At 70.7% G+C, this 54,428-nt stretch carries 56 protein-coding genes and 1 other annotated feature (2 of these 57 running past the window's edge); of the genes, 34 read left to right on the forward strand and 22 right to left on the reverse strand.

Translation table 11 applies throughout. The features are described from left to right. Window positions 1–433, forward strand: partial view of an SDR family oxidoreductase gene (locus MKK52_RS24730; protein WP_243958988.1) — the 3' portion only. It extends 428 nt beyond the left edge of the window; the window shows 433 of its 861 coding nt (coding positions 429–861); its start codon lies beyond the left edge, outside the window; it ends in the stop codon at window positions 431–433. 7 nt (window positions 434–440) lie between these two features. On the opposite strand, the gene MKK52_RS24735 is transcribed toward MKK52_RS24730, so the two are convergent. The 3 genes from MKK52_RS24735 to MKK52_RS24745 are packed head-to-tail and all read right to left on the reverse strand — an operon-like array spanning window position 441 to window position 2,280. After that, window positions 441–1,265 (reverse strand): metal ABC transporter permease, encoded by an 825-nt coding sequence (locus MKK52_RS24735; RefSeq protein ID WP_279598048.1) that lies wholly within the window; start codon window positions 1,263–1,265, stop codon window positions 441–443. 35 nt (window positions 1,266–1,300) lie between these two features. Beyond that, window positions 1,301–2,116 (reverse strand): metal ABC transporter ATP-binding protein, encoded by an 816-nt coding sequence (locus tag MKK52_RS24740; RefSeq protein WP_243958992.1) that lies wholly within the window; start codon window positions 2,114–2,116, stop codon window positions 1,301–1,303. Next, the gene (locus MKK52_RS24745; protein WP_243958994.1) at window positions 2,113–2,280 is read right to left on the reverse strand and encodes a hypothetical protein; all 168 of its coding nucleotides are present in this window, start codon (window positions 2,278–2,280) and stop codon (window positions 2,113–2,115) included. Before MKK52_RS24745 ends, MKK52_RS24740 begins: the two co-directional genes overlap by 4 nt. A 116-nt stretch (window positions 2,281–2,396) precedes the next feature. Here MKK52_RS24745 and MKK52_RS24750 point away from each other — a divergent pair, with 116 nt between their 5' ends. Together MKK52_RS24750 and MKK52_RS24755 are read left to right on the forward strand one after the other, a co-directional pair. Beyond that, a complete protein-coding gene (locus tag MKK52_RS24750; protein WP_409564736.1) occupies window positions 2,397–2,912 on the forward strand; it encodes a Fur family transcriptional regulator in 516 nt (171 codons plus the stop codon). Between the two features lie 52 nt (window positions 2,913–2,964). Beyond that, entirely contained in the window at window positions 2,965–3,282 is a 318-nt protein-coding gene (locus MKK52_RS24755; protein ID WP_409564737.1) for a hypothetical protein, read from the forward strand. Here the strand turns inward: MKK52_RS24755 and selB are convergent. After that, window positions 3,240–5,192 (reverse strand): selenocysteine-specific translation elongation factor, encoded by a 1,953-nt coding sequence (gene selB, locus MKK52_RS24760; protein ID WP_243958998.1) that lies wholly within the window; start codon window positions 5,190–5,192, stop codon window positions 3,240–3,242. The genes MKK52_RS24755 and selB overlap by 43 nt on opposite strands. A 314-nt stretch (window positions 5,193–5,506) precedes the next feature. On the opposite strand from selB, the gene MKK52_RS24765 reads away from it, so the two are divergent. The 12 genes from MKK52_RS24765 to hslU all read left to right on the forward strand — a co-directional run bounded on the left by MKK52_RS24765 (window position 5,507) and on the right by hslU (window position 17,680). Beyond that, entirely contained in the window at window positions 5,507–7,030 is a 1,524-nt protein-coding gene (locus MKK52_RS24765) for a CHAD domain-containing protein (protein ID WP_243959000.1), read from the forward strand. 325 nt (window positions 7,031–7,355) lie between these two features. Further along, window positions 7,356–8,639 carry a Zn-dependent hydrolase gene (locus MKK52_RS24770; protein WP_243959003.1) on the forward strand — a complete coding sequence of 428 codons (1,284 nt, stop codon included), beginning with the start codon at window positions 7,356–7,358 and terminating at the stop codon, window positions 8,637–8,639. A 19-nt stretch (window positions 8,640–8,658) separates the two neighbouring features. Continuing rightward, complete coding sequence (locus tag MKK52_RS24775) at window positions 8,659–8,952, forward strand: BrnT family toxin (protein WP_243959005.1); 294 nt, start codon at window positions 8,659–8,661, stop codon at window positions 8,950–8,952. Then, window positions 8,930–9,235, forward strand: coding sequence for a BrnA antitoxin family protein (locus tag MKK52_RS24780; protein ID WP_243959007.1), 306 nt, complete (start codon window positions 8,930–8,932; stop codon window positions 9,233–9,235). The genes MKK52_RS24775 and MKK52_RS24780 overlap by 23 nt, the downstream gene beginning before the upstream one ends. A gap of 58 nt (window positions 9,236–9,293) precedes the next feature. Further along, a complete protein-coding gene (locus MKK52_RS24785; protein WP_243959009.1) occupies window positions 9,294–10,577 on the forward strand; it encodes a beta-ketoacyl-ACP synthase in 1,284 nt (427 codons plus the stop codon). Then, on the forward strand, window positions 10,574–11,338 hold the full coding sequence (locus MKK52_RS24790; protein WP_243959011.1) for an SDR family NAD(P)-dependent oxidoreductase: 765 nt from the start codon (window positions 10,574–10,576) through the stop codon (window positions 11,336–11,338). The genes MKK52_RS24785 and MKK52_RS24790 overlap by 4 nt, the downstream gene beginning before the upstream one ends. A 19-nt stretch (window positions 11,339–11,357) precedes the next feature. Next, window positions 11,358–11,636, forward strand: coding sequence for an SH3 domain-containing protein (locus MKK52_RS24795; RefSeq protein ID WP_243959013.1), 279 nt, complete (start codon window positions 11,358–11,360; stop codon window positions 11,634–11,636). Window positions 11,637–11,731: 95 nt separating this feature from the next. Then, window positions 11,732–12,754 carry a zinc-binding dehydrogenase gene (locus MKK52_RS24800; RefSeq protein WP_243959015.1) on the forward strand — a complete coding sequence of 341 codons (1,023 nt, stop codon included), beginning with the start codon at window positions 11,732–11,734 and terminating at the stop codon, window positions 12,752–12,754. Window positions 12,755–12,831: 77 nt separating this feature from the next. Then, the gene (locus tag MKK52_RS24805; protein WP_243959017.1) at window positions 12,832–13,827 is read left to right on the forward strand and encodes a lipid A biosynthesis lauroyl acyltransferase; all 996 of its coding nucleotides are present in this window, start codon (window positions 12,832–12,834) and stop codon (window positions 13,825–13,827) included. A gap of 9 nt (window positions 13,828–13,836) precedes the next feature. Beyond that, window positions 13,837–14,607 carry a DUF1223 domain-containing protein gene (locus MKK52_RS24810; protein ID WP_243959019.1) on the forward strand — a complete coding sequence of 257 codons (771 nt, stop codon included), beginning with the start codon at window positions 13,837–13,839 and terminating at the stop codon, window positions 14,605–14,607. Between the two features lie 58 nt (window positions 14,608–14,665). Further along, window positions 14,666–14,721, forward strand: a sequence feature (sul1 is cis-regulatory element that is thought to sense ions involved in sulfur or methionine metabolism; They are found in Alphaproteobacteria). A gap of 50 nt (window positions 14,722–14,771) precedes the next feature. Then, entirely contained in the window at window positions 14,772–16,268 is a 1,497-nt protein-coding gene (locus tag MKK52_RS24815) for a SulP family inorganic anion transporter (RefSeq protein WP_243959021.1), read from the forward strand. A 98-nt stretch (window positions 16,269–16,366) separates the two neighbouring features. Then, on the forward strand, window positions 16,367–17,680 hold the full coding sequence (gene hslU, locus MKK52_RS24820) for an ATP-dependent protease ATPase subunit HslU (protein WP_243959022.1): 1,314 nt from the start codon (window positions 16,367–16,369) through the stop codon (window positions 17,678–17,680). On the opposite strand, the gene MKK52_RS24825 is transcribed toward hslU, so the two are convergent. Continuing rightward, on the reverse strand, window positions 17,670–18,719 hold the full coding sequence (locus tag MKK52_RS24825; protein ID WP_243959024.1) for an SDR family oxidoreductase: 1,050 nt from the start codon (window positions 18,717–18,719) through the stop codon (window positions 17,670–17,672). The genes hslU and MKK52_RS24825 overlap by 11 nt on opposite strands. 181 nt (window positions 18,720–18,900) lie before the next feature. Here MKK52_RS24825 and MKK52_RS24830 point away from each other — a divergent pair, with 181 nt between their 5' ends. Both MKK52_RS24830 and ada read left to right on the forward strand, forming a co-directional pair. Beyond that, the gene (locus MKK52_RS24830) at window positions 18,901–19,647 is read left to right on the forward strand and encodes a YebC/PmpR family DNA-binding transcriptional regulator (RefSeq protein WP_243959026.1); all 747 of its coding nucleotides are present in this window, start codon (window positions 18,901–18,903) and stop codon (window positions 19,645–19,647) included. A gap of 89 nt (window positions 19,648–19,736) precedes the next feature. Continuing rightward, window positions 19,737–20,798: a bifunctional DNA-binding transcriptional regulator/O6-methylguanine-DNA methyltransferase Ada gene (gene ada / locus MKK52_RS24835; protein WP_243959028.1), complete on the forward strand. Its 1,062-nt coding sequence runs from the start codon at window positions 19,737–19,739 to the stop codon at window positions 20,796–20,798. A 3-nt stretch (window positions 20,799–20,801) separates the two neighbouring features. On the opposite strand, the gene MKK52_RS24840 is transcribed toward ada, so the two are convergent. Next, on the reverse strand, window positions 20,802–22,085 hold the full coding sequence (locus MKK52_RS24840) for a DUF5666 domain-containing protein (RefSeq protein WP_243959030.1): 1,284 nt from the start codon (window positions 22,083–22,085) through the stop codon (window positions 20,802–20,804). Window positions 22,086–22,096: 11 nt separating this feature from the next. Then, window positions 22,097–22,957, reverse strand: coding sequence for a DUF6502 family protein (locus tag MKK52_RS24845; RefSeq protein WP_243959032.1), 861 nt, complete (start codon window positions 22,955–22,957; stop codon window positions 22,097–22,099). A 158-nt stretch (window positions 22,958–23,115) separates the two neighbouring features. Here MKK52_RS24845 and MKK52_RS24850 point away from each other — a divergent pair, with 158 nt between their 5' ends. From MKK52_RS24850 to MKK52_RS24860, 4 genes are all read left to right on the forward strand, one after another. Continuing rightward, window positions 23,116–23,433 (forward strand): hypothetical protein, encoded by a 318-nt coding sequence (locus MKK52_RS24850; RefSeq protein ID WP_243959034.1) that lies wholly within the window; start codon window positions 23,116–23,118, stop codon window positions 23,431–23,433. Then, a complete protein-coding gene (locus MKK52_RS27030; protein WP_279598020.1) occupies window positions 23,430–23,555 on the forward strand; it encodes a hypothetical protein in 126 nt (41 codons plus the stop codon). Before MKK52_RS24850 ends, MKK52_RS27030 begins: the two co-directional genes overlap by 4 nt. Window positions 23,556–23,599: 44 nt before the next feature. Beyond that, window positions 23,600–24,337, forward strand: a complete 738-nt coding sequence (locus MKK52_RS24855; protein WP_243959036.1) for an outer membrane protein — start codon at window positions 23,600–23,602, stop codon at window positions 24,335–24,337. A 166-nt stretch (window positions 24,338–24,503) separates the two neighbouring features. Next, window positions 24,504–24,875 carry a hypothetical protein gene (locus tag MKK52_RS24860; RefSeq protein ID WP_243959038.1) on the forward strand — a complete coding sequence of 124 codons (372 nt, stop codon included), beginning with the start codon at window positions 24,504–24,506 and terminating at the stop codon, window positions 24,873–24,875. Between the two features lie 43 nt (window positions 24,876–24,918). Here the strand turns inward: MKK52_RS24860 and grpE are convergent, their stop codons facing one another. Then, on the reverse strand, window positions 24,919–25,515 hold the full coding sequence (grpE, locus tag MKK52_RS24865) for a nucleotide exchange factor GrpE (RefSeq protein ID WP_243959040.1): 597 nt from the start codon (window positions 25,513–25,515) through the stop codon (window positions 24,919–24,921). A 115-nt stretch (window positions 25,516–25,630) separates the two neighbouring features. Continuing rightward, window positions 25,631–28,423 carry a [protein-PII] uridylyltransferase gene (locus tag MKK52_RS24870; RefSeq protein ID WP_243959042.1) on the reverse strand — a complete coding sequence of 931 codons (2,793 nt, stop codon included), beginning with the start codon at window positions 28,421–28,423 and terminating at the stop codon, window positions 25,631–25,633. A 154-nt stretch (window positions 28,424–28,577) separates the two neighbouring features. Here MKK52_RS24870 and MKK52_RS24875 point away from each other — a divergent pair, with 154 nt between their 5' ends. Further along, window positions 28,578–29,549 carry an aliphatic sulfonate ABC transporter substrate-binding protein gene (locus tag MKK52_RS24875; protein WP_243959044.1) on the forward strand — a complete coding sequence of 324 codons (972 nt, stop codon included), beginning with the start codon at window positions 28,578–28,580 and terminating at the stop codon, window positions 29,547–29,549. Here MKK52_RS24875 and MKK52_RS24880 read toward each other — a convergent pair. Further along, entirely contained in the window at window positions 29,527–30,921 is a 1,395-nt protein-coding gene (locus MKK52_RS24880) for a TAXI family TRAP transporter solute-binding subunit (RefSeq protein WP_243959046.1), read from the reverse strand. The two genes, MKK52_RS24875 and MKK52_RS24880, sit on opposite strands and share 23 nt — an antisense overlap. A gap of 60 nt (window positions 30,922–30,981) precedes the next feature. Next, the gene (locus MKK52_RS24885) at window positions 30,982–32,382 is read right to left on the reverse strand and encodes a TAXI family TRAP transporter solute-binding subunit (protein ID WP_243959743.1); all 1,401 of its coding nucleotides are present in this window, start codon (window positions 32,380–32,382) and stop codon (window positions 30,982–30,984) included. 143 nt (window positions 32,383–32,525) lie between these two features. On the opposite strand from MKK52_RS24885, the gene MKK52_RS24890 reads away from it, so the two are divergent. From MKK52_RS24890 to polA, 7 genes are all read left to right on the forward strand, one after another. Then, window positions 32,526–33,101, forward strand: a complete 576-nt coding sequence (locus MKK52_RS24890) for a regulatory protein RecX (protein WP_243959048.1) — start codon at window positions 32,526–32,528, stop codon at window positions 33,099–33,101. A gap of 77 nt (window positions 33,102–33,178) precedes the next feature. Then, window positions 33,179–34,390, forward strand: a complete 1,212-nt coding sequence (locus tag MKK52_RS24895; RefSeq protein ID WP_243959050.1) for a putative DNA modification/repair radical SAM protein — start codon at window positions 33,179–33,181, stop codon at window positions 34,388–34,390. Then, window positions 34,390–35,841 carry a UdgX family uracil-DNA binding protein gene (locus tag MKK52_RS24900; RefSeq protein ID WP_243959052.1) on the forward strand — a complete coding sequence of 484 codons (1,452 nt, stop codon included), beginning with the start codon at window positions 34,390–34,392 and terminating at the stop codon, window positions 35,839–35,841. The genes MKK52_RS24895 and MKK52_RS24900 overlap by 1 nt, the downstream gene beginning before the upstream one ends. Before the next feature lie 135 nt (window positions 35,842–35,976). Continuing rightward, window positions 35,977–36,231, forward strand: a complete 255-nt coding sequence (locus tag MKK52_RS24905) for a hypothetical protein (RefSeq protein ID WP_243959054.1) — start codon at window positions 35,977–35,979, stop codon at window positions 36,229–36,231. Between the two features lie 102 nt (window positions 36,232–36,333). Then, the gene (locus MKK52_RS24910) at window positions 36,334–36,630 is read left to right on the forward strand and encodes a nucleotidyltransferase family protein (RefSeq protein WP_243959057.1); all 297 of its coding nucleotides are present in this window, start codon (window positions 36,334–36,336) and stop codon (window positions 36,628–36,630) included. Then, window positions 36,611–36,970 carry a DUF86 domain-containing protein gene (locus MKK52_RS24915; protein ID WP_243959059.1) on the forward strand — a complete coding sequence of 120 codons (360 nt, stop codon included), beginning with the start codon at window positions 36,611–36,613 and terminating at the stop codon, window positions 36,968–36,970. Before MKK52_RS24910 ends, MKK52_RS24915 begins: the two co-directional genes overlap by 20 nt. 25 nt (window positions 36,971–36,995) lie before the next feature. Next, a complete protein-coding gene (gene polA, locus MKK52_RS24920; protein WP_243959061.1) occupies window positions 36,996–40,121 on the forward strand; it encodes a DNA polymerase I in 3,126 nt (1,041 codons plus the stop codon). A gap of 164 nt (window positions 40,122–40,285) precedes the next feature. On the opposite strand, the gene MKK52_RS24925 is transcribed toward polA, so the two are convergent. Continuing rightward, window positions 40,286–40,573: a GIY-YIG nuclease family protein gene (locus tag MKK52_RS24925; RefSeq protein WP_243959063.1), complete on the reverse strand. Its 288-nt coding sequence runs from the start codon at window positions 40,571–40,573 to the stop codon at window positions 40,286–40,288. 302 nt (window positions 40,574–40,875) lie between these two features. Between MKK52_RS24925 and MKK52_RS24930 the strand changes: the two genes are divergently transcribed. Beyond that, window positions 40,876–41,850, forward strand: a complete 975-nt coding sequence (locus MKK52_RS24930) for an NADPH:quinone oxidoreductase family protein (protein WP_243959065.1) — start codon at window positions 40,876–40,878, stop codon at window positions 41,848–41,850. A 7-nt stretch (window positions 41,851–41,857) separates the two neighbouring features. Here the strand turns inward: MKK52_RS24930 and MKK52_RS24935 are convergent, their stop codons facing one another. The 3 genes from MKK52_RS24935 to MKK52_RS24945 all read right to left on the reverse strand — a co-directional run bounded on the left by MKK52_RS24935 (window position 41,858) and on the right by MKK52_RS24945 (window position 44,935). Continuing rightward, the gene (locus MKK52_RS24935; RefSeq protein ID WP_243959067.1) at window positions 41,858–42,871 is read right to left on the reverse strand and encodes an adenosine kinase; all 1,014 of its coding nucleotides are present in this window, start codon (window positions 42,869–42,871) and stop codon (window positions 41,858–41,860) included. 71 nt (window positions 42,872–42,942) lie between these two features. Then, a complete protein-coding gene (locus tag MKK52_RS24940; RefSeq protein ID WP_243959068.1) occupies window positions 42,943–43,473 on the reverse strand; it encodes a Uma2 family endonuclease in 531 nt (176 codons plus the stop codon). A gap of 70 nt (window positions 43,474–43,543) precedes the next feature. Further along, window positions 43,544–44,935, reverse strand: a complete 1,392-nt coding sequence (locus tag MKK52_RS24945) for an MFS transporter (protein ID WP_243959070.1) — start codon at window positions 44,933–44,935, stop codon at window positions 43,544–43,546. Window positions 44,936–45,061: 126 nt separating this feature from the next. Here MKK52_RS24945 and MKK52_RS24950 point away from each other — a divergent pair, with 126 nt between their 5' ends. Together MKK52_RS24950 and MKK52_RS24955 are read left to right on the forward strand one after the other, a co-directional pair. Further along, entirely contained in the window at window positions 45,062–45,385 is a 324-nt protein-coding gene (locus tag MKK52_RS24950) for a type II toxin-antitoxin system RelE/ParE family toxin (RefSeq protein ID WP_243959072.1), read from the forward strand. Beyond that, window positions 45,385–45,702 (forward strand): DNA-binding protein, encoded by a 318-nt coding sequence (locus MKK52_RS24955; RefSeq protein ID WP_243959074.1) that lies wholly within the window; start codon window positions 45,385–45,387, stop codon window positions 45,700–45,702. Before MKK52_RS24950 ends, MKK52_RS24955 begins: the two co-directional genes overlap by 1 nt. A 6-nt stretch (window positions 45,703–45,708) precedes the next feature. Here MKK52_RS24955 and MKK52_RS24960 read toward each other — a convergent pair whose 3' ends face one another. The 4 genes from MKK52_RS24960 to MKK52_RS24975 all read right to left on the reverse strand — a co-directional run bounded on the left by MKK52_RS24960 (window position 45,709) and on the right by MKK52_RS24975 (window position 50,814). Continuing rightward, window positions 45,709–46,638 (reverse strand): glutaminase, encoded by a 930-nt coding sequence (locus tag MKK52_RS24960; protein ID WP_243959077.1) that lies wholly within the window; start codon window positions 46,636–46,638, stop codon window positions 45,709–45,711. Between the two features lie 95 nt (window positions 46,639–46,733). Continuing rightward, window positions 46,734–48,503, reverse strand: a complete 1,770-nt coding sequence (locus MKK52_RS24965; protein WP_243959079.1) for an ABC transporter ATP-binding protein — start codon at window positions 48,501–48,503, stop codon at window positions 46,734–46,736. Window positions 48,504–48,703: 200 nt separating this feature from the next. Next, window positions 48,704–50,101, reverse strand: coding sequence for an MFS transporter (locus MKK52_RS24970; RefSeq protein ID WP_243959081.1), 1,398 nt, complete (start codon window positions 50,099–50,101; stop codon window positions 48,704–48,706). Further along, window positions 50,098–50,814 carry a PRC-barrel domain-containing protein gene (locus MKK52_RS24975; RefSeq protein ID WP_409564738.1) on the reverse strand — a complete coding sequence of 239 codons (717 nt, stop codon included), beginning with the start codon at window positions 50,812–50,814 and terminating at the stop codon, window positions 50,098–50,100. Before MKK52_RS24975 ends, MKK52_RS24970 begins: the two co-directional genes overlap by 4 nt. 281 nt (window positions 50,815–51,095) lie before the next feature. On the opposite strand from MKK52_RS24975, the gene MKK52_RS24980 reads away from it, so the two are divergent. Further along, on the forward strand, window positions 51,096–51,494 hold the full coding sequence (locus MKK52_RS24980) for a hypothetical protein (RefSeq protein ID WP_243959083.1): 399 nt from the start codon (window positions 51,096–51,098) through the stop codon (window positions 51,492–51,494). On the opposite strand, the gene MKK52_RS24985 is transcribed toward MKK52_RS24980, so the two are convergent. Continuing rightward, window positions 51,491–51,925 (reverse strand): PRC-barrel domain-containing protein, encoded by a 435-nt coding sequence (locus MKK52_RS24985; RefSeq protein WP_243959085.1) that lies wholly within the window; start codon window positions 51,923–51,925, stop codon window positions 51,491–51,493. The genes MKK52_RS24980 and MKK52_RS24985 overlap by 4 nt on opposite strands. Window positions 51,926–52,402: 477 nt before the next feature. On the opposite strand from MKK52_RS24985, the gene MKK52_RS24990 reads away from it, so the two are divergent. Further along, the gene (locus MKK52_RS24990; protein WP_243959087.1) at window positions 52,403–52,759 is read left to right on the forward strand and encodes an SWIB/MDM2 domain-containing protein; all 357 of its coding nucleotides are present in this window, start codon (window positions 52,403–52,405) and stop codon (window positions 52,757–52,759) included. Between the two features lie 51 nt (window positions 52,760–52,810). Here MKK52_RS24990 and MKK52_RS24995 read toward each other — a convergent pair whose 3' ends face one another. After that, a complete protein-coding gene (locus MKK52_RS24995; RefSeq protein ID WP_243959089.1) occupies window positions 52,811–53,605 on the reverse strand; it encodes an SDR family NAD(P)-dependent oxidoreductase in 795 nt (264 codons plus the stop codon). Between the two features lie 66 nt (window positions 53,606–53,671). Continuing rightward, window positions 53,672–54,428, reverse strand: the 3' portion of a protein-coding gene (locus tag MKK52_RS25000) for an MFS transporter (protein ID WP_243959091.1). Its footprint extends 626 nt past the window's final position; only the last 757 of its 1,383 coding nucleotides appear in the window; the start codon falls outside the window, past its right edge; the stop codon is at window positions 53,672–53,674.

The raw sequence follows: 54,428 nt of genomic DNA on the forward strand, positions 1-54,428 counted from the left end.
GCGCACGGGCCAGGCGGTGCAGGTGTTCCGGCTGTCGGGGATCTACGGGCCCGGCCGCAACCCCATCGTGAAGGTGCGCGAGGGGCGCTCCCAGCGGATCGTGAAGAAGGGTCAGGTCTTCAACCGCATCCACGTGGACGACATCGCCACGACGCTGCTCGCCTCCCTCGACCGGCCGCGCAACGGGGCAATCTACAACGTCACCGACGACGAGCCGACGCCGCCGCAGGTGGTGATCGAGCACGCCGCCGCCCTCGCCGGTCTGCCGCCGCCCCCGGAGGTCGATTTCGAGACCGCCGACCTCTCGCCGATGGCGCGCAGCTTCTACGGCGAGAACAAGCGGGTGCGGAACCGGCTGATCCGCGAGGAGCTCGGGGTCCACCTCGCCTACCCGACCTACCGCGAAGGGCTCGCCGCCCTGGCGGACGAGTAGAGCCGCCTCAGGCTTCGAGGTGCCGGGGCCGCACGAGGCGGCGCAGCAGCCCGCCCTGCGGCCCAGCCAGCATAGAGACGAGGTAGAGCGTCCCGGCCGACAGCACGATGGCCGGGCCGGTCGGCAGGTCGAACCGGTAGGATAGGCTGAGACCCGCGAAGCTCGCCAGGACGGCGAGGACCACGGAGGCCGCCATGGTGGCCCCGAGCTCCCGCGCCCAGAACCGCGCGGCGACGGCCGGCAGCAGCATCAGCCCCACGGCGAGCAGGGTGCCCAGCGCCTGGAAGCCGCCGACGAGGTTCACCACCACGAGGCCGAGGAAGGCGAAATGCACCGGCCCGCCGGCCCGGCTGACGCTGCGCAGGTAGAGCGGGTCCACGCATTCCATCACCAGCGGCCGGTAGATCAGCGCGAGGGTGACGAGCGTCAGGGTGCAGATGCCCCCGAGGAGCAGGAGCGCCGGATCGTCCAGGGCGAGGACCGAGCCGAACAGGAAATGCATCAGATCCACCTGCGAGCCGCGCAGGGACACGAGCAGCACCCCGCCCGCCAGGGAGATCAGGTAGAACGCGGCGAGGCTGGCATCCTCGCGCAGGACCGTCGTACGGGTGACGGCGCCCGCCAGCAGGGCCACCGCGAGACCCGCCACGAGGCCGCCGATCGTCATCGCCGGCAGGGACAGGCCCGCCACGACGAACCCCGCCGCCGCGCCGGGCAGGATCGCGTGGGCCATGGCGTCGCTCATCAGGCTCATGCGCCGGAGCATGAGGAACACGCCGACCGGCGGCGCCGAGACCGACAGGGCGAGGCAGCCCGCGAGCGCCCGGCGCATGAAGCCGAACTCGATGAACGGCGCGAAGGGGTCGATCACGCGGCATCCTCATGGCCGTGGCTGTGGCCGTGCTCATGCGCATGGGAATGCCCATGCGCGTGCGCCTCGCGCGGTGCGGCGTGGCGCGTGCCGTCGCAGATGGCCGCGTCCTCGTCCCAGGCTTCCGAGAGCGACCGGGCGCGGGCGAGGTTGTCCGCCGTCATCACCCGCGCGGTCGGCCCCCAGGCCACCGGCTCGCGGGCGAGCAGCAGCGTCGTGGGGAAATGGGTGCGGATCTGCGCGAAGTCGTGCAGGGCCGCCACCACGGTGCGGCCCTCGCCGTGCCAGCGGCGCACGAGGGCGAGGAGGTCGTCGGTGGTCCGCGCGTCGATGCCGGTGAAGGGCTCGTCGAGGAGGATCGTCCGGCAATCCTGCAGGATCAAGCGGGCGAACAGCGCCCGGCGGAACTGGCCGCCCGAGAGGGTGCCGATGGGCCGCGCCTCGAAGCCGGAGAGGCCCACCACCGCCAGCGCGTCGCGCAGGGCGGGGGCCGCGCGGCGCAGGGAGCGCCACGGACCCAGGCGGCGCCACAGGCCCATGGCGGCGAGGTCCATGACGCTCACGGGGAAGCTGCGGTCGATGGCGTCGGCCTGCGGCAGGTAGGCGATGTCGTCCGGCCGCTCGATCCGGCCGTCGAGGACCGGGATCTCGCCGGTCAGGCCCTTCAGGAGGGTCGACTTGCCGGCCCCGTTCGGCCCGGCCAGCGCCAGGAGGTCGCCGGCGCGGATCGTCCCGTCGAGATGGTGGACGGCCGGGTGCCTGTCGTAGCCGAGCGTCAGCCCGTGCAGCCGGATCGGCGCGGGCGCGCTCACGCGGCGAGCGCCCAGGCGATGGCCACCCAGACCAGGCCGGCGAGCCCCGCCGCGAGGCCGAGGCGCGGGGCGAGCCCGCTGCGGTACAGCGTCGGGCGAAGGGGGGCGGACGGGCGGCGCGGCACGATAGCTGGCTTCTTGAAGGACGGAGCGGGACGGGGCATGCGGTGCGGCGGCCCCTGGTACGGTCCCGGCCGGAAGTGATACACTGTAACAAAGCCGCCGCACAACCGGCGCCGCCCGGCCGCCGACGCCGGTCGCCCTTTCGGGAGCCGCCATCGTGTCAGCCGCCGGACATTCCCACGATCACGCCCACGATCACGCCCACGGCCATTCCTGCAAGGCCGAGCCGGCGGCGATCCTCGCCCGGGCGGAGGAGCTGTGCCGGGAGCGCGCGGTGCAGTTCACCGCCCTGCGGCGGGAGGTGCTGGACGCGGTGGTGGCGAGCGAGAAGCCGCCGGGCGCCTACGACATCGCCGAGCGGCTGAGCCGGCCGGGGCGGCGGGTGGCGCCGGTCTCGGTTTACCGCGCCCTCGATTTCCTGATGGAACTCGGCCTCGTCCACCGCATCGCCAGCCGCAACGCCTTCGTGCCGTGCGCCCATGCCCACGGCGCGAGCGAGAACGTGGTGTTCCTGATCTGCCGGACCTGCGGCGGCATCGACGAGACCACCTCGCCGGAGGTGGAGAGCGGCCTCGGCAAGACCCTCAAGCGCGCGGGCTTCACCCCCGCCCACAGCATCCTCGAAGTCGAGGGTGATTGCGGCGCCTGCCGCGACAAGGCGCGCCGGGCCTGAGCCCTCCGCGACAGGAACCGCGCGCCTCCGCGTTCCGGCTTGAACCGCCATCATGGAGGCTCCCTTGCCGAAGCGGTTGTTTGCCCTGTCCGCCGCCCTGCTGGCGGCCTCGCCCGCCCTGGCGCAGGGGCGCCCCTCCACCGTGGCGATGAGCTGCGCCCAGGCCTCGCGGCTCGTGGCGTCCCAGGGGGCCATCGTGCTGGGCACGGGCGGCCAGACCTATGACCGGTTCGTCCGCGACCGCTCGTTCTGCGAGCCGACCGAGATCGCCCGCCGGGCCTTCCGGCCGACGCGCGACGCCGCCGCCTGCCTGATCGGCTACACCTGCTACGAGCCGAGCCGGGACGACTGGCTGGGCAGCGATTTCTGAGGCGCGGCCTTCTCCAGGGAGACGATGATCCGCTTGTCCCCGGCGCGCCGGGTGAAGCCCGTCGCATCGAGGTGCTCCAGCAGCGGAATCGAGAACTTGCGCGAGATGCCGAGCGCCGCCCCCGCCTCGCGGGCGAGGAAGCCGGTCTCGGCGTCGGCGGCGGCCGGAAAGGCGTCGAGCAGGCGCGAGCGGGCGCTCACCACCGCCTCCCGGTGGAACAGCACCGCCCGGCGCTGCACCCGGTCGACCGCACGGATGATCGCGCCCGAGCCGATCAGGTAGTTCAGCGCGTCCCGGCGGCGGATGTCGCGGCCGATGGCCTCGGCCTCGTCGGGCGGGTTTAGCCCGGCCTTGCGGAACGATTGCTCCAGCCGGCGCACCGTTTCGGTCTCGTTGCGGGCCGGGTCGAAATCCGCCCGGCGCCACAGGGTGCCGACCTGCGTCACCTCTCCCGCGCCGGTGAGGTCGCGCAGCACCGCGCCCGTCACCGATTCCGGCAGGGCGAGAGAGCGGGCCACCTGATCGAGGGGGGCGCCATGGTCCATCGGGCGCTCCCGGTGGAACTGCGCCAGCGTTCCCATCGTCCCGGAGCGCAGCGCCGCGAAGGCCGGCGCGCCGACGAACCGCTCCGCGATCTCCCGCGCGCCCGCGGCGGTGAGGAGACGCCGGACGCGCTCCGGCGTGGTGCCGGCGAGGCGGGCGAGTTCCGCCAACGGCGCGCCGAGCGCCCCGGCCTGCCCCAGCCGCACGGTCAGCGCCTCGGCCGGGCGGCCGGCGGCGATGGCCGCGAGGTCGGCGGTGACGCGCGGGTCGTTGCGGCGGCGGCGGCGGCTCGCCGGATCGAGGATGCGCCCGCCCGCCACGGTGGCGGCGGGGGAATCGAGGCGCAGCACGAATGGCTCCCGCGCCGGCACCGCCACCTCCTCCGCGAGGTGGAGCTGGCCTTGCGCCGTCTGCCCCGGTTCGAGGCTCTGCCGGTCGAGCAGCCGCAGCCGCGCCTCGACCTCGGTGGTGCCGAACAGCAGGCGGCAGGCCAGGCCGCTCGGCAGGGCGGACTCCGCGCTCGCGGCGGCGGTGACGGCGACATCGAGCCAGCGGGTCGGGACCAGAAGGTCGGGCAGGCTGAGCGCCTGGCCGCGCGCGATCTCGTCGAGGCCGACGCCCCGCAGCGCCACCGCCGTGCGGCGGCCGGGCTCGGCCACCTCCACCGGGCGCCCGTGGATCTGCAGCCCGCGCACCACGGCGCGGCGCCCGCCGGGGGCGATCTCGACCGTGTCGCCCACCGCCAGCTTGCCCCGGCGCAGGGTGCCCGTGACCACCGTGCCGAAGCCCGCGCGGGTGAAGACCCGGTCCACCGGCAGGTAGGGGAAGCCGTCGTCGGTGCCGCCGTTGGCCTCGGCCAGCAGGCCGAGCAGCGCCGCCGAGAGGGCGGGAATGCCGATGCCGGTGAGGGTCGAGGTGGCGATGACTGGCCCCGTGTCGAGCCCGGCCCGCGCCGCGGCGGCGGCGATCTCGGCGGATCGGGCGCGGATCGTCTCCGGGGTAGCGAGGTCGGCCTTGGTCAGCACCAGCACGCCCCGGCGCACGCCGATCAGCCGGGCGATCTCCAGATGCTCGACGGTCTGGGGCTTGATGCCCTCGTTGGCATCCACCGCCAGCAGCACCGCCCGCATGCCCGTCGCGCCCGAGACCATGGCACGCACGAACCGCTCGTGCCCCGGCAGGTCCACGAGGTCGATCTCCCCCGCCTCGCCCGCGAGCAGGGCGAAGCCCGGCACGATGGACACGCCCCGGGCCTGCTCCTCCTTCAGCCGGTCCGTCTCGACACCGGTGAGCGCACGCACGAGGGCGGTCTTGCCATGGTCCACATGGCCGATGACGCCGACGAGAAGAGTCTTCAAGGCAGTCACGGGGAATGCTCGAGTGACGGGACGACCGCATAACCGCCGCGAAGGGGTCCCGCTCCATCGGACGGAGCGAACGGGCAGGCGCAGTTTGCCGATGGCGATACTAGATTGAGCAATTGAATTGCAAGCGATTTAGTGTGGCAAAATGATTTTGGGACTGAAAAGGGGACTTCACGGCAGTGTCGCGAAGGCTGCCGATAACAGCGGATCGCTTCAGCGCGTCAAGCGTAGGAGGATGAGCCTTGCGGACGCACTCCGCAGGACGTGGTAGATCGGCCCCTCGCTGGGTCGGCGTGCAATTTCGAGGTGGGTGACACATGAGCGAGGCGCAGGAAGGGACGGAGGCACCGCGCGAGATCGAGTTGAAGCTCGAATGCGACGGCCCCGATCTCACGGCCCTGAGCACCCACCCGCAGTTGAAGGACGTGGCGGCGACCGAGCCGAAGCTGCTCCGCACCCGCTACTACGACACGCCCGACAGGGCGCTCCGGGAGGAGGGCCTGACCCTGCGGATCCGCAGCGCGGAGGGCCGCCACATCCAGACGGTGAAGGCGGGCGCGGGCCAGATCGGTCTGTTCGACCGGGCGGAATGGGAGAGCGACGTGCCGGGCGACGCCCCGGAGCCCTCCGCCTGGGCCGGCACCGCCGCCGAGCCGGTGCTGGAGAAGGCGGGGGCCACCCTCGAACCGCTCTTCACCTCCGTCATCATGCGCCGGGTCCATTCGGTGGAGTTCGGTGACTCACAGATCGCCGTCACCCTGGACGACGGGCGCATCGAGACCGCCTCCGGCGACGCCCTCCTGTGCGAGCTGGAGCTCGAACTGGAACGTGGGCGGGTGGCCGACCTCTTCGCCTTCGCCCAGACGCTCACCGAGACCGTGCCCCTGCGCCTCGGCGTGCTCTCGAAGAGCGCGCGGGGCTTCGCCGCCCTCGACCACGAGGTGCCCTCCCCGGCCAAGGCGGAGGCGATCACCCTGGACCCCGAGGACGACGCCGGCACGGTGTTCCGCACCGTCGCCCGCGCGTGCCTGCGCCACCTGCGCATCAACGAGACCGCCTTCCTCCAGGGCCTGCGCGACCCGAGCGCCCTGCACCAGATGCGGGTCGCCCTGCGGCGCCTGCGCTCGGCCCTGTCGCTGTTCGCGCCCCTCTTCGAGAACGACCCTAAGGCGGCGGCCCTCGGCGACGAGATCAAGCGCGTGACCGAGCCCTTCGGCCACGCCCGCAACCTCGACGTGTTCATCCACGACACGCTGCCCGTGCTCGCCAAGCACAACCCCGACCATCCCGGAATCGCCGAGATCGGGCGGGGCGCGGACGAGGCCCGCGAGCACGCCTATGCCGCCGTGCAGCAGATCCTGACGAGCCCACAATGGCGCGGCCTTCTCCTCGACATCGCCGGCTGGGTCGAGGCCGGCCCGTGGAGCGAGCAGGATGCGGCGCGGCAGGACGGCCGGCACTTCGCCGCCGGCATCCTCGACAAGGCCCGCCGCCGCGTGAAGAAGCGCGGGAAGGGCCTTCGCCACCTGGACGCCCACACCCGCCACCGGGCGCGCATCTCGGCCAAGAAGCTGCGCTACGGCGCCGAGTTCTTCGCGGGGCTGTTCCCCAAATCGAAGGCCCAGAAGCGCCAGAAGGCGTTCGGGGACGCGCTGTCCGACCTGCAGGACCATCTCGGCGCGCTCAACGACATCGAGACCGCCCGCACCCTGCCCCTCGACATCGCGCGTGAGGACGGCCCGGCCATGCCGGAGGTGGACGAGAAGCGGGTGAAGGACCTCCTCGACAAGGCGGCGGACGCGCGCACCGACCTGCTCGACGTCAAGCCGTTCTGGCACTGAGCCGGACGCACGAAAGCACCGGAACGGAGGCGGCTCTGGGGCTCACCGCCTGCCGTTCCGGCGCTGACGCGACGAGGGCGGACCCAACCCCGGGTAGGGTATGAGAGGGTCCGCCCCGTCAGCCGCGCGAGGGGGGAAGCGCGACTGATGGGCATGATGCGCCCGCCATGTTGCCCGTCCGTGTCTGACTGAGCCACGCTACAATTTCTCGTCGAGAATTCTGACGAAGAGACGGACTCATTCTTTCGGCCATGCAGGCATCGCAGGGCTGACACGGCGCCCGCTTGCCGTCATGCTTCCGCTGCCCCGATCACGAGGACCCGGAATGAGCGAGAGCAGCCCCAGCAGCACCCACAACCTGCGCTCCGATGGCTCGCGCCTGTGGGCGACGATCCACGAGACGGCGCGATTCGGGGGAACGCCCAAGGGCGGCATCAACCGGCTGACCCTCTCGGCCGAGGACGGCGCGGTGCGGGACTGGTTCCGCGCGGCCTGCGAGGCGGCGGGCTTGACGGTGGGCGTCGATGCGCTGGGCACGCAATATGCGGTGCGCCCCGGCAAGGACATGAGCCTGCCGCCCATCGCCTTCGGCTCGCACCTCGACACGCAGCCGACCGGGGGCAAGTTCGACGGCGTGCTCGGCGTTCTCGCGGGCCTGGAGGTGATGCGCACCCTGGCCGATGCGGGAATCGAGACGCGGGCGCCTCTGATGCTCGTGAACTGGACCAACGAGGAGGGCTCGCGCTTCGCCCCGGCGATGATGGCCTCGGCGGCCTATGCAGGTGAGTTCACCACCGACGAGATCCTGGCCAAGACCGACGCCGCCGGCACCACGGTGGCGCAGGCCCTCGACACGATCGGCTATCGCGGCGGCGAGAGCGTGGGCGAGCGCACCATCGGCGCCTTCGTGGAATTGCACATCGAGCAGGGGCCGATCCTGGAGGCCGAGGGCAAGACCATCGGCGTCGTGGAGGGCGGCCAGGGCATCGCGTGGTTCGACGGCACGGTGGAGGGCTTCGAGAGCCATGCCGGCACGACGCCGATGCCCCGCCGCCGGGACGCCCTGCTCGGCCTGTCCGAATTCGCCCTCGCGGCGGAGCGCATCGCCCTGGCCCACGGGCCGAGCGCGGTGGCGACCATCGGCGAGACCACCATCCTCGCGCCCTCGCGCAACGTCGTGCCGGGCCGCGTGGCCTTCACCGTCGACACCCGCGACCCGCGCGCGGAAACCCTCGATGCCATGGAAAAGGAGCTGCGCGAGGCGGCGGCCGAGATCGGCGAGCGGCGGCGCCTGTCGATCGTGCTGGAACGGATCTGGCGCAAGGAGCCGATCCCGTTCGACCCCCGCCTCGTCGCGGCGGTGGACGCGGCGGCGGAAGGGCTCGGCCTGTCCCGCCGCCGGATCGTCTCCGGCGCGGGCCACGACGCCTGCAATCTGGCCACGAAGGTGCCTTCCACGATGATCTTCGTGCCGTGCAAGGACGGGGTGAGCCACAACGAAACCGAATCGGCCACGCAGGAGCATTGTGCGGCCGGCGCCGACGTCCTGTTGCAGACGGTGCTGAGGCTGGCCGACGCGCCGTTGGCGGCCCAGGGCGGGCAGGCCTAGGTCTCACGGAGACCGGAACGTGGGTGAGGGTGAGCACACCACGTGGGATGACCGGAAGAGCGATGCCAACCTCGACCTGCGCGGCATCGACTTCGCCGGCCTCGACGCGGTCTTCGACGGCCGCTTCCTCCTGACCCGCGAGGACAGGAGGTTCGACTACGGCGAGGCGCGCTACAACGCCCTCGTCGAATTCAACGAGGTCGTCCTCAACATCACCTTCACGCCCAGGGATGGTAAGCAGAGGATCATCGCGGCGCGCCGTGCGAACCGGAAGGAAAGGCACCTGTACCATGGCCACCGGCAAGCGACCTGAACCGACGCGGGACCGGACGGATTGGGCGCGCCTGCGCGCGATGCCGGAGGACGAGGTCGAGCGCATCGCCGACGCGGATCGCGACAACCCGGCGACGGTTGCGGACGGCGAATGGACCGACGCGTTCGTTGGCCTCCCGCCCGCCAAGGTCTCCGTTCACGCCAGCTTCGACGGTGACGTGGTCGCCTTCTTCAAGCGCGGCGGCAAGGGCTACCAGAGCCGCATGAACGCCGTGCTCCGGCAATACATGGAACGCCGGCTGGCCGAGGATCAGAAGCGCTGAGCCCCTTTTCGTTCCACCCGGCTGTGCGGAGCCGAAAAATCCCGTACAGGACGCTCCCATGACCGCACGCGCTTATCGCGACGCCAGGGGCCGGCCGCTCATCGCGGTGACGGGCCTCGGCCTCGTTTCCTCCCTCGGCCGGGGCCAGGCCGACACCTGGGCCGCCCTCACCGAGGGCCGCTCCGGGATCCGCGAGATCGCCCGCTTCCCCACGGAAGGGCTGCGCACGCGGATCGCCGGCACCGTCGACTTCCTCGACACCGACCCGCTCGTGGCCCCGCTCCTGTCGGAGCGCTTCGCCGCCGTCGCGGCCGAGGAGGCGCTGGCGCAGGCGAATCTCGGTCCGAAGGGCGATTTCCCCGGCCCGCTGTTCATCGCCGTGCCGCCCGTCGAGATGGAATGGCCCCAGCGCCGCGCCATCGCGGAGGCCGCCGGCGGCGACGAGGCAGTCGATTACGCCGGCATGCTCCGGGCCGTCGCCACCGGTCGGTTCGATGCGTGGCACGACCTGTTCCTGTTCGGCACCGTGGCTGACCGGATCGCCGAGCGGTTCGGCACCCGCGGCTCGCCGATCTCCCTCTCCACCGCCTGCTCCTCCGGCGCCACCGCCATCCAGCTCGGCGTCGAGGCGATTCGCCGGGGCGAGGCGACAGCCGCCCTGTGCATCGGCACGGACGGCTCGGTGAACCCCGAATCGCTGATTCGCTTCTCGCTTCTCTCCGCCCTCTCGACGCGCAACGACGTGCCCGAGGAGGCCTCCCGCCCCTTCTCGAAGGACCGGGACGGCTTCGTGATGGGCGAGGGCGCCGCCGCCCTGGTGCTGGAGGATGCCGCCGCCGCCGTCGCGCGGGGCGCGACGATCCTCGGCTACGTGCTCGGCTGCGGCGAGAAGGGCGACGGCTTCCACCGCACCCGCTCCAGCCCGGACGGCGCGCCGATCCTCGCCGCGATCTGCGCGAGCCTGGACGATGCCGGCCTCGCGCCGGAGGCCATCGACACGGTGAACGCCCACGGCACCTCGACGCCGGAGAACGACCGGATGGAGGCGATGGGCATCGCCGCCGTGTTCGGCGAGCGCGCCGCGACCCTGCCCGTCACCTCGAACAAGTCGATGATCGGCCACACGTTGACCGCCGCCGGGGCGATCGAGGCGGCGGCCTCGCTGCTCTCGATCCGCCACGGGCGGATCCCGCCGACGATCAACTACCGCAACCCGGACCCGGCGCTCGGCCTCGACATCGTGGGCGAGGCGCGGGACATGCCCGTGCGCACCGTCCTGTCGAACTCCTTCGGCTTCGGCGGCCAGAACACCTGCCTCGTGCTCGCGGCGGAGCCGGCATGAGCGACGGGCAGGAGAAGCGCGTCCTCGTCACCGGGGGCGGCAGCGGGCTCGGCGCGGCCATCGTGCGCACGCTCGCGGGGGCCGGGTACGCCGTCGACTTCACCTACCGCGCCTCGGGTGAGGCGGCCTCGGCGCTGGCGACCGAGTTGAACGAGGCCCATCCCGGCCTCGGCATCCGCGCCTACGCCCTCGACCTCGCGGACCGCGCGGCCCTCGACGCCTTCTGCGAGACGGCCCAGGAGATCGGCTATCACGGGTTCGTCCACAATGCCGGCCAGTCGAGCGACGGGCTCGCCGCCATGCTCGACCAGGACAAGGCCGAGGCGGCGATGCAGGTGAACTTCTTCTCGCTCACCCGCCTCGCGAAATCCCTCATCCGGAGCATGACGCGGGCCCGCTCCGGCAGGATCGTCGCCATCGGCTCGGTGGCGGCGCTGCGCGCCAACGCCGGCAACGCGGCCTACGCCGCCACCAAGGGCGCGCTGATCGCCTATTGCCGGACGCTGGCGATCGAGACCGCCAAGCGCGGCGTGACGGTGAACGTCATAGCCCCCGGCTTCATCGATACGGCGATGCTCGCGCCCTACGCCGCCCACCGCGCCGGCATGGAGCGCCAGATCCCCGCCGGCCGCTTCGCGAAGCCGGAGGAGGTCGCGGCGCTGGCGACCTTCCTGATGGGCGAGGGCGCGGGCTACATCACCGGGACCGTGTTGCCCGTCGATGGCGGTTTGACCGCGATGATGGGCGTCCACCGCTCCTGACCCTCCTGCGATCCTGCCGATGCGCCCCTTCGCCGCCCTGCTCCTCGCGCTCCTGCCCCTCGGCGTCGGCGCGGCCCATGCCGACCCGGAACCGTACCGCGTCACCGGCCTCGCGCCCGGCGAGCCGCTGAGCATCCGCGCCGAGCCCGATGCCGCCGCCGAGGTGGTGGGCGAGATCCGCCAGCGCGCCCTGGTCTTCGGCTGCACCAACGACACGCCGAGCCGCACCACATGGTGCCGCGTCCGCGTCGGCCGCACGGTGGGGTGGGCACGGCGGCGGTATCTCTCGCCGGAGTGAGCCGGGATGCCGTGGTCGCGGCGCTGTGATAACCCCACCGCCGTCCTCACGGGGCGAACTGCACGTCGACCCGATCAGCACCAGCGAATAAGCCCATGCGAGCCCTGCAACTCTTCGGCGACCGCGACCTGCGCCTGACCGAGGTCGAGCCGCCGCCGCCCCCCGGCCCCGGCGAGGTGCGGCTGCGCATCCGCGCGGTGGGGCTCAACTTCATCGACGTGTGGGGCTTTCGCGGCATGGCCTTCGCCAAGCGCAAGATGCCCCTCATCGTCGGCGCCGAGGCGTCGGGCGAGGTCGAATCCGTCGGCGAGGGCGTCACCGGCCTCGCGGTCGGCACCCGCGTCGTGCCCTACGGCGCGCTCACCTGCGGGAAATGCCGCGCCTGCCGGGAAGGCCGCGACAACCTCTGCGAGGAGGTCGGCGGCGTGATGGGCTTCCACATCGACGGCTTCGCCCGCGAACTCGTCACCCTGCCGGCCCGCCTCGTCGTGCCGGTGCCGGACGGCGTCGAGGATGCCGAGGCGGCCTGCGCCGGCATCGCCTTCGGCACGGTGCAGCACATGCTGTTCGACAACGCCAAGCTGGAGCCGGGCGAGAGCGTCCTCGTCCATGCGGGCGGATCGGGGATCGGCACGGCGGCGATCCGCATGGCCAAGGCCATCGGCTGCACCGTCTACACGACGGTGGGCGACGACGAGAAGGGCGCCAAGGCCGCCGAACTCGGGGCCGACCACGTCGTGAACTACCGCACCGAGCGGTTCGAGGGCGAGGTGCGCCGCCTGACCAAGCGCAAGGGCGTGGACGTGGTGTTCGAGCATGTCGGCGCCGACACGTGGAACGGCTCGCTGCTGTGCCTGAAGCGCGGCGGGCGGCTCGTCACCTGCGGCTCCACCTCCGGCCCGACCACGACCATGAACCTGATGCAGCTGTTCCAGCAGCAATACCGCATCACCGGTTCGTTCGGCTGCACGCTGGCCAACATCGCCCAGTCCCTCGACAAGATGGCCCAGGGCATCCGGCCGGTGGTCGATACGGTCTACCCGATGGCGGACTTCACTGAGGGGCTGGAACGGCTCGAATCCCGCAAGGTGTTCGGCAAGATTCTCGTCGCGCTCTGATAAGTCTAAGCGCGTTGTTCGCACCGCAGCGCGAAACATGATCTAAGGGCGCGCCTTCGCTCCGGAACCCGACTCCTTTGCTGCGCCTCGCCCTCATCCTGAAGCGGTCCTATCCGCGACTTGCCGGCTTCGCCAGCATCCCGCTCATCCGCCTGATCTTCGCCCTGGCCCGCCTGCTCGGGCCGGAGCGGGCGGCCGCCTTCGGGGGCGGGCTGCTGCGGACGATCGGGCCGCTACTCCCGGCGCACCGGACGGCGCTCGCCAACATCCGCGCCGCCTTCCCCGGCCTGCCGGAGGCGGAGGTGCGGGCCATCGCCCTCTCGGCCTGGGACAACCTCGGCCGGACGGGGGCGGAATACGCCCATCTCGACACGCTGCTCGACTACGACCCCGAAGCGACGGGGCCGCTGCGCAGCGAGGTCGAGGGCATCGAGCATTTCTTCGCCCTGCGCGACGACAGGCAGCCCGGCCTGATCTTCTCGGCCCACCTCGCCAACTGGGAATTGCCGGCGATCTGCGCGGCGAAGTTCGGCCTGGAGGCGACCGCCGTGTTCCGGCCGCCGAACAACCCCGCCGCCAAGCGGCTGGTGGAGGAGGTCCGCCGCAGCACGATGGGGGGGCTCGCCGCCTCGGGCCCCGGCTCAGCCTTCGCCATGCAGGGCGTGGTGGAGCGGGGCGGCCATCTCGGGCAGCTCGTCGACCAGCATTTCACCCGCGGCGTGGTGGTGAATTTCTTCGGCCGCCCCTGCCTCGTGAACCCGCTGCTCGCCAAGCTCGCCCGCCACTACGAATGCCCCGTCCACGGGGCGCGGGTGGTGCGTCTGCCGGGCGAGCGGTTCCGCCTGGAACTCACCCCGCCCCTCACCCTGCCGCGCGGCGCGGACGGCACCATCGACGTGCCCGGCGCCATGCAGGCGATGACCGACGTGATCGAGGGCTGGGTGCGCGAGAATCCCGGCCAGTGGCTGTGGATGCACCGCCGCTGGCGGCCGGACATGCTGCCCAAGGTGCCCCCGAAGGCGGTGCCGTCTCAAGGCAACGTGACTTCCCAGGCCGAGACGACCGCGCTCTGATCCCCCGGCATGAGGCACACCCGCGCCCGCATCCCCCTGTCAGCCTGCCGCGCCGTGGTGTGCGCCCTGGCCGGGCTCGGCTGCGTGCCGGCGCGGGCCGAGCCGGTTGCGGCGGTGGTCGAGATGTTCACGGCCCAGGGTTGCGCCGCCTGCCGCACCGCCGACCCGGTGATGCGCGACCTCGCGCGCAAGCCCGGCATCCTCGCCCTGACCCTGCCGGTGACCTACTGGGACTATCTCGGCTGGCACGACACCCTCGGCCTGCGCGCCCTCACCGAGCGCCAGCGCGCCTATGCCCGCGCCCGGGGCGCCCGGCAGGTGATGACGCCGCAGGCCGTCGTGGATGGCGGGCAGACCACCATCGGCTCGAACCGCCCGGCCCTCGAACGCCTGCTGCAGGAGGCGTCCCGGACGGCGCCGCTCTCCGTGCCGATGAGCGCGGAGGTGCAGGACAGCCGGATCGTGGTGGAGGTCGGCGCCCGCCCCTCCCCCAAGGAGCCGAAGCCCGATGCGCGGGACGAGGTGTGGCTAGTGCCGCTGCTGAAGGCGCGGGACATCACGATCGAGACCGGCGAGAATCGCGGCCGGGTCGCGTCCTACGTGAACGTCGTGCGCGGCCTTCAGCGCCTCGGCACCTGGACCGGGCAGCCCGCCCGGTTCGAGGTGCCCCTCTCCGCAGCCGCGATCCCCGGGGCGGATGGCTGGGTGGTGCTGCTGCAGCATTCCCGCGAGGGGCGCCCGGGGCGCATCCTCGGCGCGGCGAAGGGGCCGGGGCTCTGAGACGAACGCACCGTTCTGTTGCATTGCAGTACGCGCCCGTCTAACAAGGCTTCATTCGCTAGGACCCGGTGCAAGCCCGGGTGGCTCTTCCGGCCGCCGATCCGCCGGACCACGCATTCGAGACCAGCCCCTGCCATCGCGGCGGTCTCCCTGCGGTTCTTCTCATGACATCTCCCTCCACCACCGCCCCTGCGGCGGGACTCGGCGCGCGCCTGCGTGACGCCCGCGTCGAAATCCTCTCCGGCATCGTCGTCGCCCTCGCGCTCATCCCGGAGGCCATCGGCTTCTCGGTGATCGCGGGCGTCGATCCGAAGGTCGGCCTCTATGCCTCCGTGGTGATCGCCTGCACCATCGCCTTCACCGGCGGACGCCCGGCGATGATCTCGGCCGCCACCGCCGCCACCGCCGTGGTGATGACCGACCTCGTCCGCGACCACGGCGTGCAATACCTTTTCGCCGCGACCATCCTGATGGGCGTCATCCAGATCGCGGCGGGCTTCCTGAAGCTCGGGCGGCTGATGCGCTTTGTGTCGCAATCGGTGATGACCGGCTTCGTCAACGCCCTGGCGATCCTGATCTTCATGGCGCAGCTGCCGGAACTAACCGGCGTGAGCATGGCGACCTACGGGCTCGTCGCCCTGGGGCTGGCGATCATCTACGGCCTACCCCTTCTCACCCGCGCCGTGCCCTCGCCGCTGGTGGCGATCGCGGTGCTCACCGCCCTGACGGCGTGGCTGCATCTCGACGTGCGCACCGTCGCCCATCTCGGCGCCCTGCCCTCGTCTCTGCCGAGCTTCGCCCTGCCGCAGGTGCCCTTCACCCTCGACACCCTGCGCATCCTCCTGCCCTACGCGGCGACGCTGGCGGCGGTGGGCCTCCTGGAAAGCCTGCTCACGGCGCAGATCGTGGACGACCTGACCGACACGGGCAGCAACAAGAACCGGGAATGCCACGGCCAGGGGCTCGCCAACATCGCCTCGGCGCTGTTCGGTGGCATGGGCGGCTGCGCGATGATCGGCCAGTCGGTCATCAACGTGTCGTCGGGCGCCCGGCGGCGGTTCTCGACCTTTGTGGCCGGAGCCTTCCTGCTGCTGCTCCTCGTCGCCCTGCAGAGCCTGCTGGCGGTGGTGCCGGTGGCGGCGCTGACGGCGGTGATGATCATGGTGTCGCTCAACACCTTCTCCTGGCGCTCGCTGGCCCGGCTGCGGACCAACCCCCTGCCCTCCTCCGTGGTGATGCTCGCCACCGTGGCGGTGGTGGTGGCGACCCGCGACCTCGCCATCGGCGTGCTCGTCGGCGTCCTGCTCTCCGGCGTGTTCTTCGCCGGCAAGGTCGCGCGCCTCAGCCGCATCGACTCGGCCCTGTCGCCGGACGGCACGACCCGGACCTACACCGTGACCGGTCAGGTGTTCTTCGCTTCGGCGAGCACCTTCGCGGATTCCATCGACCTGCTGGAGCCGGTGGAGCGCCTCGTCATCGATGTCGGAGCCGCGCATTTCTGGGACATCTCGGCGGTCGCCGCCCTGGACCGGGTGGTGCTGAAGGCCCGCGAGCGCGGCCGGAACGTCGAGGTGCGCGGCCTCAACGCCGCGAGCGCGACCCTGGTCGAGCGCTTCGGCACCCACGACAAGCCGGGCGCGACGCCGCTCGCGCATCACTGAACGGCCCGCGTGCCACCGCGCCCCCTTGCGCCGCGCCGGCCGGGACCCCATTCCCGGCTGACCGGCACAGGGGCCGGGGATCAAGGAAGAGCCAGGCGGTGACGACGTTTTCTCCGCGCGAGATCGTGTCCGAACTCGATCGTTTCATCGTCGGGCAGAACGAGGCCAAACGGGCGGTGGCCATTGCGCTCCGCAACCGGTGGCGGCGCCAGCAGCTCACCGGGCCGCTCCGCGAGGAGGTCGCGCCCAAGAACATCCTGATGATTGGGCCGACCGGCTGCGGCAAGACCGAGATCGCCCGGCGCCTCGCCAAGCTCGCCAACGCCCCGTTCCTGAAGGTCGAGGCTACGAAGTTCACCGAGGTCGGCTATGTCGGCCGCGACGTCGAGCAGATCGTGCGCGACCTCGTGGAGGTCTCGATCGGCCTCACCCGCCAGACCAAGCGCGAGGCGGTGAAGGCCAAGGCGGAGGCCGCCGCCGAGAATCGCATCCTCGACGCCCTCGTCGGCCCCACCGCCAGCCAGGCCACCCGCGACAGCTTCCGCAAGAAGCTGCGCAACAGTGAAATGGACGACAAGGAAGTCGAGATCGAACTCGCCGCCGGGGCGCCGTCCGGGCTGCCGATGTTCGAGATTCCCGGCGTGCCGGGCGCCTCCATGGGCGCCATCAATATCGGCGACATGCTGGGCAAGGCGCTCTCGGGCCAGCGGGGCAAGCCGCGCCGCATCACCGTGCGCGACGCCTACGCCCCCCTGCTCGCCGAGGAATCCGACAAGCTGGTGGACGACGAGGCCCTGACCCGCGAAGCGATCCGCGAGGTCGAGGACAACGGCATCGTCTTCCTCGACGAGATCGACAAGATCTGCGCCCGCGAAAGCCGCTCCGGCGCCGACGTCTCCCGCGAGGGCGTGCAGCGCGACCTGCTGCCGCTGATCGAGGGCACCACGGTCGCCACCAAGCACGGGCCGGTGAAGACCGACCACGTGCTGTTCATCGCCAGCGGCGCCTTCCACGTCTCGAAGCCGTCCGACCTCCTGCCGGAGTTGCAGGGGCGCCTGCCGATCCGGGTGGAGTTGCAGCCCCTGACGGTGGAGGATTTCAAGCAGATCCTCACCGCCACCGAGGCGAGCCTGATCAAGCAGACGCTCGCCCTGATGGCGACGGAGGGCGTGACCCTCGACTTCACCGACGATTCCATCGACGCCCTGGCGCGGGTGGCGGTGGAGGTGAACGGCTCGGTCGAGAATATCGGCGCACGACGGCTCCAGACGGTGCTGGAGCGGGTGCTGGACGAGATCTCGTTCACCGCCACCGACCGCTCCGGCGAGACGGTGACGATCGACGCGGCCTATGTCCGCGAGCGAGTGGAGAACCTCGCCGCCAACGCGGACCTCAGTCGGTTCATTCTGTAGGGGCGCGGCGGCGCAGGCGCCGCTTCTCCTCGTCGCGGCCATGGGCCTCGGTGGCGAAGAGCATCGTGCCCGCCGCGAGCCCCAGGGCCGCGGCGATCCCGACCTTGAGCCACTTCGGATCGGCCGCCGTGACCTGCGGGCGCGAGCGCGAATCGAACCGGCCATGGGCGCCGGGATCGGTGTCGACAGGCTCGTAGAGGTTGTCGGGACGGTTCTTGTTCGCCTGCACGCTGGTCATCTCCCCCCGGTAGCCGTGACGGGCGAGGTAGCCGTCGATCCAGCCCGGAATGATCATGTTGCCGATGATCGCCTTCCACGCCGATCCGCCGATCCAGAGTTCGCGCGGTGCCTCGTGGGCCGCCCGGTAGACGTGGCGGGCGATGGCCTCGGGCTGGTAGATCGGCGGGACGGGTTCGAGCTTGCGCGGCAGGCGCGAGCGCGCCCAATCGAATTGCGGCGTGTTCACCGCCGGCAATTGCACCATCGTCAGCCGCACCCGGCTGCCGTCGTGCAGCAGCTCCGAGCGCAGGGAATCCACGAAGCCGCGCACCGCCGCCTTGGCCGCGCAATAGGTCGCCTGAAGGGGAATCGAGCGGTAGGCGAGCGCCGAGCCGATATGGACGATGGTGCCCCGGTCCGCCGGCACCATGTGCCGCAGGGCGGCGAGCGTCCCGTGGACCTGGCCGAGATAGGTCACGTCCGTGACGCGCTGGAACTCCTCCGCGCTCGTCTCCTGCACCGTGGCGTAGACCGTCACCATCGCGTTGTTGACCCACACGTCGATGCCGCCGCAGGCCTTGGCGACGGAATCGGCCACCTCCTCCATGGCCTGCGCGTCCGCGACGTCGGCGGCGAAGGCGATGGGGTTGCCGCCGAGGCGCCGCACGTCGTGGATCGTCGCCGCTAGCCCGACCTCGCCCCGCGCGACGAGGCCGACATTCCAGCCGTGCCGGGCGAACTCGCAGGCGATGGCGCGGCCGACGCCGGCACTGGCGCCTGTCACCACGACGGTACGGCGTTGGGACGAAGAGGTGGGCATCGGGGCTCCGGGAAAAGGACTTCCGCGCTCCAACGCCTGCGGGGATCGTTCTTTCCCCCGCTTGCGCCGGGAATGTGCGCGTTGCCTCGCCCAAGCCCGAAGGCCTATAAAAACCGCAGTTCCGTCAGCGGCGTCGGGGGGTGGTCCTCCCGCGCCGCGCTACTCGCAAGTCCGAAGGCACATGGCCGGTCATTCCCAGTTCAAGAACATCATGCACCGCAAGGGCCGCGTCGATGCGGTCCGGTCCAAGATCTTCGGCAAGCTCGCCCGAGAGATCACGGTGGCGGCCAAGCTCGGCACGCCCGATCCGGCGATGAACCCGCGCCTGCGCGCCGCCGTGCTCGCCGCCCGCGCCGAGAACATGCCGAAGGACAACATCGAGCGCGCCATCAAGAAGGCGACCGGGGCCGACGGCGAGAACTACGAGGACATCCGTTACGAGGGCTACGGCCCCGGCGGCGCCGCGCTGATAGTCGAGGCGCAGACCGACAACCGCAACCGCACCGCCAGCGACGTGCGCTCGGCCTTCACCAAGTCCGGCGGGAGCCTCGCCGAGACCGGCGCCGTGGCCTTCATGTTCGACCGGGTGGGCGTGATCGCCTACCCCGCGAGCGTCGCCGACGCCGACACGATGCTGGAAGCCGCCATCGAGGCCGGCGCCGACGACGTGTCCTCCGGCGAGGAGGGCCACGAGATCATCTGCGCGCAGGATTCCTACGGCGAGGTCGCCAAGGCGCTCGAAGCCAAGTTCGGCGACCCGAGCCGCACCGGCCTGATTTGGAAGGCGCAGAACACGATCGACGTGGATGACGAGACCGGCGAGAAGCTGATCCGCCTCGTGGAGGTGATCGAGGACCAGGACGACGTGCAGAACGTCTACGTCAACTTCGCCCTGTCCCCGACGCTGATGGCCAAGCTCGAAGCCTGATCCATCCGTCGAATTGCGGAGCAAGGCGCGGGATGCCGACGCACGGGGGCCGGCGCACCATGGCGGCAACCCTCCACGGAGCCCGCGCCATGCAGCCGACCCTTCTTCCCGACGACGAGGATGAACGCTGGGAGGCCCTTCTCGCCCGCGACGCGGGGGCGGATGGGCGCTTCGTCTACGCGGTGCGCACCACGGGGGTGTATTGCCGCCCGAGCTGCGCCGCCCGCACCCCGCGCCGGGAGAACGTGACCTTCCACGCGACCGTTGAGGACGCCCGCGCGGCGGGCTTTCGCGCCTGCCTGCGCTGCCGGCCCGACGATCCGCCCGCGGCCGAGCGCCGCCGCGAGGCCATCGCCCGCGCCTGCCGGCTGATCGAGACCGCCGAGACGCCCCCCGCCCTGGCCGATCTCGCCCGGGCGGCGGGGATGAGCGCCTTCCATTTCCACCGGGTGTTCCGCGCGGTGACGGGCGTGACGCCGGCCGCCTTCGCCCGCGCCCGCCGGGCCGCCCGCCTGGAGGAGGCCCTGGCGAGCGCGCTGACCGTCACCGGGGCGATCTATGACGCAGGCTACGGGGCATCGAGCCGCTTCTATGCCGAGGCCGGCGAACGCCTCGGCATGGCGCCCTCGCGCTACCGCAAGGGCGGCGCCGGGGCGCGGATCCGGTTCGGTGTCGGCGCGTGCAGCCTGGGGGCGATCCTCGTGGCGGCGACGGAGCGGGGCCTCTGCGCGATCCTGCTCGGCGACGATCCCGACGCGCTGGTGCGCGATCTTCAGGACCGCTTCCCCGCCGCCGAGCTGATCGGGGGCGATGCGGCGTTCGAGGCGTGGATGGCGCGGGCCATCGGCCTCGTGGAGGCGCCGGGCCGGGCGCACGACTTGCCCCTCGACATCGGCGGCACTGCCTTCCAGCAGCGGGTCTGGGAGGCCCTGCGGGCGATCCCAGCGGGGACCACGGCGACCTATGCCGACGTCGCCCGCGCCATCGGCGCGCCGGGCTCGTCGCGGGCGGTGGCGCTCGCTTGCGGCGCCAACGCCATCGCCGTGGCGATTCCCTGCCATCGGGTGGTGCGCTCGGACGGCACCCTCTCCGGCTACCGCTGGGGCGTCGCCCGCAAGCGCGACCTCCTCACCCGCGAGGGGGTGCCGTAGGCCTCACCGCCTCGGACCACCCGGCCCTCCCGGCCCACCGGGGCCGCCGAAGCCGCCGCCCGGCCCGCCGAACCCACCGGGGGGCGCCCCGCCGGGGGGACCGCCGCCAGGGGGGCCGCCGCCGGGCATGCCGCCCGGCCGACCGAAGCCGTCGCCACGTCCTGGGCCGCCGAGGCCCGGGATGTCCCCCGAGCCGGGGCGGGTGTCGATGGAAGGCCCGCGCGGCTCGAAGCCGCCGAAGCGCCCGCCGGTCTCCGGCCCGAACCGGCCCGGCCCATCCTCAGGCAGGACGCGCATGTCGAGGCGGTCGCGCTCGCGCTCGAAGCGGGGCGCCTGCGGTTCCTCCGGCTGCGGCGCGAGGCGCCCGTCGGCGCGCAGGCGCTCCACAGTCAGCCCCCCATCCGGGGCGACGCTCGCCGTCACCACCGCCCGCACGCTGCCCTGGCGCGGCACCGTCGTATTGGGCCGCCCCGACACGGCGAGGCCGGAGCCGAGAGCGAGGCCCGGCCCGGCGCGGCCGATATAGGCCTCGATGGACACCTGGCTGAGGCCCGGCGGGAAGGGCGTGCCGTTGAACGCGGCCATGGTGACGCGCAGCGTGCCCGCTTCGGCCGTGCCGGTGACGAGGGCGCGCTTGCCGGGCACGAGGGCGTCGGCCCCCTGGAGCCGCAGCCCGCCGATGGCGAGCCCGCCCTTCTCCCGGCGGACCGGCCCCGCGACGCGATCCGGCCCGGTGGCGCGCGGCTCCACGAGGCTCGCGACGATCACCCCGTCCGGCCGGCGCAGGCCGCTCACCGCGACGCGGGTGCCCTGCGCCCACTCGCCTGCGAGCCCCGCCGTCACCACCCGCTGCCCGAGCACCACAAGACGGCCGGGCGCGGCGAACTCCACCGGGCCGACCACCTCGCTGGTCACGTCGATGCGCTGCGTCGAGAGCCCGGCCTCGCCGGGGCGGGCCACCACGCGCACCACCTGCCCGATCTTCAGCGCCTCGGCGGTGGCGGGCGCATCGTCGATCCGCACGGCCACGTCCTTCGGGTAGGCGATGCGCAGGTCGTTGACGATGATCGAGCCGAAGCGGCGGATCGTGCCGATCACCCCCGTGCCGCCGATGCCCCGGTCGCCGCCGCCCAAGGGCGGCTCGGCGGGCGTCGGGTCCGGCCGGGCGCCGGTTCCGCCGATGCCCTGGTCGCGCGGGGCGTCCTGCGGGCGCGCCAGGGAAGGCGCCAGCCCGGCCGCGCCGGCGAGCAGTTGCAGAACGAGCCGGCGGTGCGGGGGAAGGGCCACGGCGCGGTCCCTCAGCCCTTGTCCGCGCGCTCTGCGGCGGCGCCGGGCACCCGGCCCTCCGCCTCGCGATAGACGTAGACGCCGAAATTCCAGCGATGCGTCCCACCGGCATCGTCGCAGCAGGCGGCATGGGCTTCGCGGTTCGCCTGGGTCAACGCCTCCATGGCGAGTTCCCGCGCCCGCGCCTCGAGCTTGCCCGCCAGTTCCTCCGACAGGCCGTCGTAATGCACCGCGCGCTCCAGGAAGCGCGGTGTGGGGCCGAGGATGTTCTCCGCCGCCGCCGCGAAATGGTCGTGCAGGTTGCGCCCGAAATAATAGAGCTGCGCCTCCGCGTCGCCGTCCGCGCGGGGCAGGTAGGCGGCCTCGGCCAGGACGATCCGATCCTGCGCATCCGCGAAGGCGAGCCCCCGGTCGAGCCATTCGTCGAGCACTGCGCGGGGGCGGACATCCCGCGTCACCCCGGCGACCAGACTCTCGAAGGAGGGCGTGCCCGGCTCGGCGTTGCGCGGCAGGGGCAGCGGCTGGCCCTTGGCATCGGTGAAGGCGGGATCGGCGAGCCAGCGCGCCACGATGCGCCCGGTGCGCGAGACCGTCGCCGGCACCGCGCTCACCGGCGCCCCGGCTCCGCGCAGGCGGCGGACCTCCTTGCGGTGGATGCCGGTGAGCAGCGAGACCCGGCTGTCCGTCTGCTCCTTGCCGGGCAGGACGAAGTCGTACTCCGCGACGTTCACGTAGAGTTCCCGCAACAGATCGGTGAGCGCCGGGAAGGTGATTCCCCGCGCCACGAGGAGGCGGATCAGGGGACGCAGCAGCCGCGCCAGCGGCGCGTGAAGCCCTCCCCCCTCCGGCGGCGTATCGCGGCTGTCGGACATGCACCGTCCATAGCGTCCCGGTGCCGTGGGAGACAATCCCACGCTGTGTGTCCGCGCACCGGAAGCTGCGCTATTCCGATTGACGTGGGATTTTTGCACACGTAGGCAGTTGGCGTGGTCAAATTTCCCACGGACTGAAATGGAGCGGGGCGACACCGATGACCGACATGCAGCGCATCCTCGTCGCCTCCGCCGTTCCGCCCATGGTCCTCCCCCGGGCTGGCGCGCAGCGCCCCTTCCGGGACAACCCCCTTCCGCGGCTCGGGCGTCTTGCCTGGCTCCTCGCCGCGTTCTCGCTGCCCGCCCTCGGGCTCACCGTCGCGGATCTGGTCCATCGCGCCGTTGACCCGGAGGCGACGCAGGCCGCCGCCCCGTCCTCCCCCTCAGTCGGGGCTGCGGTTTCACCGGACGCCATCCCCGCCATCCGGCTGGGGATGGCGTCCCCCCACCGTTCGACCCGGGCGCTGCACGGATGACCCCCCTCACCGCCCCCGGACAGCGGAACTCGGAACCCTGCGGCGGCGCCCAGGTCCTCGACCTCGCGCTCTGCCTCATCCTCGCGGTCGCCGTCACCGGCCTGCTGGTCCTCGCGCTCTGAGACAGCGGCCGGTCCCGGCCCGCTTCGCCCATTGAGGCTCTTCCATGCGTCATGTGTTCAAGGCCGCGCTCTCCGGGGCGGCAGCGATGTCCTTCGCCGTCGCCGCGCAGGCGGCCGACTTGCCCCGGCAGGCCCCTCCGCCCCCGCCGCCGGCCCTGCCGGTCTTCACCTGGACCGGCTTCTATGCCGGCGTGAACGCGGGCTACGGCTTCTCCACGGGGAGCGGCGGCTTCACCGATCCGACCTACGGCACCGCGACGGGCGGGGGGCGCTCCGGCGGCTTCGCCGGGGGCGGGCAGGTCGGCTACAATTACCAGTTCACGCCCGGCTCCGGCTTCGTGATCGGCGTCGAGACGGACATCCAGGGGGCGGCCTTCGGCAAGGCCGACGCGGCCTATATCGGCGGCACGCCCTATTACAGCATCCGTCCGAGCCTCGATTATTTCGGGACGGTGCGCGGCCGGGTCGGCTACGCCTTCGACCGGGTGATGATCTACGGCACGGGCGGCTTCGCCTATGGCGGCGGATCCCTGCCCGCGGCGGCCTCGGCCTATCCCTACACCCTGCCGGGCACGACGCGCACCGGCTACGCGGTCGGCGGCGGCGTGGAATACGCCTTCACGCAGAAGATCTCGGCGAAGGTCGAGGCGCTCTACATGCATCTGGGGCGCGGCTTCAGCGGCGCAGCTTATTACGATGCCTCGGTCCCGGCCTATTACGGAGCCGGCAAGTCCGACGCCGGCTTCGCACTGGTCCGCGCCGGCTTGAACTACCGGTTCTGACCCTGCCCTCCGCATTTCGCCGGCTTCAAGACTGCCGGCGAGTGCTTTTTGGCGCATCAAGGCTTTGCGAAGTGTGTGAAATAGTCGGTTAGCCGGCCGCACGTCGTTGCCGCTGATTCGGTCCGGCCTAGCTCGCAGCGGGAGTGGGCGCACCGGAGAACCAGCCGTGTCCAACCTTCGCACCCGATTATCGTGTCTCGCCGTTCTCGCGATCCTGGGGGCGCCCGCCGCCGGGGCGCAGGAACTGATCCAGACCCCACGCGGCCCCGGCCTGCTCATCCACGGCAATTATTGCGGGCCGGGGAATCGCGGGCCCGCCTTCAAGCCGATCGACGCCCTCGACGCCGCCTGCATGCATCACGATGCCTGCTGGCCGGCGGACCCGACGATGCTGCCGGCCTGCACTTGCAACGAGCGGCTGCATGTCGAGGCCGGGCGCGTGGCGCGCGACCCTCGCACCCCGGCCGAGACGCGGCAGACCGCGCGGTTCATCGCCGACGTCGCGACGGCGATGCCCTGCGAACCGCTCGACCACTGATCGGAAGGGCCCCGCGATGACGCATCGCGGGGCCCTTCCGGGTTCAGGCGGCGTCGGCGGGGTTCGGCGCGGCCTTGGGGCCGCCCTTGGCGACGCCGACGAGCGCCGGGCGCAGCACCCGGTCGCCGATGACGTAGCCGGTCTGCACGACCTGCACGACGGTGCCCGCCGGCACGTCGGGGTTCGGCACCTCGAACATCGCCTGGTGGCGATTCGGGTCGAACTTCTGGCCCTGTGGCTCCACCGGCTTCACGCCGTGGCGCTCCAGGTTCTTCACGAGATCGCGCTCGGTCAGCTCGATCCCATCGATCAGGCCCTTGAAGGAGCCCTCGGCGGCATTGCGCTGGTCGGCGGGCACGCTCTCCAGCGCCCGGCGGACGTTGTCGGCGACGTTGAGCATGTCGCGGGCGAAGTTCGTCACGGCATAGGTCCGCGCGTCGGCGACCTCGCGCTCGGTGCGGCGACGGAGATTCTCCATCTCGGCGAGCGTGCGCAGCATCCGATCCTTCAACTCGTCGCGCTCGGCGGTGAGCAAGGCCAGCGCCTCGGCCACGGGATCGACGGAGGCGTCGGTGGGCTTCGGCGCGGCCTCGTCCTCGGGCCGGGCGTGGACGTCCTGAGGCTTTTCGTCGTTCGTCATCGCATCTTCGGGTGAGTGATGGTCCGGGGATAAACCGGGCGTGATATCAGGCCGCGTCCCCGTGAAATCAACCCAAGCCGTTGCGCTTTCGCGGATGTTCGCCCTGCGCGGGCCCTCACGCCTCCCGCAGCGGCGGCGTGGTGACGAGGGCTTCCAGCCCCTCCGCCTTCAGCATGGCCACGTCGGCGGCGAAGACCTGCAGCACGGTCTTGCGAATCGCCACCTGCCGGTCGGGCTGGGTGACGCGGGTGCCGGTGAGGTCGGTGACGTAGAACACGTCCACCGCCCGCTCGCCGAAGGTCGCCACATGCGCCGAGGTGATGTTGAGGTTGAGGGCGCCCAGCGCGCTCGTCAGGTCGAAGAGCAGGCCCGGCCGGTCGAGGCCCGTCACCTCGATCACCGTTTCGCGGCTCGACAGGGCGTTGTCGATGGTCACGTCGGGGGCGACGAGGAAGGTCTTGGCGCGGGCGCTGGTCGGCGGGTGCTTGTCGGCCACGAGTTCCGCGATGCGGATCTCGCCCTTGAGCGCCCGGTCGATCACGTCGGTGATGCGCTTCGTCCGACGCAGCTCGTCCTCGTCCCGGTCGAAGGCGCGGGAGATGACGAAGGTGTCCAGCGCGAACCCGTCCGCCGTGGTGAAGATCTGCGCATCGACGATGTTCGCCCCCGCCGCCGCGCAGGCTCCGGTGACGATGGCCAGTAGCCGCGGATGGTCCGGGGAATAGACCGTCACCTCCGTCACCCCGCGCACCGGATCGAGCCCGACCTCGGTGGCGCTGGTGCGGCCCTCCTCCGTCGTCCGCCGGAGCAGGCGCGCGTTCTTGATCTGGCGGTTGCCGTCGACCTTCAGCCAATAGGCCTGCTTGTGCCGGGCGGCGTAGGTGTCGAACATGTCCGATTCCCAATCGGGCAGTTGCTCGCGCAGGCTCATCTGGATCAGCCGCACCCGGTCGGTGCGGGCGATCTCGGAATGTCCGCCGGAGAGGTAGACCTCGGTCTCGTCGTAGAGGGTGCGCAGCAGCGTGCCCTTCCACGCGGTCCAGACGCCCGGCCCCACGGCGGTGATGTCCGCGACGGTGAGGAGGGTGAGGAGCTTCAGCCGCTCCAGGGTCTGCACGATGGAGGCGAAGCGCTCGATCGTCTTGTGGTCGGAGAGGTCGCGGCTCTGGGCCGTCATGGACATGAGCAGGTGGTGCTCCACCAGCCACGCCACGGTCTCCGTCTCGGCCGGGCTGAGGCCGAAGCGCGGGCAGAGCTTCTTGGCGATCTGCGCGCCGGCCACCGAATGGTCCTCGGGGCGCCCCTTGGCGATGTCATGCAGCAGGATCGCGACGTAGAGCGCCAGCCGGTTGTGGATGGAATGGATCAGCCGCGTGACCAGCGGGTAGGTCTCCTCCACCCGCCCGCTCTCGATGGAGGAGAGCACGCCGACCGTGCGCAGGAGATGCTCGTCCACCGTGAAGTGGTGGTACATGTTGAACTGCATCATCGCGACGACGCGGCCGAAATCCGGGATGAACCGGCCGAGCACGCCCGCCTCGTTCATCTCGCGCAGGGCCTCCTCGGGGGCGTTGCGCGAGGTCAAAATCTCCAGGAACAGCCGGTTCGCCTCTTCGTCGCCGCGCAGCGACGGGGTGATGAGGCGCAGCGAGCGCGTGGCGAGCCGCTTGGCATCCGGGTGGATCGGCACGTTGTGGCGGTCCGCCAGCCAGAACAGGCGGATGAGGTTCACGGGATCGCGCTCGAACGCATCCTCGGCGCGCAGGTTCACCCGGCCGTGGTCGATCCAGAAATCCTCGGCCTCGACGGAGGTCGCGCGGAAACGGTCGCGGAACTTGCCGATCCAGCGGTCCAGCACGGGGGTGCGCTTGGCGTGGCGCGCCTCCATCTCGGCGCTGACGATGGCGGTGAGGTCGCCCACATCCTTGGCGACGCGGAAATACGCCTTCATGAACCGCTCGACGCCCGAGAGGCCGCCCCGCGATTCGTAGCCGAGGCGCTCCGCGATGCGCGGTTGCAGGCCGAAGGACAGGCGCTCCTCGGCGCGCTTGGTGACGAAATGCATGTGGCAGCGCACCCGCCACAGGAACTCGTCGCAGCGCTCGAACAGCGCGTATTCCTCCGGCGTGAACAGGCCGGCGCCCACGAGTTCGCTCTGGTCGCGCACCCGGTAGGTGTATTTCGCGATCCAGAACAGGGTGTTGAGGTCGCGTAGCCCCCCCTTCCCGTCCTTGACGTTGGGCTCCACGAGGTAGCGCGACATGCCGGCCTTCGCGACGCGGGTGTCGCGCTCGCGCAGCTTCGCCTCCACGAACTCTGAGGCCGAGCCGACGATGACCTCGGCATCGAAGCGCGTGACCAGCTCCTCGTAGAGGATGCGCGAGCCGAACAGGTAGCGGGCTTCGAGCAGCGCGGTGCGGATCGTCATGTCCGCGCGGCCCTCGCGCAGGCATTCCTCCACCGAGCGGGTGGCGTGGCCGACCTTCAGCTTCAGGTCCCACAAGACGTAGAGCATCGCCTCCACGACGCTCTCGGACCACGCGGTCTGCTTGTAGGGGAGCAGGAACAGCAGATCGATGTCCGAGCCCGGCGCCATCGTGCCCCGGCCGTAGCCGCCGGTGGCGACCACCGCCAGCTGCTCGCCCGTGGTCGGATTGTCGTTCGGATAGAGGCGCCAGACCACGGCATCGTGGATGGCGCGCACCACCGCGTCGGTGAGGCGCGACAGGCTCTGGGCGCAGGCCATGCCGTTGCGGTCGGCCAGGAGTTGCGCCTCCGCCGCCCGGTGGCCCTCTTCGAGGACGCGCCGGAGTTCGGGCACGAGGGCCGCGCGCAGCCGTGTCGGCTCGCGGATGTCCCGGTCGAGGCCGGCGATGATGGGTTCGAGCTCTGCGACGGGATCGAGCATGATGTCCGTTAGCATGATATGCCTACGTTGCCAGTCATGCCGACACGCCGCAGGCCATAACCGCCCCCGGCGTCCTGCAAGACGGACGTTCCGTTTGACATAAAGAACGGATCGGCTTAGCTCGGCGGCAAAGACAAGCCGAGGAGACGATTCGATGCCGCTCGCCCGCCGCTCCGTCCTGGGAGCCGCCCTCGCCCTGGCCTTGTGCGAGACCGGCCCGGCGAAAGCCGCCGAGCCGACGGAAGTGCGGCTCGATTGGGCGACCTACAATCCCTTGAGCCTTCTCCTGAAGGAGCGCGGCTATGTCGAGGAGGCGCTGAAGCCGAAGGGCATCAAGGTCCGCTGGGTGCAATCCCTCGGCTCGAACAAGGCGCTCGAATTCCTGAATGCCGGGGCCATCGACATCGGCTCGACGGCCGGCGCGGCCGCCCTGGTGGCACGGATCAACGGCAACCCGATCAAGGCGATCTACGCCTTCTCGCGGCCGGAATGGACCGCCCTGGTCACCCGCAAGGACACCGGCATCACCAAGCCCGCCGACCTGAAGGGCAAGCGCGTGGCGGTGACGCGGGGCACGGACCCGCACATCTTCCTGATCCGCGCCTTGCAGGGCGCTGGGCTGACCGAGAAGGACGCCAAGCTCGTCCTGTTGCAGCACCCGGACGGGCGCACCGCCCTCGACCGGGGCGACGTGGACGCCTGGGCCGGGCTCGACCCGATGATGGCCGCCGCCGAGATCGAGAACGGCGACGTGCTGTTCTTCCGCGACGCCGCCGCCAACACCTGGGGCGTGCTCGACGTGCGCGAGGCCTTCGCCAAGGAGAATCCCGACCTCGTGAAGGCGGTGATCGCCGCCTACGAACGGGTGCGCGCCGAGGCGCTGAAGGACCCGGCCGCCCTCAAGGCGGCACTCGTCACCGCGACGAAGCTGCCCGAGCCCGTCGTCGCCCGCCAACTGGAGCGTACGGACCTGTCCCAGCCGGCCATCGGCCCGACCCAAGCCGACGCGATCCGCGCGGCCGGCGTGGCGCTGCAGCAGGCCGGCGTGATCGCTTCGGACGTGGACGTGCCGAAGGCCGTGGACGGGCTGATCGACACGGCCTTCAACCCGCCAGCGGCGCGCTAAGCGGTGTTTCCTCCTTCTCGTTAGGAGAGGCGGCGATCCGGCAATCGTGGATCGTCGCCCGCGCCGTCTCGATGGCGATGGAGACGGCGGAGAGGGTGGAGGGCTCCGGCTCGCGCTCGCGGGCATAGCGCACCACGTCCGCCGCCAGCCCATCGACCTCGATGGTCAGCGCCTCGATGGCCTCCGGGTCCTTGAGGCGGCGGGCCTCCTGGGTGATCGCGATCAGCCGGTCGATCACGTCGTCGATCCGCTCCCGGCCGAGGCTCGTGAGGCGCTGGCGCACCCAGGCCAGCACCGAGACGAGGCCGCCCGCCAGGGCGCCGAGCAGGTAGAGCGTGTCGCCGTAGCGCTCCACGAAGCCGTGCTGCTCGCGCTCGTAATAGTCGATGGCGCCGGGATGGATCGGGATGCGGGCGCTGGTCGCCGCCACGGTGGTCTCGTAGGCGGGCGCCAGGACGTATTCGGCGGCATCCGTCTGCTGGGCCGCCGCCGTGCGCTTCTCGAACAATTGCTGCGTGAAATCCGCCGCGATCACCCGGCTGAGCGAGCCCCGCGCCATCAGCCGGTAGGAGGCGCCCACCGTCTTCACGTCGTCGGCGGGCAGCTTCGGGCGGCCTGCGAACAGGCCGCCGGGGATCGTCACCGCCTGGAGCTTCGGGAATCGCTCGATGATGGCGTCATCGTCCTCCACGGCGACGAACTCGACCTTGCCGTCCTTCGCCACCGAGCGCACCGCGCCGACGAGGGCGATAGCCTTGGGCGCCGAGGGGGCGATGATGCTGAGGAAAGCGTCGATCCGCTTCTCTTTGAAGGCCGGTGCGACGGCGCCCTCGTCCACGGGCACGAGTTGCACCGTGCCGGCGGGCACCGGGCCGGCGGCGGGCGCCGTCTCCAGGGCGAGGCCGTGATAGGAGAGCAGGTTCTTGAGCAGCCAGTAATCGGCGTCCTTCTGCGCGCCGATGCCGAGGCGCTTGCCGCCGAGCTTGGCGAAGGACTTGATGCCCCCCTGCTCCGGCGAGGCGACGATCATCGCCTGATCGCGCAGGATGGCGAGCGTCAGGCCGTTGGTCGGCAGGAGCACGTCGGGCCGCACCACGGCGAGGTCGGCCCGCCCGTCCTGCAACGCGGCGGCGCTCTCGCGCACGTCGTCGAAGAAGAGGATCTTCAGGCGGATGCCCTCCCCACTCGCGTCGAGGGCGTCGGCATAGGCCTTGATGAGGCCCGGCTCGGTGCCGTCCTTGGGTGCCACCGCGATGGTGAGGGTCGTCGGGCGCAGCAGGTACCACGCCGCCGCGCCGCCGAGGCACAGCAACAGGGCGCTTGCCACGAGGAGGACGTCCCGGCGCATCAGGAAATGGGTCAACGCAGCCATGGGGTTCGGTCCTGCGGTCGTGCGCAGGCCAAACGCGGCGGGGCCCGTTCTGTGCCTTCGCTACTCGGCGGCGGGCAGATGCAGGGCCATGAGCTGGGCCGAGCGGCGGCGCTCGCCCTCGGGCGGGGGCACCCCGATCCGCCGCCTCGCATCGCCCACCGCCTCGTGGACGCCGTCCACCGCCAGGATCAGCGCGCTCACCGTCCGCAGGTCGATGGTGCGCTCGCGGGTATACGAGACCACGTCGGCGATGAGGTCGTCGATCTCGAGGACGATGGTGTCGAGTTGCTCGACATTCGTCGCCGCGCGGATCTCGCGCAGGATGTCGAGCAGCCGGTCGAGGACGATGTCGATCCGCTCCCGCCGCTTGCGGGCGAGGCGCTGGCCGAGCCACGCGAAGCCGGAGCCGATCGTGCCGCCGAAGAAGGCGACGAGGTAAATGTAATCCTCGTAGCGGTCGAGGAAGGTCTGCTGCTCGCGCTCGAAATAATCGACCGCGCCGGGGTGGTTCGGCAGGCGCGCCGAGGTCGCCGCGACGGTGGTGTCGAAATCGGGCGCCTTCATCAGCTTGGCGATGGGCGCGGCGGCGGCGAGGCGCGAGCGCCACTCGAACAGGTGCTGGGTCGCCGAGGCGACGGCGACGCGGCTCACCGTGCCCCGCGCCATCAGCCGGTAGGAGGCGCCGACGGTGCGGATCTCCTCGTCAGGCCGCTTCGGGCGACCGCCGAACGTGCCGGCAGGGATGGTGACGGCCTGAAGTTCGGGGAAGCGCTGCAGGATGGCGTCGCCATCGGGGATCGACACGAACTCGATCTTGCGCTCGGGCGAGCCCGCCTCGACGGCGCGGATTACGCTGCCGGCCATCTTCGAGGCCGGGCTCGCGATGATTGCTACGGCATCGACGCGCTTGTCCGCGATGGCCTGGGTGATCTCGGCGAATTTCAGCGGCACCACGAGGACGTGGCCGGGCGCGGGCTCGGCGGTGTCGTCGCCGCTGGGCGTGTCGGGCAGGAGATCGTAGAAGGAGAGGACGTTGGTGAGGAAGGGGATGTCCGCCCCGTGCCGCACCACGATGCCGAGGCGCTTGCGGGCGAAATCGGGAAACTCGTCGATGTCGCTGTGCTCGGGACGGGCGACGACCAGCGCCTCGTCGTGCAGGATCGCCAGCGTCAGGCCGTTTTCCGGCAGGAACACGTCGGGGCGGACCACGGCGAGGTCGGCCTTGTTGCGCTGGAGGGCGAGGCCGCTGTCCCTCACGTCCTCGTAGCGCACCACCTTCAACCGCACATCCTCGCGGGCCCGGTCGAGGGCGGCCGCGTAGGCCTCGATCAGCGCGGCCTCCGGCCCGTCCTGCGGGCCGACCGCCACCGTGAGGGTGTTCGGGCGCCACAGGTAGGCGACTCCGCTCGCGAGTGCGATCAAGCCGAGCGCCACCAGGACGAGGAGCCATTCGCGCCGCATCAGGACGGAGGCGGCCGCCCACAGCTTTCGCTGCAGTGCCCCGAGTTTGGAATCAGGAGGAGGGACATCGCCCGGCCTGTCGCGTTGCGCGCGTTCCATGGGTCGTTCATGAAGCGCAAACCTGTCCAGATCGTGAAGAACACGTGAAGCCTCCCTCCGTTGCATCTTCCGGGCCGGAGACACCCAAGCCACCCCCGCGCCCGGTGAGTGCGGCATGGCTGGAGCGGGCCGCCCTCGATTACCTGCAGCGCTACAGCGCCTCGACCGAGATGCTTCGCCGCACCCTCTCGCGGCGTGTCGAGAAGCGGGCGCGGGCGCGGGGAGAGGAGCCCGCCGCCTTCGTGGAGATGATCGAGGCGACGGTGGCCCGCGCCCTCTCGGCCGGGCTCGTGGACGATGCCCGCTTCGCCGAGGGGCGGCTGGCGGCGCTGCGCCGCCGGGGCACCTCGCGCCGGGGGGCGGGTTTTAAGCTCGCCGCCAAGGGCGTGCCGCGCGAGGTGGTCGCTGCCGTGATGGAGGCCGAGCGCGAGGCCTCGCCGGAGGAGGACAGTGAGGAGAAGGCCGCCTGGGCCTATGCCAAGCGCCGCCGCCTCGGCCCCTTCCGCCAGCCCGACCGGCGGGCCGATTACCGGGAGCGCGACCTCGGCAGCCTCGCCCGGCAGGGCTTCCCCTACGGCCTGGCGCGGCGGATCATCGAGGCCGACGAGGAACCCGCCTGACGGGGTGCGGCGTTGCGGCTAGGGAGCAGGGGCGCGGTGCCCTTGTATCCGCCCCCGAAACGTTCATCTTCCGTTCCATGGATGACGCCCTCGCCAAGAAGCTCCGCATCCTGGCCGATGCCGCGAAATACGATGCGTCCTGCGCCTCGTCGGGGGCGCCCAAGCGCGTGGCCGGCAAGGACGGGATCGGCTCCACCACGGGGGCTGGGATCTGCCACGCCTACACGCCGGATGGGCGCTGTGTGTCGCTGCTGAAGATCCTGCTGACCAACTGGTGCCTGTTCGATTGCGCCTATTGCGTCAACCGTCGCTCCTCGAATGTGCGGCGGGCGAAGTTCACCGTCGAGGAAGTGGTGAACCTCACCATCAACTTCTACAAGCGTAACTATATTGAGGGGCTGTTCCTGTCCTCGGGCATCATCAAGTCGCCCGACCACACGATGGAGCTGCTGACCCGCGTGGCGAAGTCCCTGCGCCGGGATCACGGCTTCGCGGGCTACATCCACCTCAAGTCGATCCCCGAGGCGAGCCCGTGGCTGATCGAGGAGGCGGGTCTCTACGCCGACCGCCTGTCGATTAATGTCGAGTTGCCGACCGAGGCGAGCCTGGGCCGGCTCGCCCCCGAGAAGGACGGCGCGGCGATCCAGAACGCCATGGCGCAGATCGGCGAGCGGATCGTCGAGGCCAAGGCCGAGCGCCGCCGCTTCTCCCCGGCCGGGCATTCGACGCAGGTGATCGTCGGCGCCGACGACACGACCGACGCCGCCCTCATCGCCAAGAGCGAGAACCTCTACGGCAGCGTCGGGCTCAAGCGCGTCTACTACTCGGCGTTCAGCCCGATCCCGGACGGCTCGCAGATCCTGCCCTTGAAGGCCCCGCCGCTCGCCCGCGAGCACCGGCTGTATCAGGCCGACTGGCTGCTCCGGTATTACGAGTTCTCGGCCGAGGAGGTCGCGTCGGCCTCCGAAGGCGGGATGCTCGCCCTCGACATCGATCCGAAGCTCGCCTGGGCGCTCAAGAACCGCGAACGCTTCCCCGTCGACGTGAACAAGGCCGACCGGGAGATGCTGCTGCGCGTCCCCGGCCTCGGGGCGCGGGCGGTGGACCGGATCGTGAAGGCGCGCAAGCACACGACGCTCCGCCTCGACGACGTGGCGCGGCTGACCTCCAGCCTCAAGCGGGCGCGGCCCTTCCTCATCGCCGCCGACCACCGGCCGGTGGCGCTCACCGACCGCGCCGATCTGCGCGCCCGCCTCGTGGAGCCGGCCCAGCAGCTGAGCCTGTTCTGATGGCGGGCGCGACCTCCCGCGCCACCTCCGCGCGCACCATCCTCCTGCGCCCCGGTGCCGACCTCACCGGCTTTCGCGATGCCGCCCGCCGCCTCGCCGCCGAGAACGTGCCGCCGGAGGCCGTGACCTTCTCCGCCGAGTCCGCGCCGAGCCTGTTCGGCGACGATGCACCGCCGGGGTCCGACGCGCCCCTCGTCCTGCCCCGGGCGGTCACGTCCCTGATCCCGAGCGTGGTTCCGCACCGGGACCCCGAGCGCTACGGTCTGCTCTACGCCCTGATCTGGCGCGTCCTCCATGGGGAGCGGCACCTGATGGAGGTGGCGAGCGACCCGCTGGTCCACCGCCTCACCCGCATGGCCAAGGCCATCGGCCGCGACCTGCACAAGATGCACGCCTTCCTGCGCTTCCGCCGGGTCGAGGATCCGGCGGGCGAGCGCTACGTCGCGTGGTTCGAGCCCGACCATCACATCCTGGAAGCCGCCGCGCCGTTCTTCGTGCGCCGTTTCGCCGGCATGCGCTGGACGATCCTGACGCCGGAGGGTCGGGCCGTCTGGGACGGGGACACCCTGGCCTATGGCCCGCCGGGCTCCCGCGCCGACGTGCCCGAGGGCGACGGCTTCGAGGCCGGCTGGCAGACCTATTACGAGACGACGTTCAACCCGGCCCGCGTGAACCCGAAGGCGATGCGCGCGGAGATGCCGAAGAAGTACTGGCGCAACATGCCGGAGACGGCCGCCATCCCCGCCCTGCTGCGGGGTGCGGCGGACCGGACGGCGCAGATGATCGAGAGGGAGCCCACCTTGCCCGCACGCCGCGAACCCGCCCGAGCCGTCGCCGCGATGGCGGACCAGGACCCGAAGAGCCTGGACGAACTCAACGCCATCATCCGCAAGACGGAGCCCCTGGTGCCCGGCGCGACCCAGGCCGTGCTGGGCGAAGGCCCCCTCGACGCCACAATCGCGTTCGTGGGCGAGCAGCCCGGCGATCAGGAGGATTTGAAGGGCCGCCCCTTCGTCGGGCCGGCGGGGCAACTCCTCGCCCGCGCCATGGCGGAGGCCGGCATCGACCGCGAGGCAAGCTACCTCACCAACGCGGTGAAGCACTTCAAATTCACGCTGCGCGGCAAGCGCCGCATCCACGAGAAGCCGACGGCCGGCGAGGTGAGCCATTACCGCTGGTGGCTCGACCGCGAACTCGAGTTCGTGGCGCCGAAGCTCGTCGTGGCGCTCGGCGCGACGGCGGTGCTGGCGCTGACGGGCAAGGCGATCCCGATCACCCGTTCCCGGGGCCCGTTCCGGTTCGACCGGCTGGACAACCGCTTCCAGGGCTACATCACCGTCCACCCCTCCTACCTGCTGCGCCTGCCCGACGAGGCCAAGGAGGAGGCCTATGCCGCCTTCATCACCGACCTGAAGCGTATAGCCACGCTTGGGGCCGAACTCGCGACGTGAGGCGCGGGTTTTAATCCCTTGTGCTGCGTGCGACGAGGCACGCCGCTCCGGGAAAGTCGTTCCTATATCTCTCTCATGACAGATGAAGCGGACGCCAATAAGCGATCCGCGATGCGCAAGGAGAGAGAAATAAAGATGAAGACCCGTATCGCCGCCGCCGTTGCTGCCATCGTGATCGGCGCCACCGCCCCCGTCACCTCCGCGATGGCCTACCCGTTCTCCCGTGACACGGGTCCGCTCACCACCGGCTCCATCGGCGTCCACGACTCGCCGTTCTACGAGGCCCACCCCGGCTATTGCCGCCCGAGCTCAGCCGCCGAGGGCAACGCCAACCAGCAGACCCGGCCGGTGAAGCAGTACGGCCAGACCACCGGCGGCAACCGCTGCTGAGACCCCCAAGAACGCCAGTGCATGAAGCGGCGGGGCCCAAGTGCCCCGCCGCTAGTTTTTTGGTATGGCTCAGAGCTGACACGATTCCGACGGTCTCATACGATGAACCGTGACGCTGCCCTTGCCATCCTGCGCGCCCATGAACCGGAGCTTCGCCAGCGCGGCGTGCGCCATGCCGCGCTGTTCGGCTCCGTCGCCCGGGGCGAGGAAGGGCCCGACAGCGACTTGGATGTGATGATCGACATCGATGTCCCCACGGTCGGGGGGGTCTTCGGCTTCGTGGGCCTATGCCATTACATCGATGACCTTTTCCCGATCCGGGTCGATGTGCTGGATCGGCGGGCGTTGAAGGATCGCATCCGGGCGCGGGCAGAAGTCGATGCCGTCGAGGTCTTCTGAAAGGTCCCTCGACGCCCTCCAGGACATCATCACGAATGCCAGCCGGATCCGGCGTTTCGTGACGGGCTATACGCTGGACATGTTCATCGCCGACGACCGCACGCATCTTGCGGTCGTGCGATGCCTGGAGATCATCTCCGAGGCAAGCCGGCGCATCGGCGCCGACGTGCGGGATCGCCATCCCAACATCCCCTGGAGACAGGTGATGGATGCCGGCAACGTCTACCGGCACATGTACGACGGGGTCTCGCTGGACATCGTCTGGCTGACCGTCCACGACGAACTTCCCATCCTGATCGCGGCGGCCGAGGCCGAACTCGGGCGCGCGCCGGATCGTTGACGAGTTTTACGAGCCCCCTGGCCCCATGACTGCCGCCGAGACCACCCCCAAGCCCGTCGGCCCCGGCGATCAGGTGATCCTGGTCGATGGCTCGTCCTTCATTTTCCGGGCCTATTTCCAGTCGATCAACCAGGACCAGAAGTACAATTCCCGCCCCTCGGACGGATTGCCGACCGGGGCGGTGCGGTTGTTCTGCACCAAGATCGCCCAGTTCCTCCAGGACGGCGCGGCCGGCACCATGCCGACGCATCTCGGCATCGTCTTCGACAAGTCCGAGGGCTCGTTCCGCAAGGAGATGTTCCCGGACTACAAGGGGCACCGCCCCGACGCGCCCGACGACCTCAAGCGCCAGATGCCGCTGATGCGCGACGCGGTGCGGGCCTTCGGCCTGCATGCCGTCGAACTGGAGCGCTACGAGGCCGACGACCTCATCGCCACCTACGCGCGGCAGGCCGAGGCGCGGGGCGCGGGCGTCATCATCGTCTCCTCCGACAAGGACCTGATGCAGCTCGTCGGGCCGCTCGTGCGGTTCTACGATTTCGAATCCGGGTCCAAGGGCAAGCCGGGCTACCGGCCCGAGCGCAACCTCGACGTGGACGCCATCATCGCCAAGTGGGAGGGCCTGAGCCCGAACCAGATCGGCGACGCGCTGGCGCTGATCGGCGACACCTCGGACAACGTGCCGGGCGTGCCCGGCATCGGCCTGAAGACCGCCGCCGCCCTCATCAAGGAATTCGGCTCCCTGGACGCGCTGCTGGAGCGGGCGGGCGAGATCAAGCAGCCGAAGCGCCGGGAGACCCTGCTCGCCAACATCGACCAAGCCCGCCTCTCGCGCAAACTCGTGGCGCTGATCGAGGACGTGCCGGTCCCGGTTTCGCTCGACGACCTCACCGTGCCGGAGCCCGATCCGGAAAAGCTCGTCGGCTTCCTCAAGGCGATGGAATTCAACACCCTTACCCGGCGCATCGCGCAGATGCTGCATGTGGACCCGGAGAAGGTGAAGCCGGACCCCGCCCTCCTGCCCGGCGCCAAGGGCGCGGCGGGCGAGCCCGTGCCCTTCTTCGGCGACAGCGTGCCCCCCGACCCCGAGACAGCCGCCGCCGGCTCGGAGCGCCCACCGGGCGACGCGCCCCCCGAGGGTGGCGAGGTCGATCCCTTCGCCGATCTCAACCTGCCGGATGCCGCGCCCAAGCCCCGCGGCCCCGCCGAGCCGACGCCGGGCGGCCTCGTGGCGGCGCGGGCGGGCGAATCGGTGAAGCCGTTCGACACCGCTGCCTATGTGACGGTGCTCACCCTCGAACATCTCGACGCCTGGATCGCCGAGGCCGAGGAGGCCGGCGTGGTGGCGGTCGATACCGAGACCGATGCGCTGGATTCCTTCCGCGCCGGGCTCGTCGGCGTGTCGCTGTCGGTGGCGCCGGGGCGGGCCTGCTACATCCCGCTGGCGCATGTGCAGGCGGTCTCCGCCCCCGCCGATGCCGGCGACCTGTTCGGCCAGGGCGCGGCGGCGACCGATCTGGTCGAGCCCCTGCCCGGCCAGATTCCCCTCGATGCGGCCCTCGCCCGGCTGAAGCCGCTTCTCGAAAATCCCGGCGTGCTGAAGGTCGGGCAGAACCTCAAATACGATTGGGTCGTGTTCTCGCGCTACGGCATCGAAGTCGCGCCCTTGGACGACACGATGCTGATCTCCTACGTGCTCGATGCCGGCAAGGGCGGGCACGGCATGGACGAGCTCGCCCGCCGCCATCTCGGCCACCAGCCGATCACCTTCTCGGACGTCGCCGGCACCGGCCGGGCCAAGGTGACGTTCGACCGGGTCGCCCTCGACAAGGCCACCGCCTACGCCGCCGAGGATGCGGACGTCACCTTACGCCTCTGGCGGATGATGAAGCCGCGCCTCGTGGCCGAGCGGCGGGTAGCCGTCTACGAGACCCTGGAACGCCCGCTCCTGCCGATCATCGCCCGGATGGAGATGGCCGGCATCCGCGTCGACCGCGACATGCTGAGCCGCCTGTCGGGTGATTTCTCGCAGATCCTCGTGCGCCTGGAGGAGGAGATCCAGGAGGATGCGGGCGAGAAGTTTTCGGTGGGCTCGCCGAAGCAGATCGGCGACATCCTGTTCGGCAAGATGGGCCTGCCCGGCGCCAAGAAGACGCCCTCCGGCCAATGGGCCACCCCCGCGACGCTCTTGGAGGAACTGGCGCAGGCCGGGCACGAACTGCCCAAGAAGATCCTCGAATGGCGCCAGCTCTCGAAGCTGAAATCGACCTACACCGACTCGCTCCAAACCCATGCCGACCGGGAGACGCAGCGGGTCCACACCTCGTTCTCGCTCGCCGCGACGACGACGGGCCGGCTCTCCTCCTCGGAGCCCAACCTGCAGAACATTCCCGTGCGCACGGAGGAGGGACGGCGCATCCGCCGGGCCTTCGTGGCGGCGCCGGGCATGAAGCTGATCTCGGCCGATTACTCGCAGATCGAGTTGCGGCTGCTCGCCCACATGGCCGACATCCCTGAACTGCGCAAAGCCTTCGAGGACGGCATCGACATCCACGCCGCCACGGCCTCGGCGATGTTCGGCGTGCCGCTGAAGGAGATGACGCCGGATCTGCGCCGGCGGGCGAAGACGATCAACTTCGGCATCATCTACGGCATCTCGGCCTTCGGGCTGGCCGACCGGCTCGGCATCGGCCGGGAAGAAGCCTCGGCCTTCATCAAGCAGTATTTCGAGCAGTTCCCCGGCATCCGGGACTACATCGACACGACCAAGCGCAGTTGCCGCGACAAGGGCTACGTTACCACCCTGTTCGGCCGGGTGTGCCATTACCCGCAGATCCGCTCCAACAACCCCAACGAGCGGGCAAGCGTCGAGCGGCAGGCGATCAACGCCCCGATCCAGGGCTCGGCCGCCGACATCATCCGCCGGGCGATGATCCGCATGGAAACGGCGCTGAAGGCCAAGCATCTCGGCGTGACGATGCTGCTGCAGGTGCACGACGAACTGGTCTTCGAGGCGCGGGAGGACGAGGTCGAGACGGCGATCCCGATCATCGCCTCAATCATGGAGGAGGCCCCGGCACCGGCCCTGACGCTCCGGGTGCCGCTGGTGGTGGAGGCCAAGGCGGCGCTGAACTGGCAGGAGGCGCATTGAGGCGCGTGCCTCATTGAGGGCGACGTACATTCAGGGCGGCGCCATCTTTGGAAGCCGCCCGCGTCCCTGGATTGCTTCACTCGGTTCGCAATGACGTTTCCCCCGCCAAACCCGTCATTGCGAGCCCAGCGAAGCAACCCAGGGCGCCGCGCCATCGCCGGAGGTTACACCAGCCCAGGGTACAGGTCGGTCCAATCCGGGTTCATCGCCTCGATGAGCGCAAGCTTGCGCTTCCGCGACCCAGCCTTGATCTGCTTCTCGCGGTCGATGGCCTCGATCATCGCGGCGTGAGACTCGTACCAGACGAGCGCCTTGCAGCCGTATTCCCGCGTGAAACCCGGCAGCAAGGCTTCGCGGTGCTCGTAGACCCGCCGGGCGAGATCGGAGGTCACGCCGACGTAAAGCGTGCCGTTGCGTCGGCTGGCCATGATGTAGACGGTCGGCGCGCGCACGGCGGCCCTCGGGAGGATTGCGACTCAGGTCGCGGATCCCTGGATTGCTTCGCTTCGCTCGCAAAGACGGATGGCGGATAATTCACAGAAATGCGGCGCCCCTTGCATCATAGCCGTCATTGCGAGCGCAGCGAAGCAATCCAGGGTAGCGCTACGTTCGAAAACGGCCTGCATCCCTGGATTGCTTCGCTTCGCTCGCAATGACGATAGTGGACTGGGAGGGGGGGGTTGAAGCAGTCGAAAGTGGCGCAACCTTCGCCCATCGTGGCGAAGGCGCCGAATAAGAATACGGGAGCGAAACGATGCGAGCCCTCCTCTGCCAGAGCCTCGACGGCGCGGACAGTCTCGCCATCGCGGAGAGGCCCGCGCCCTCCCCCACCGCCGGGCAGGCGCTGGTGCGCGTCACGCTGGCCGCGCTCAACTTCTTCGATACGCTGATCGTCGCCGGGAAGTATCAGGTGAAGCCGCCCCTGCCCTTCTCGCCGGGGGGCGAGGGCGTGGGCCTCATCGAGGCGCTGGGCGAGGGCGTCACTGGGCTCGCGGTCGGCCAGCGCGTCGTGATCCATGCCGGCTACGGCTGCTGCGCCGAGCGGATCGCCATCGATGCGACGAAGCTCACCCCCGTGCCGGACGGCGTGCCCGACGAGCAGGCGGCCGGGCTCACCATCACCTATGGCACCACCCTCCATGCCCTCGCCAACCGGGCGAAGCTACGGGCGGGCGAATGGCTCGCCGTGCTCGGCGCCTCGGGCGGGGTCGGGCTCGCGGCGGTGGAACTCGGGGCACTGATGGGGGCGAAGGTCATCGCCTGCGCCTCGTCCGAGGACAAGGTCGCCGCTGCCCGCGCCCATGGCGCCGCCGAGGGGCTGGTCTACTCGCCCGAGACCTTGAAGGACGACCTGCGCCGCATCACCGGCGGCGCCGGGGTGGACGTGGTCTACGACGCGGTGGGCGATGCCTTCGCCGAGCCCGCCCTGCGGGCCCTGGCATGGCGGGGGCGCTACCTCGTGATCGGCTTCGCGGCCGGCGCCATTCCGCGTTTGCCGCTGAACCTGATCCTCCTCAAGGAACTCGACGTGCAGGGCGTCCACTGGGGCGCCTTCACCGAGCGCGACCCGGAGGGCCACCGGGCCGGCCAGAAACAGCTGCTCGCCTGGGTGGCCGAGGGCAAGCTCAGCGCCAAGGTCCACGGGGTCTATCCGCTGGACGAGTACCGCGAGGCGTTCGGGGTGCTCATCCGGCGGGAGGCCGTGGGGAAGGTGCTGCTGAGGGTGTAGGCGGGGCTCAGAGGAGCCCCTGCTCCCTCGCCAGCATCACCAGATCCGCCTGCGGCCGGGCGCCGATATGCTGGATGACCTCCGCCGCGGCCAGGGCGCCGAGGCGGGCGCTGGTGGCGTGGTCGAGGCCACGGGCATGGCCGGCGAGGAAGCCGGCGGCGAACAGGTCGCCCGCGCCGGTCGTGTCGACGACATGCTCCACCGGGCTCGCGGCCACCTCGCGGACATGGCCGCCGTTGACGACGAGGGCGCCCTTCTCCGAGCGGGTGACGAGGCCGAGCATGTGCAGGCCGCGCCCGTTGCGCTCGTCGCGCAGCGCCGCCACGGCGGCTTCCTCGTCGTCGGTCTCGTAGAGGCTCTTCAGCTCGCCGAGGTTGGCGAACAGGATGTCGATGCTGCCGTCGCGGATCAGGCCCAGGAACTCGTCGCGGTAACGGCCGACGCAGAAGGCATCGGACAGCGTCAGCGCCACGGCGTTGCCGGCCCGGTGGGCGATCTCGACGGCCTTGCGGAACGCCTCCTTGGCGGCCGGCGGATCCCAGAGATAGCCTTCGAGATACACGACGCGGGCGGCGGCGACGGCCTCCTTCTGGATGTCGTCCGGCCCGAGGCCCTGGCAGGCGCCGAGATAGGTGCTCATGGTGCGCTCGCCGTCCGGCGTCACCAGCACGAAGCAGCGGGCCGTGGCCGGGCCGTCCGTGGCGGCGGGAACCTCGTAGGAGACGCCCGTCGCCTTCAGATCGTGGCGGAACAGCTGGCCCAGCTCGTCGTCGCGGACGCGGCCGATGAAGCCGGTCTTCGCGCCGAGCATCGCCGCGCCGACGGCGGTGTTGGCGCCCGAACCGCCCGACACGATCGTCGCCGGGCCCATCACCTGGAACAGGGCTTCCGCGCGCGGCTCGTCGATCAGCGTCATCGCCCCCCGGGCGATTCCCTCCTTCTGGAGGAAAGCATCGTCGGTGCGCGCGATGACGTCGACGATGGCGTTACCGAGGACGAGGAGATCGAGGGAGGCGGTCATGCGGCGATCCGTCTGGGAGGAATTCCGGCGGCTGTGGCACCGGTCGCCGCCCGGATCAAGCCGCGGGCCGGTCAGTCGTCGGCGAACAGGTCGGCCACCGGCACCGTCAGGCCGGGCGGATCGAGGCTGAGCGTGCCCTCGCTGACCATGCGCGTGGCGATGACATCGCCCGTGCCCCGGGCGTGATGCACGACGAGGCGGTTGTCCGGGTACAGGATCAGGTAGTGGGCGACGCTCGGAACGCGAAAATAGCCGCGCAGCTTCGCGCCCTGGTCCACCGAGCGGGTGCCCGGCGAGACGACCTCGACCACGATGACCGGGTTCGCGATCTCGACGGCGTTCGGGTCCGCCCGCCCGCCGCAATAAACCAGGGCATCCGGCTCGAACGCGGTGTGGTCGTCGATTCGGACGGTCATGCCGTCGGGCATGGCGCGGCAGGGGAGAACGACGCTGCGGATGGCGGATCGCAGAGCGAGGTAAGCGGCAGCCTTCACTTCGGCATGCTGCACCCGCTCCGGCGACATCGCGATGACTTGGCCGTCAATCAGTTCGTAGCGGCCTGGTCGCCCTTCGGCCCAGGCCAGGAACTCGTCCGTCGTCATCCGCCCGTCCGGTGCCGCACTCGCGCCCATCGCATCCGCCAATCTAGTCGGCGGGAGCATAGCACGGTTCTCAGCCGGCGATCTCCTCCAGCGCCACGTCCCGGGTGCGCGGCCCGAGGAGCCCGACGAGGCCGCCGGCGATCAGCATCGCCGCGGAGATGAACAGGAACACCCCGGGCGTGCCCGCCTCCCGCAGGACGAAGGCGATGATAAAGCCGGTGAAGATCGCCGAGAACCGGCTCCACGAATAGACGAAACCGACCGCCCGCGCCCGGATGCCGGTGGGGAACAGCTCCGCCTGATAGGCGTGGAAGCTGTAGGACATGACGTTCGAGGCGAGCGTCAGGCCGATGCCGAGCGCGACGATGGCCGCCACGTCCCGCACCTGCGCGAACGCGAGCCCGCAGGCGATGTAGACGAGCGCCGCCGCCACGATGACGTGCTTGCGCTCGAACCGGTCGGCGATCAGGAGGCCGATCAGCGGCCCGGCCGGGGCGGCGAGCGCGATCAGCGCCGTGTACGCAAGGCTCGACGTGACGGTGATGCCTTGCGCGATCAGCAGGGTCGGCACCCAGTTGGCGAAGCCGTAGAAGCCCACCGTCTGGAACACGTTGAACCCAGCCATCATCAGCGTGCGGCGCCGGAAGGGCGGCACCCACATGTCGCGGAAGGCGCCGCGCGGCTGCATCGGCTGCGGCGGCCCGGGGGGCGGCAGCGGGCGGCCGTATTCCGCCGCGACCTTCGCCTCCAGCCGGTCCATCACCGCCTCGGCTTCGGCGAAGCGCCCGCGCTCCACGAGCCAGCGGGGGCTCTCGGGCAGGCTGGAGCGCATCCACCACACCAGCACGGCCGCCGAGGCGCCGATGAGCGCGACCCAGCGCCAGCCGTCGAGGCCGAGGGGCGCGAGGGGGATCAGCAGGTAGGACAAGACGGCGACGACCGGCACGGCGCAGAAGCCGATGCCCTGGCACAGGGCGAAGGCCCGCCCCCGGATCGCCTTCGGCACCAGTTCGGAGAGGTAGCTGCCGATGGTGACCATCTCCAGCCCCAGCCCGATCCCGGCGATGAGTCGCCACAGGTTCAGCCCGAAGGCCTCCGTCTGGAACGCCATCACGACGTTGGCGGCGGTGTAGGACAGGAGCGACCACGTGAAGATCGCCCGCCGCCCGAACCGGTCCGCGAGCCAGCCGCAGGCCACCGTGCCGATGAAAAGGCCGGCGAACAGGGCAGCCACGAACCCCGCCACGCCCGTCGCCCCGAACAGGCCGGGCGTCGTCGGCGTAAGGATGCCGGCCTTCACGAGGCCCGGCGCGACGTAGCCGGTGAAGAGCAGATCGTAGAGTTCGAAGAAGAAGCCGAGGCCGAGCAGCGCCACGAGGCGCCAGACGCTCCGCGTCGCGGGCAGCCGGTCGAGCCGGGCGACGATCTGGCCCGGGTCGGGGGAAGCCGCACTGGTCGTCATGGAGGGGGGCTCGCTCGTGGGATCGCCGCGCCGCTTGCCCCGGAAAGGGCGGCTGCGCAAGAGTTTACCGTCCCTAGGCCCAGCAGGCAGGCGGCCTTGAAAGTAGCGTATATGGTACTATCATAAATGGAGATCCGCGAGTACGTCGATGAGCGCGACAGGAGCCCCTTCGCCGAATGGTTCTCACGCCTGGATGCCCAGGCTGCCGCGAAGGTCGCGGTCGCGCTGGTGCGGATGGAGCGGGGCAACTTCGCCCATGCCAAATCCGTCGGCGGCGGCGTCGAGGAGTACCGGATGGACTGGGGGCCGGGCTACCGGCTCTATTTCGGCCGCGACGGGGCCACGCTGATCATTCTGCTCTGCGGCGGCACCAAGCGCCGGCAACAGGACGACATCGCCGAGGCTCATGCCCTGTGGGCCTCGTACAAGCGCCGCCGCAAGGAGGGATGATGGCTCTGACGCGCAGCTTCAAGGAAACGATCAAGGCCAGGGCGGACAGCGACCCCGCCTTCCGGGCCGCATTGCTGACCGAGGCGGTGGACCTGATGCTTGCGGGCGAAGTCGAGACCGGGAAGGCGGTCCTGCGCGACTGCGTGAACGCCACGATCGGCTTCGAGCGACTGGCGCAGGAGACCGGCTCGTCCTCGAAGAGCCTGATGCGGATGCTTGGCCCCGCCGGCAATCCCACGGCGGGCAATCTGTTCGCGATCCTCCGCAGCGTCCAGAAGGCGGCCGGGGTGAACCTCGCGGTCACGACGACCGGCTGAGGCTCCTCACACCCCGAACACCGACCACCCCATGCGCTGGGTCAGCTGTTCCAGCGCCACTCGGCCGAGATGGGAATTGCCGGCGGCGTCGAGGCCGGGGGACCAGACCGCGATGGAGGCCTTGCCCGGCGCCACCGCGAAGATGCCGCCGCCCACCCCGCTCTTGCCCGGCAAGCCGACGCGGTAGGCGAACTCGCCCGAGCCGTCGTAGTGGCCACAGGTCAGCATGATCGCGTTGATGCGGCGCGCCCGCTCCGGCGACACCACATTGAAGCCGGTCGCCGGGTTCAGGCCGTTATGGGCCAGGAACTGCCCCGCCGTCGCGAGCTGGCGGCAGTTCATCGCGATGGCGCAATGGTGGAAGTACACGCCCAGCGTGTAGTCGACCGGGTTCTCGATCACCCCGAACGATTTCATGTAATAGGCGAGCGCGCTGTTGCGGAACCCCGTGCGGCGCTCCGAGGCCGCCACCGTCTCGTCGATGAAGACGCTCGGGTCCTGCGAGAGGAACTGCATGAAGCGCAGGATCTCGCCCAGGGCCTCGCGCGGCGCGTGGCCGGAGAGGATCACGTCCGTCACCGCGATGGCGCCGGCATTGATGAAGGGGTTGCGCGGCACCCCGCGCTCCCGCTCCAATTGCACGATCGAGTTGAACGGGTTGCCCGAGGGCTCCCGCCCGACGCGCCGCCACAGGCGGTCGCCGATCATGCCGATGGCCAGCGTGAGGGTGAAGACCTTCGAGATGCTCTGGATCGAGAACAGGGTCTCGCTGTCGCCGCCCGCGCTGACGCGCCCGTCCCGGTCGATCACCGCCATGCCGAAGCGGTTCGGGTCCACATGGGCGAGTTCGGGGATGTAGTCGGCGACCGTGCCGCGATCCTTTCGCGCGGCCATCTCCTCCGCGATGTCACGGACGACGGTATCGAGATCGGGCATGGCCAGTCGTGGTTTCAAAAGGTCCGGGACCTTTTGCGGGTGCAGGGCGGCGCCCTGCGGAACCCCGGCCCTTTAAGCAAGGACCGGGCCCCGCGTCACGCGGCGGCGAGGGCCGTACCCATCGATTCCTTCTTCATCAACTCGCGGAAGAAGCCGTCGAGATGCGTGAGCTTCTCGGGCGAGCCGTCCTGCGCAATGCGCCCCCCTTCCAGCACGACGATCCGGTCGAAGTCCTGGAGCGTCGAGAGGCGGTGGGCGATGGCGATGACCGTGCGGCCCTTCATCAGGTTGCCGAGGGCGTGGCGGATCGCCTGCTCGGATTCCGCATCGAGCGCCGACGTGGCCTCGTCGAGGAGCAGGATCGGCGAGTTCTTCAGGATGGCGCGGGCGATGGCGATGCGCTGGCGCTGGCCGCCCGAGAGCTTCACGCCCCGGTCGCCGACGATGGTGTCGAAGCCTTCCGGCAGGGCCTTGATGAAGTCGGTGCAATGGGCCGCCTCGGCCGCCTGCCAGACCTCCTCGTCGGTGGCCTCCGGCCGTCCGTAGCGGATGTTCTCCCGGAGCGTCCGGTGGAACATCGACACGTCCTGCGGCACCACCGTGATAGCCTCGCGCAGCGAATCCAGGGTGATGCGGCCGATGTCCTGGCCGTTGATGCGGATCGCCCCCGATTGCGCGTCGTAGAAGCGCTGGATCAGCGAGAACAGGGTCGACTTGCCCCCGCCCGACTTGCCCACGAGGCCGACCCGCTGGCCGGGCTCGATGGTCAAATCGAAATCGCTGAACACCGGGCGCCCGTCCGGATAATGGAAGGCGACGTGCTCGAACTCGATCTTGGCGCCCTGGCCGGCGAGGGGCTTCGCCTCCGGGTGGTCCACGAGGTCGTGCGGCTGCAGCAGGGTGTGCAGGGCCTCGGCGAGGCGGGCCGTGTGCTGCGTGGCGTCCACCAGCGCGACGGCGAGGTCGCGGGTCGCGGCCAGGATGCGGATGCCCAGCGTGCAGACGAGGACCACCTGCCCGTTCGTCGCCTGCCCGGACTCCCACAGCTTGATCGACCAGTAGAGCAGGCCGAGGATTGCCAGCACGGTGAGGATGGCGTGAACGATGCGCAGCTTCTCGAGATAGAGGAGCGACGAGCGCCGGGCGCGCATCTCGGTGGCGATGGTGCCCTCGAAGCGGGCGCCCTCACGCTTGAAGGCCGAGAAGGCGCGCACGAGGGACATGTTGCCGACGAGATCGACCATCTCGCCGTCCACGCTCGCGGCCTTGGCGGCGAAGTCGTGGTGCAGCGGCTTGCCGGCCGAGGCCATCTTGAACATCAGCACGACCACCGCCGCGAAAATGCCGGCGAGGATGCCCGCCATCGTCAGGCTGACCGAGGCGATGTAGGCGATGGAGCCGAAGGCGGCGACGGTCGGCGGCATCACGTTGAACACGAACATGTTCTCGACCGTGAAGATCGCGTTCGAGGTCGCGGTGATGCGGCTCGCCAGCGTGCCGGGCTGACGGTCGGAGAAGAAGGTCGGCGAATGGCCGGTCATGTGCCGGAACAGGTCGCGGCGGATGTCGCCCGTCACCCCGACGAAGGTGAAGGCGCCCGTCAGCGCGGCCACGCGCCAGAGGGCGTTGTCGATGGCGATGAAGACGATAAGGACGGTCAGCGCGCTCCAGATGCCGGTGTTCTCCGGCCCCGGCCCCTTCGTGAGGGCATCGACCACGCCCTTAAGGGCGTAGTCGGTCGAGACCGAGAACCCGACCGCACCGAGCACCGAGATGAGGATGACGAGGTGCGGTAGCCAGCGGCGGCGCAGGTACCGTCCGACGAAGGCGAAAGGCCGTTCGGCGTATCGGTGGAGTTCTTCCATCGTGGCGACCATCCCGTTCTCGCGTGACCGGCCGGCGGCAGCCGTGCGAGCATGCGGTTCTAAAGGCAAGTCCGTCCCGTAGCGCCAACGCAGGAGCGTTGCCATACGTTGCAGTGTGACTCTCTGGATCGCGCGCTTTTAGCGGCCCAAGCTGAACATAGCTTGATCGCCGCCCCGAAGCGAAAGCGATGCCGCGCCCGTCAGGCGGGCTCCGCGATCTCGCGCTCCTTCCCGGAGGCCCGGCGGGTCTCGGGCATGATCAGCGCGACCAGCATGAAGGCGGCAAAGCCCAGGAAGGCGAGGCCGAGGAAGGCGCTGTGGCTTCCGAGCCGGTCGGCCATGATGCCCGCGAGCGAGGTCGAGAGGGCGGCGCCGATGCCCATGGCCGTGCCCACCGCCCCGAGGGCGAGGTTGAACCGGCCGGTGCCGCGGGTCAGGTCGGACACGACGAGAGGCACCATCACGCCGAGCACCGAGGCCGAGACGCCGTCAAGCACCTGGATCGCAACCAGCGCATAGGGGTTCGTGGTGGAGGCGAGCAGCAGGCCGCGCAGCGGCAGGGCCGCGAAGCCGACGAGCAGGACGGGGTAGCGGCCGAACCGCTCCGTGGCCCGCCCGACGGCAGGTGCACAGACGGCGAGCACCGCCTGCGGAACCATGATGCAGGCTGCGACCAGCGCGGTCGCGGTCTCGCTGGCACGTAGCGTCAGGACGCTGCCGACGAGGGGCATCATCGCCGCGTTGGCAAGGAAGAACAGCAGCATGCAGGCGCCGAAGCTCATCAGGCCCCGGTTGCCGAGGAGCGACCGCAGCGCCCCGCGCCCGTTCGGCGAGGCGGCGGCGGGTTCGGCGGCAGCCTGGATGCGCGTGCTGGCATCGATCTCGTCGGCGCGGATCGCCGAAAGGGCCATGACGGCGGGAACGCCGAGGGCGGCGGTGAGGTAGAAGACGGCACCGTTCGACAGGTAGTAGCCGCAGGCGCCCATTCCGGCGGCGGCGACGGCGTTGCCCAATGCCTGGAAGCTGGCATTGCGCCCCAGGCGCTCGCCGGCCCGCGCATGGCCCACGAGGCCGATGCTGATCGCGGCGATGGCCGGGGTGAGCACGCAGCTTGCCGCCGAGTGCAGCGCCATGGCGAGGAGCACGACGAGGAAGCTCGGCCAGACGGCGAGCGCGAGGGCGCTGCCCGCCACGGCGAGGGTGGCCACCGCCGCCGCGAAACGCTTGGAGCGGGCGGCATCCACGAAGGCGCCCCCCGGCACCTGCCCGAGCAGGCCGACGAGGCTCCCCACCGTCAGGGCGAAGCCGATGTCGGATTGGGTCCACTTGGCCTGCGAGAAGTAGACGGCCAGGAACGGCCCGAACCCGGTCTGAAGGTTGGCCACGAAGAAGGCGAAGGCATCGAGGCCCCGCCGGCTCCCCTGAGAGACGACGGCCTCGGCCGGGGCGGGAGCCCCGGACACCGCAGCCGCGTCCGGCACCGCCGCGAGCCGCTGGCGCGCCTCGGCCACCGCATCCTTGCGCGCGTCCGATCGGTGGACGTCTCGGGCCGGTGTCGCGGGAACGGGGGGCCGTGCCTTCAATCGGGCCACCGTCATTTATCCGGAGCCTTTTCGGGCGCGGGCGCAGCGGGAGGGGCGGCAGGCGTCGCGACGGGGGCGGCGGCGGGCGCGGACGGCGGCATCGACGCGGGCGGCACCACGGGAGCCGGCGGCCCCGCTGGAGCCACGCCGGCCTGCTCGCCCTCGGGCGGCGTGCCGCTCGCCGGGCCGAGCACGACGATCGGCTCGCCCGACTTGTATTCCGGCGAGACGCGGACCTGATTGCGGGTGAGCGCCACCGAGAGCCGGCGCTCCTTGCCGTCCGAGGCGAAGCGCAGGGCGCGCCAATCGACGGCGATCTTGCGGGTGCCGACGCCGAGGAAGCCGCCGAAATCGATGATTGCCGCGCGGGGATGCCCCTCCTTGTCGATGATCACGTCGATCACCCGGCCGAGCTCGTCCCCCTGCGCGCTGCGGACGCTGCGGCCGAGGAGGCTCTCGTAATCCGAGGTGTCGAGGACCGTGGCGGGCGTACCCTGCTGCGGCTGCGCCCCGGCGGCGGGCGCCGGAGGGGTCGCGGACGGCGCCGCCGGCGTGGCGGCGGGCGGCGCAGCCGGCGCGGGCGTTGGGGTGGGTGAGGTTGGTGGAGGCGGGGGCGAGGCGCCCGGGCCGGAGGCGCCCTCACCGCCGGCGGGCGGCGTCTGGGCGGCAACCCCCGTCGCCCCCAGGGCGAGCACCAGGGCCGCGATCATCCGACTGGTAGTACGCACGCGTCGTCCTCTGCGAAATCCGATGGGCGGCCAGGCGGGGAGCCCTGCCGCCCGAATCCGGCGCGGCATGACGGCGATACCGTCGGACCTGGGCGAAGTTATGGATCAGGTCTGTGGGCTGAGGGCAACAGGGTGCGAGATCCGCGCCACATTCCCCCTTCGGCGCGCCGCGGGCGGCCCGGCTGCCCCCGGCGCGTCTGTTTTTCGCCGCAACCCCGGCTTAGATCCTCAGAAACAGTTCGTGGGCCCTGGCATTGCGCGGCCCGCGCGAGGAACCGTCAATGTCCCGCACTCCGTTTCCGGCCCCCGTGCCTGCCCTGATTCTCGCCGTCTCCCTGGCCGCCGGCGGCCTCGCGGGATGTCAGGCGCTGGGCAGCACGAATGGCGTGATGCCCGATACCGATGTCGGCCTGCCGCCCTCCATGCGCGGCGCCATCCCCGGCCGTCAGGCGCGGACGGCGACCCTGGACGACGACGGCCGCCCGCTGCCGGCCGCCCCGACCCGCAACATCGACATCCCGAAGAGTGCGGGCGCGGCGAGCCGTTCCGCCGATGCGAGCGAGCGGCGGATCCGCCGCGACGAGCTGGAAGGGAGCGACGCCCGCAGCGGCAGCAGCTCGAACGGCATGGCCCCGTCGCTCACTCCCGGCGGCAGCGTCGGCCTCGGCGGCAAGTTCTAAATGGAGGCGAGGCGGCTGCCGTAATATTCGTCCAGCCGCTTCTTGTAGTTCGGGTCGGCGAAACTGTCCTCGCCCGGCCCGTGGGTCGGCGCACCCGCCAGCGAGCCGGGATCGATATCCACCACGTAGCCGCCGAGCTCCGTGCTGTAGCGCAGAGCCCGCCAGGGCAGCGCGTGGTGGTTCTCCCCGAGGCCCAGGAAGCCGCCGAAGGCCAGGACGGCGTAGGCCACCTGCCCCGACACCTTGTCGACCATGAAATTGTAGACCGTGCCGAGATGGCGGCCCTCGCTGTCGTAGACGGCGGTTCCCTCGACCTTGTTCGAGGCGATCAGGCGCGGCGTCTCGTCGAGGGCGACGCCCTCGGCGGCCGGGTCGAGTTCCAGCGTGCCCGGCTTCCTGACGGCGCGTTCGGTCGGCAGATCGGTGGGCATAGTCCCTCCTCAGGCGCCCCGCGGCCACGCGGCGGGGGTGATGGAGGGGTTACGAGCACCGCCGCAACCGGTTCCGTCGCGGCGTTCGCGTGATTCGCGAGGGGGCGGGCCGGGCCCGGTCAGATCAGGACGCGGGCCTCGGGGGCCCGGCCGGTGTCGACCCGCCGCGTTCCGGCCGCCAGGGCGACGACCAGCGCCACGGAGAGCACCAGTGCGAGGGAGAGGATCGGTGTGAACATGTCACCGAGACTTGCAAATCGCGGTTACGATAATGTTTCATATCCCAACCTATGCGATAAGATTCTGCTTCGGCATCCTTGCCGAATGGGCCAAAGGCTGGTCCACCCTGTGGATTGAAGCGGTTAGCACCGACTTTCCCCTTGGAACGGGCGCGTCACCGCTTAGTTGATGCTGCTATGCTGACGCGGCGACGGGGTGCGGTTTGCCCCGGCGCGGTCCGAGCATCGGAGGATATTGATGGCGACGAAGACGGAGAAGGCTGCGCCGAAGGCGGCCAAGACCACCAAGGCTGCTTCTGAGTCCGCCCCCGCCAAGACCGCCAAGCCAGCTGCGAAGGCGGCGGCCGCGAAGCCGAACGCCCTTCAGCAGCCGCTGAAGCCCTCGGCCGAGCTTGGCGCCATCGTCGGCACCAGCCCGCTTCCGCGCGGCGAGGTGGTGAGCAAGGTGTGGGAATACATCAAGAAGCACAACCTGCAGAACCCCGAGAACAAGCGCGAGATCGTCGCAGACGACAAGCTGAAGAAGGTCTTCGGCAAGGACAAGTGCTCCATGTTCGAGATGAACAAGCACCTCGCGGCGCACCTGAAGTCCTAACGGCACCTCTTGCCGGACCGGCCCGCGGGCCGGTCGCGGCAGATCCTGGCGTCATGCGAGATATTGCAGGACGCCGCCATCGACCCGCATGGCCGCGCCCGTGGTCGCGCTCGCGGCCGGGCTGCACAGATAGGCTACGAGGTTGGCGACCTCGTCCACCTTGGCCAGACGTCGGATCAGCGATGTCGGCCGATGCTGCGTCACGAACTGGCGGCCGAGTTCCTCGCTATCGCCGGTCGCGCCGTCGCTCATCTGCTTGAGGAAGGTATCGACGCCCTCGGAGAGGGTCGGGCCGGGCAGGACGCTGTTCACGGTGACGCCGCTGCCGGCCACCGTCTGCGCAAGGCCGCGCGCGATCGAGAGCTGCGCCGTCTTCGTCATCCCGTAATGGACCATCTCGGTCGGGACGTTGAGGGCGGATTCGCTCGAAATGAAGATCACCCGGCCCCAGCCACGCTCGACCATGGCCGGCGTGTAGGCGCGAGACAGGCGCACGCCGCTCATCACATTCACGTCGAAGAAGCGCTGCCAATCCGCGTCCGGGATGTCGAAGAACGGCTTCGGCTCGAAGATGCCGGTGTTGTTGACGAGGATGTCGATGCCGGGGTTGGCCGACGCCAGGGCCTCGGCCCCCGCCGCGTCGGAGACGTCCCCCACCGCCGCGAAGGCGCGCCCGCCGCTCGCCTCGCCGCGCAGCTTCGCCAGGGCGGCATCGACCCGCTCCGTCGTGCGCCCGTTGATGCCGACTTCGGCGCCGAGGTCGCAGAGCGCCCGGGCGATGGCGTAGCCGATGCCGCCGGTCGAGCCGGTGACGAGGGCTCTACGTCCGCTGAGATCGAGATCCATGATCGGCTGTCCTTTGCCATTCACCCCGTGACGCGAAGGTGGGGTCGGCCGGGCCGGAGACCACTCCTACCCGTTCCGCTGCCAGCGCAGGGCACTGGTGCAGGCGCCGACCATGGAGAGCGCCACGGCCGTTGACAGGGAGAGTGTTACCGCCGAGCCCGCTCCGCTGCCATGGGTCAGGCCGAACAGCACCGCGACCAGGGCCGCGCCCAGGGATTGCCCGGTGAGCCGCGCGGTCGATTGCATGCCGCTGGCGCCGCCGCTGCGCTCGCGCGGGGCCGAGGTGACGATGATCCGGTTGTTGGGCGACTGGAACAGGCCGAAGCCGAGGCCGCAGAGGGTGAGCCGCCACACGATGTCGAGGACCGGCGCCCCCGTGGGCAGGGCGGCGACTAGGGCGAGCCCGGCCGCCATCACCGCGAGGCCGGCGCCGCCGAGCAGCCCCGGCGGGTAGCGGTCCGCGAGCCGGCCCGAAATCGGCGCCATCACCGCGACGGCGATGGGCCAGGGGGTCATGAGAAACCCGGTCTGCGTGCTCGACAGGTGGAGCACGTCCTGGAAGTAGAACGGCAGGGCGACGTAGGACGCCATCTGCGCCGCGAAGGCGCAGACCGAGGAGGCCATCGACAGGGCGAAGGCGCGGATGCGCAGCAGGTCGACCGGCAGGAGCGGCGCCGGCAGGCGGATCTGGCGGCGCACGAAGATCACCCCGAACACGAGGGCGGCGGCGATCTCGGCCGCCCCCCGGACGGCCCCGCCGGGATCGCCGAGCCCATCGATGCCGACGATCAGCAGGCCGAAGGTCAGGGCGTTGAGGAGCGCG

Origin of the sequence: Methylobacterium sp. J-067, assembly GCF_022829465.1 — a bacterium.
Classification (GTDB): Bacteria; Pseudomonadota; Alphaproteobacteria; order Rhizobiales; family Beijerinckiaceae; genus Methylobacterium; species Methylobacterium litchii.

What these genes read in the sequence shown, in the direction of transcription:
- MKK52_RS24930 (WP_243959065.1), top strand. Translation starts at nt 40,876, where the DNA reads ATGCGAGCCCTCCTCTGCCAGAGCCTCGACGGCGCGGACAGTCTCGCC.
- MKK52_RS24995 (WP_243959089.1), bottom strand. Translation starts at nt 53,605, where the DNA reads ATGGATCTCGATCTCAGCGGACGTAGAGCCCTCGTCACCGGCTCGACC.
- MKK52_RS24935 (WP_243959067.1), bottom strand. Translation starts at nt 42,871, where the DNA reads ATGACCGCCTCCCTCGATCTCCTCGTCCTCGGTAACGCCATCGTCGAC.
- MKK52_RS24780 (WP_243959007.1), top strand. Translation starts at nt 8,930, where the DNA reads ATGGCCACCGGCAAGCGACCTGAACCGACGCGGGACCGGACGGATTGG.
- MKK52_RS24770 (WP_243959003.1), top strand. Translation starts at nt 7,356, where the DNA reads ATGAGCGAGAGCAGCCCCAGCAGCACCCACAACCTGCGCTCCGATGGC.
- MKK52_RS24965 (WP_243959079.1), bottom strand. Translation starts at nt 48,503, where the DNA reads ATGGAAGAACTCCACCGATACGCCGAACGGCCTTTCGCCTTCGTCGGA.
- MKK52_RS24800 (WP_243959015.1), top strand. Translation starts at nt 11,732, where the DNA reads ATGCGAGCCCTGCAACTCTTCGGCGACCGCGACCTGCGCCTGACCGAG.
- MKK52_RS24755 (WP_409564737.1), top strand. Translation starts at nt 2,965, where the DNA reads ATGGAGGCTCCCTTGCCGAAGCGGTTGTTTGCCCTGTCCGCCGCCCTG.
- MKK52_RS24765 (WP_243959000.1), top strand. Translation starts at nt 5,507, where the DNA reads ATGAGCGAGGCGCAGGAAGGGACGGAGGCACCGCGCGAGATCGAGTTG.
- MKK52_RS24960 (WP_243959077.1), bottom strand. Translation starts at nt 46,638, where the DNA reads ATGCCCGATCTCGATACCGTCGTCCGTGACATCGCGGAGGAGATGGCC.
- MKK52_RS24870 (WP_243959042.1), bottom strand. Translation starts at nt 28,423, where the DNA reads ATGCTCGATCCCGTCGCAGAGCTCGAACCCATCATCGCCGGCCTCGAC.
- ada (WP_243959028.1), top strand. Translation starts at nt 19,737, where the DNA reads ATGCAGCCGACCCTTCTTCCCGACGACGAGGATGAACGCTGGGAGGCC.
- MKK52_RS24830 (WP_243959026.1), top strand. Translation starts at nt 18,901, where the DNA reads ATGGCCGGTCATTCCCAGTTCAAGAACATCATGCACCGCAAGGGCCGC.
- MKK52_RS24845 (WP_243959032.1), bottom strand. Translation starts at nt 22,957, where the DNA reads ATGTCCGACAGCCGCGATACGCCGCCGGAGGGGGGAGGGCTTCACGCG.
- MKK52_RS24785 (WP_243959009.1), top strand. Translation starts at nt 9,294, where the DNA reads ATGACCGCACGCGCTTATCGCGACGCCAGGGGCCGGCCGCTCATCGCG.
- MKK52_RS24940 (WP_243959068.1), bottom strand. Translation starts at nt 43,473, where the DNA reads ATGACGACGGACGAGTTCCTGGCCTGGGCCGAAGGGCGACCAGGCCGC.
- MKK52_RS24900 (WP_243959052.1), top strand. Translation starts at nt 34,390, where the DNA reads ATGGCGGGCGCGACCTCCCGCGCCACCTCCGCGCGCACCATCCTCCTG.
- MKK52_RS24895 (WP_243959050.1), top strand. Translation starts at nt 33,179, where the DNA reads ATGGATGACGCCCTCGCCAAGAAGCTCCGCATCCTGGCCGATGCCGCG.
- MKK52_RS24790 (WP_243959011.1), top strand. Translation starts at nt 10,574, where the DNA reads ATGAGCGACGGGCAGGAGAAGCGCGTCCTCGTCACCGGGGGCGGCAGC.
- MKK52_RS24955 (WP_243959074.1), top strand. Translation starts at nt 45,385, where the DNA reads ATGGCTCTGACGCGCAGCTTCAAGGAAACGATCAAGGCCAGGGCGGAC.
- MKK52_RS24825 (WP_243959024.1), bottom strand. Translation starts at nt 18,719, where the DNA reads ATGCCCACCTCTTCGTCCCAACGCCGTACCGTCGTGGTGACAGGCGCC.
- MKK52_RS24985 (WP_243959085.1), bottom strand. Translation starts at nt 51,925, where the DNA reads ATGCCCACCGATCTGCCGACCGAACGCGCCGTCAGGAAGCCGGGCACG.
- MKK52_RS24745 (WP_243958994.1), bottom strand. Translation starts at nt 2,280, where the DNA reads ATGCCCCGTCCCGCTCCGTCCTTCAAGAAGCCAGCTATCGTGCCGCGC.
- MKK52_RS24915 (WP_243959059.1), top strand. Translation starts at nt 36,611, where the DNA reads ATGCCGTCGAGGTCTTCTGAAAGGTCCCTCGACGCCCTCCAGGACATC.
- MKK52_RS24875 (WP_243959044.1), top strand. Translation starts at nt 28,578, where the DNA reads ATGCCGCTCGCCCGCCGCTCCGTCCTGGGAGCCGCCCTCGCCCTGGCC.
- MKK52_RS24990 (WP_243959087.1), top strand. Translation starts at nt 52,403, where the DNA reads ATGGCGACGAAGACGGAGAAGGCTGCGCCGAAGGCGGCCAAGACCACC.
- polA (WP_243959061.1), top strand. Translation starts at nt 36,996, where the DNA reads ATGACTGCCGCCGAGACCACCCCCAAGCCCGTCGGCCCCGGCGATCAG.
- MKK52_RS24970 (WP_243959081.1), bottom strand. Translation starts at nt 50,101, where the DNA reads ATGACGGTGGCCCGATTGAAGGCACGGCCCCCCGTTCCCGCGACACCG.
- MKK52_RS24815 (WP_243959021.1), top strand. Translation starts at nt 14,772, where the DNA reads ATGACATCTCCCTCCACCACCGCCCCTGCGGCGGGACTCGGCGCGCGC.
- MKK52_RS24885 (WP_243959743.1), bottom strand. Translation starts at nt 32,382, where the DNA reads ATGCGGCGCGAATGGCTCCTCGTCCTGGTGGCGCTCGGCTTGATCGCA.
- MKK52_RS24945 (WP_243959070.1), bottom strand. Translation starts at nt 44,935, where the DNA reads ATGACGACCAGTGCGGCTTCCCCCGACCCGGGCCAGATCGTCGCCCGG.
- MKK52_RS24795 (WP_243959013.1), top strand. Translation starts at nt 11,358, where the DNA reads ATGCGCCCCTTCGCCGCCCTGCTCCTCGCGCTCCTGCCCCTCGGCGTC.
- MKK52_RS24980 (WP_243959083.1), top strand. Translation starts at nt 51,096, where the DNA reads ATGTCCCGCACTCCGTTTCCGGCCCCCGTGCCTGCCCTGATTCTCGCC.
- MKK52_RS24950 (WP_243959072.1), top strand. Translation starts at nt 45,062, where the DNA reads ATGGAGATCCGCGAGTACGTCGATGAGCGCGACAGGAGCCCCTTCGCC.
- MKK52_RS24810 (WP_243959019.1), top strand. Translation starts at nt 13,837, where the DNA reads ATGAGGCACACCCGCGCCCGCATCCCCCTGTCAGCCTGCCGCGCCGTG.
- MKK52_RS24735 (WP_279598048.1), bottom strand. Translation starts at nt 1,265, where the DNA reads ATGCGCCGGGCGCTCGCGGGCTGCCTCGCCCTGTCGGTCTCGGCGCCG.
- MKK52_RS24905 (WP_243959054.1), top strand. Translation starts at nt 35,977, where the DNA reads ATGAAGACCCGTATCGCCGCCGCCGTTGCTGCCATCGTGATCGGCGCC.
- MKK52_RS24850 (WP_243959034.1), top strand. Translation starts at nt 23,116, where the DNA reads ATGACCGACATGCAGCGCATCCTCGTCGCCTCCGCCGTTCCGCCCATG.
- MKK52_RS24880 (WP_243959046.1), bottom strand. Translation starts at nt 30,921, where the DNA reads ATGGCTGCGTTGACCCATTTCCTGATGCGCCGGGACGTCCTCCTCGTG.
- MKK52_RS27030 (WP_279598020.1), top strand. Translation starts at nt 23,430, where the DNA reads ATGACCCCCCTCACCGCCCCCGGACAGCGGAACTCGGAACCCTGCGGC.
- grpE (WP_243959040.1), bottom strand. Translation starts at nt 25,515, where the DNA reads ATGACGAACGACGAAAAGCCTCAGGACGTCCACGCCCGGCCCGAGGAC.
- MKK52_RS24855 (WP_243959036.1), top strand. Translation starts at nt 23,600, where the DNA reads ATGCGTCATGTGTTCAAGGCCGCGCTCTCCGGGGCGGCAGCGATGTCC.
- MKK52_RS24910 (WP_243959057.1), top strand. Translation starts at nt 36,334, where the DNA reads ATGAACCGTGACGCTGCCCTTGCCATCCTGCGCGCCCATGAACCGGAG.